The 57,671-nt window shown below is 61.8% G+C and carries 52 protein-coding genes and 1 pseudogene (1 of these 53 running past the window's edge); 32 read left to right on the top strand and 21 right to left on the bottom strand.

Features of this window, described 5'->3' with window-relative positions; translation table 11 throughout:
- A partial coding sequence (locus AACY44_RS05830; RefSeq protein ID WP_143497295.1) for a transposase occupies nucleotides 1–114 on the top strand: 114 nt, incomplete at its 5' end.
- A gap of 61 nt (nucleotides 115–175) precedes the next feature.
- Here the strand turns inward: AACY44_RS05830 and rpmG are convergent.
- Entirely contained in the window at nucleotides 176–331 is a 156-nt protein-coding gene (rpmG, locus tag AACY44_RS05835) for a 50S ribosomal protein L33 (RefSeq protein ID WP_003176906.1), read from the bottom strand.
- Between the two features lie 11 nt (nucleotides 332–342).
- Nucleotides 343–576: a 50S ribosomal protein L28 gene (gene rpmB, locus AACY44_RS05840; RefSeq protein ID WP_003176907.1), complete on the bottom strand. Its 234-nt coding sequence runs from the start codon at nucleotides 574–576 to the stop codon at nucleotides 343–345.
- 458 nt (nucleotides 577–1,034) lie between these two features.
- On the opposite strand from rpmB, the gene AACY44_RS05845 reads away from it, so the two are divergent.
- On the top strand, nucleotides 1,035–2,627 hold the full coding sequence (locus AACY44_RS05845) for an ABC transporter substrate-binding protein (RefSeq protein WP_339436652.1): 1,593 nt from the start codon (nucleotides 1,035–1,037) through the stop codon (nucleotides 2,625–2,627).
- Nucleotides 2,628–2,654: 27 nt separating this feature from the next.
- Here the strand turns inward: AACY44_RS05845 and radC are convergent, their stop codons facing one another.
- Entirely contained in the window at nucleotides 2,655–3,329 is a 675-nt protein-coding gene (gene radC / locus AACY44_RS05850; RefSeq protein ID WP_339415090.1) for a RadC family protein, read from the bottom strand.
- Nucleotides 3,330–3,489: 160 nt separating this feature from the next.
- On the opposite strand from radC, the gene coaBC reads away from it, so the two are divergent.
- Both coaBC and dut read left to right on the top strand, forming a co-directional pair.
- Complete coding sequence (gene coaBC, locus AACY44_RS05855; protein ID WP_043048060.1) at nucleotides 3,490–4,698, top strand: bifunctional phosphopantothenoylcysteine decarboxylase/phosphopantothenate--cysteine ligase CoaBC; 1,209 nt, start codon at nucleotides 3,490–3,492, stop codon at nucleotides 4,696–4,698.
- 5 nt (nucleotides 4,699–4,703) lie between these two features.
- On the top strand, nucleotides 4,704–5,159 hold the full coding sequence (dut, locus tag AACY44_RS05860) for a dUTP diphosphatase (RefSeq protein WP_339529918.1): 456 nt from the start codon (nucleotides 4,704–4,706) through the stop codon (nucleotides 5,157–5,159).
- A gap of 80 nt (nucleotides 5,160–5,239) precedes the next feature.
- Here the strand turns inward: dut and AACY44_RS05865 are convergent, their stop codons facing one another.
- Nucleotides 5,240–5,380, bottom strand: a complete 141-nt coding sequence (locus AACY44_RS05865; RefSeq protein ID WP_339415088.1) for a hypothetical protein — start codon at nucleotides 5,378–5,380, stop codon at nucleotides 5,240–5,242.
- A 32-nt stretch (nucleotides 5,381–5,412) separates the two neighbouring features.
- Between AACY44_RS05865 and AACY44_RS05870 the strand changes: the two are divergent.
- Both AACY44_RS05870 and argB read left to right on the top strand, forming a co-directional pair.
- Nucleotides 5,413–6,819 (top strand): annotated as a pseudogene (locus AACY44_RS05870) (phosphomannomutase/phosphoglucomutase); the annotation flags it as partial.
- Nucleotides 6,820–6,838: 19 nt separating this feature from the next.
- Complete coding sequence (gene argB, locus AACY44_RS05875; protein WP_017735763.1) at nucleotides 6,839–7,744, top strand: acetylglutamate kinase; 906 nt, start codon at nucleotides 6,839–6,841, stop codon at nucleotides 7,742–7,744.
- Between the two features lie 179 nt (nucleotides 7,745–7,923).
- Here the strand turns inward: argB and pyrE are convergent, their stop codons facing one another.
- Entirely contained in the window at nucleotides 7,924–8,568 is a 645-nt protein-coding gene (pyrE, locus tag AACY44_RS05880; RefSeq protein ID WP_021492595.1) for an orotate phosphoribosyltransferase, read from the bottom strand.
- Nucleotides 8,569–8,650: 82 nt separating this feature from the next.
- Here pyrE and AACY44_RS05885 point away from each other — a divergent pair, with 82 nt between their 5' ends.
- Nucleotides 8,651–9,430, top strand: coding sequence for an exodeoxyribonuclease III (locus tag AACY44_RS05885; protein WP_003195493.1), 780 nt, complete (start codon nucleotides 8,651–8,653; stop codon nucleotides 9,428–9,430).
- 58 nt (nucleotides 9,431–9,488) lie between these two features.
- Here AACY44_RS05885 and AACY44_RS05890 read toward each other — a convergent pair whose 3' ends face one another.
- Nucleotides 9,489–9,857, bottom strand: coding sequence for a DUF4870 domain-containing protein (locus AACY44_RS05890; RefSeq protein WP_065875476.1), 369 nt, complete (start codon nucleotides 9,855–9,857; stop codon nucleotides 9,489–9,491).
- 22 nt (nucleotides 9,858–9,879) lie between these two features.
- Entirely contained in the window at nucleotides 9,880–10,602 is a 723-nt protein-coding gene (rph, locus tag AACY44_RS05895; protein ID WP_003213280.1) for a ribonuclease PH, read from the bottom strand.
- A gap of 187 nt (nucleotides 10,603–10,789) precedes the next feature.
- On the opposite strand from rph, the gene AACY44_RS05900 reads away from it, so the two are divergent.
- The 6 genes from AACY44_RS05900 (at nucleotide 10,790) to AACY44_RS05925 (ending at nucleotide 16,100) form a co-directional block, all read left to right on the top strand.
- The gene (locus tag AACY44_RS05900) at nucleotides 10,790–11,653 is read left to right on the top strand and encodes a YicC/YloC family endoribonuclease (RefSeq protein WP_339415087.1); all 864 of its coding nucleotides are present in this window, start codon (nucleotides 10,790–10,792) and stop codon (nucleotides 11,651–11,653) included.
- Nucleotides 11,654–11,663: 10 nt separating this feature from the next.
- Entirely contained in the window at nucleotides 11,664–12,284 is a 621-nt protein-coding gene (gene gmk / locus AACY44_RS05905) for a guanylate kinase (RefSeq protein WP_065875477.1), read from the top strand.
- 167 nt (nucleotides 12,285–12,451) lie between these two features.
- Nucleotides 12,452–12,715, top strand: coding sequence for a DNA-directed RNA polymerase subunit omega (gene rpoZ, locus AACY44_RS05910; protein ID WP_003176920.1), 264 nt, complete (start codon nucleotides 12,452–12,454; stop codon nucleotides 12,713–12,715).
- Nucleotides 12,716–12,775: 60 nt separating this feature from the next.
- On the top strand, nucleotides 12,776–14,881 hold the full coding sequence (gene spoT, locus AACY44_RS05915) for a bifunctional GTP diphosphokinase/guanosine-3',5'-bis pyrophosphate 3'-pyrophosphohydrolase (RefSeq protein WP_339415086.1): 2,106 nt from the start codon (nucleotides 12,776–12,778) through the stop codon (nucleotides 14,879–14,881).
- A 39-nt stretch (nucleotides 14,882–14,920) separates the two neighbouring features.
- Nucleotides 14,921–15,301 (top strand): RidA family protein, encoded by a 381-nt coding sequence (locus tag AACY44_RS05920; protein WP_003176922.1) that lies wholly within the window; start codon nucleotides 14,921–14,923, stop codon nucleotides 15,299–15,301.
- A gap of 58 nt (nucleotides 15,302–15,359) precedes the next feature.
- On the top strand, nucleotides 15,360–16,100 hold the full coding sequence (locus AACY44_RS05925) for a hypothetical protein (protein WP_339415085.1): 741 nt from the start codon (nucleotides 15,360–15,362) through the stop codon (nucleotides 16,098–16,100).
- A gap of 69 nt (nucleotides 16,101–16,169) precedes the next feature.
- On the opposite strand, the gene AACY44_RS05930 is transcribed toward AACY44_RS05925, so the two are convergent.
- Nucleotides 16,170–17,021 carry an SDR family oxidoreductase gene (locus AACY44_RS05930; RefSeq protein ID WP_339428295.1) on the bottom strand — a complete coding sequence of 284 codons (852 nt, stop codon included), beginning with the start codon at nucleotides 17,019–17,021 and terminating at the stop codon, nucleotides 16,170–16,172.
- Nucleotides 17,022–17,209: 188 nt separating this feature from the next.
- Here AACY44_RS05930 and exbB point away from each other — a divergent pair, with 188 nt between their 5' ends.
- The 6 genes from exbB (at nucleotide 17,210) to AACY44_RS05960 (ending at nucleotide 24,155) form a co-directional block, all read left to right on the top strand.
- Nucleotides 17,210–18,178 (top strand): tonB-system energizer ExbB, encoded by a 969-nt coding sequence (gene exbB / locus AACY44_RS05935; protein ID WP_339415083.1) that lies wholly within the window; start codon nucleotides 17,210–17,212, stop codon nucleotides 18,176–18,178.
- A gap of 6 nt (nucleotides 18,179–18,184) precedes the next feature.
- On the top strand, nucleotides 18,185–18,610 hold the full coding sequence (exbD, locus tag AACY44_RS05940) for a TonB system transport protein ExbD (protein ID WP_339415082.1): 426 nt from the start codon (nucleotides 18,185–18,187) through the stop codon (nucleotides 18,608–18,610).
- On the top strand, nucleotides 18,607–19,356 hold the full coding sequence (locus AACY44_RS05945) for an energy transducer TonB (RefSeq protein ID WP_339529922.1): 750 nt from the start codon (nucleotides 18,607–18,609) through the stop codon (nucleotides 19,354–19,356). The genes exbD and AACY44_RS05945 overlap by 4 nt, the downstream gene beginning before the upstream one ends.
- A 246-nt stretch (nucleotides 19,357–19,602) precedes the next feature.
- Nucleotides 19,603–20,523 (top strand): hydrogen peroxide-inducible genes activator, encoded by a 921-nt coding sequence (locus AACY44_RS05950; protein WP_003213305.1) that lies wholly within the window; start codon nucleotides 19,603–19,605, stop codon nucleotides 20,521–20,523.
- An 8-nt stretch (nucleotides 20,524–20,531) separates the two neighbouring features.
- The gene (gene recG / locus AACY44_RS05955; RefSeq protein ID WP_339428294.1) at nucleotides 20,532–22,607 is read left to right on the top strand and encodes an ATP-dependent DNA helicase RecG; all 2,076 of its coding nucleotides are present in this window, start codon (nucleotides 20,532–20,534) and stop codon (nucleotides 22,605–22,607) included.
- A 147-nt stretch (nucleotides 22,608–22,754) separates the two neighbouring features.
- The gene (locus AACY44_RS05960; RefSeq protein ID WP_339436648.1) at nucleotides 22,755–24,155 is read left to right on the top strand and encodes an aminoacyl-tRNA deacylase and HDOD domain-containing protein; all 1,401 of its coding nucleotides are present in this window, start codon (nucleotides 22,755–22,757) and stop codon (nucleotides 24,153–24,155) included.
- 52 nt (nucleotides 24,156–24,207) lie between these two features.
- On the opposite strand, the gene AACY44_RS05965 is transcribed toward AACY44_RS05960, so the two are convergent.
- The 13 genes from AACY44_RS05965 to tagH all read right to left on the bottom strand — a co-directional run bounded on the left by AACY44_RS05965 (nucleotide 24,208) and on the right by tagH (nucleotide 41,718).
- Entirely contained in the window at nucleotides 24,208–24,588 is a 381-nt protein-coding gene (locus tag AACY44_RS05965) for a helicase (RefSeq protein WP_065948786.1), read from the bottom strand.
- 124 nt (nucleotides 24,589–24,712) lie between these two features.
- Nucleotides 24,713–25,639, bottom strand: coding sequence for a type VI secretion system-associated lipoprotein TagQ (gene tagQ, locus AACY44_RS05970; protein WP_339436647.1), 927 nt, complete (start codon nucleotides 25,637–25,639; stop codon nucleotides 24,713–24,715).
- An 84-nt stretch (nucleotides 25,640–25,723) separates the two neighbouring features.
- On the bottom strand, nucleotides 25,724–27,433 hold the full coding sequence (locus AACY44_RS05975; protein WP_339415077.1) for a formylglycine-generating enzyme family protein: 1,710 nt from the start codon (nucleotides 27,431–27,433) through the stop codon (nucleotides 25,724–25,726).
- Nucleotides 27,426–28,610 (bottom strand): ABC transporter permease, encoded by a 1,185-nt coding sequence (locus AACY44_RS05980; protein WP_339415076.1) that lies wholly within the window; start codon nucleotides 28,608–28,610, stop codon nucleotides 27,426–27,428. Before AACY44_RS05980 ends, AACY44_RS05975 begins: the two co-directional genes overlap by 8 nt.
- Nucleotides 28,610–29,314 carry an ABC transporter ATP-binding protein gene (locus tag AACY44_RS05985; RefSeq protein WP_339428315.1) on the bottom strand — a complete coding sequence of 235 codons (705 nt, stop codon included), beginning with the start codon at nucleotides 29,312–29,314 and terminating at the stop codon, nucleotides 28,610–28,612. The genes AACY44_RS05980 and AACY44_RS05985 overlap by 1 nt, the downstream gene beginning before the upstream one ends.
- Entirely contained in the window at nucleotides 29,314–32,292 is a 2,979-nt protein-coding gene (locus AACY44_RS05990; RefSeq protein ID WP_339529924.1) for a serine/threonine-protein kinase, read from the bottom strand. The genes AACY44_RS05985 and AACY44_RS05990 overlap by 1 nt, the downstream gene beginning before the upstream one ends.
- On the bottom strand, nucleotides 32,289–33,008 hold the full coding sequence (locus AACY44_RS05995) for a PP2C family protein-serine/threonine phosphatase (RefSeq protein ID WP_339415074.1): 720 nt from the start codon (nucleotides 33,006–33,008) through the stop codon (nucleotides 32,289–32,291). Before AACY44_RS05995 ends, AACY44_RS05990 begins: the two co-directional genes overlap by 4 nt.
- On the bottom strand, nucleotides 33,009–33,662 hold the full coding sequence (gene tagF / locus AACY44_RS06000; protein WP_339415073.1) for a type VI secretion system-associated protein TagF: 654 nt from the start codon (nucleotides 33,660–33,662) through the stop codon (nucleotides 33,009–33,011).
- Nucleotides 33,659–37,159 carry a type VI secretion system membrane subunit TssM gene (gene tssM / locus AACY44_RS06005; protein WP_339529926.1) on the bottom strand — a complete coding sequence of 1,167 codons (3,501 nt, stop codon included), beginning with the start codon at nucleotides 37,157–37,159 and terminating at the stop codon, nucleotides 33,659–33,661. The genes tagF and tssM overlap by 4 nt, the downstream gene beginning before the upstream one ends.
- Nucleotides 37,156–38,445 carry a DotU family type VI secretion system protein gene (locus tag AACY44_RS06010; RefSeq protein WP_339529928.1) on the bottom strand — a complete coding sequence of 430 codons (1,290 nt, stop codon included), beginning with the start codon at nucleotides 38,443–38,445 and terminating at the stop codon, nucleotides 37,156–37,158. Before AACY44_RS06010 ends, tssM begins: the two co-directional genes overlap by 4 nt.
- Before the next feature lie 6 nt (nucleotides 38,446–38,451).
- Nucleotides 38,452–39,786, bottom strand: coding sequence for a type VI secretion system baseplate subunit TssK (tssK, locus tag AACY44_RS06015; RefSeq protein ID WP_339428289.1), 1,335 nt, complete (start codon nucleotides 39,784–39,786; stop codon nucleotides 38,452–38,454).
- A gap of 18 nt (nucleotides 39,787–39,804) precedes the next feature.
- Nucleotides 39,805–40,314 carry a type VI secretion system lipoprotein TssJ gene (gene tssJ / locus AACY44_RS06020; protein ID WP_339415069.1) on the bottom strand — a complete coding sequence of 170 codons (510 nt, stop codon included), beginning with the start codon at nucleotides 40,312–40,314 and terminating at the stop codon, nucleotides 39,805–39,807.
- Nucleotides 40,315–40,371: 57 nt separating this feature from the next.
- Nucleotides 40,372–41,718, bottom strand: coding sequence for a type VI secretion system-associated FHA domain protein TagH (gene tagH, locus AACY44_RS06025; RefSeq protein WP_339415068.1), 1,347 nt, complete (start codon nucleotides 41,716–41,718; stop codon nucleotides 40,372–40,374).
- Between the two features lie 393 nt (nucleotides 41,719–42,111).
- Here tagH and tssA point away from each other — a divergent pair, with 393 nt between their 5' ends.
- From tssA to AACY44_RS06090, 13 genes are all read left to right on the top strand, one after another.
- Entirely contained in the window at nucleotides 42,112–43,131 is a 1,020-nt protein-coding gene (gene tssA, locus AACY44_RS06030; protein WP_339415067.1) for a type VI secretion system protein TssA, read from the top strand.
- 54 nt (nucleotides 43,132–43,185) lie between these two features.
- Nucleotides 43,186–43,692: a type VI secretion system contractile sheath small subunit gene (gene tssB / locus AACY44_RS06035; RefSeq protein WP_003231688.1), complete on the top strand. Its 507-nt coding sequence runs from the start codon at nucleotides 43,186–43,188 to the stop codon at nucleotides 43,690–43,692.
- A gap of 2 nt (nucleotides 43,693–43,694) precedes the next feature.
- Nucleotides 43,695–45,191 (top strand): type VI secretion system contractile sheath large subunit, encoded by a 1,497-nt coding sequence (tssC, locus tag AACY44_RS06040; RefSeq protein WP_339415066.1) that lies wholly within the window; start codon nucleotides 43,695–43,697, stop codon nucleotides 45,189–45,191.
- 75 nt (nucleotides 45,192–45,266) lie between these two features.
- A complete protein-coding gene (locus AACY44_RS06045; protein ID WP_034116443.1) occupies nucleotides 45,267–45,755 on the top strand; it encodes an Hcp family type VI secretion system effector in 489 nt (162 codons plus the stop codon).
- 79 nt (nucleotides 45,756–45,834) lie between these two features.
- Nucleotides 45,835–46,287 (top strand): type VI secretion system amidase effector protein Tae4, encoded by a 453-nt coding sequence (locus tag AACY44_RS06050; RefSeq protein WP_048723566.1) that lies wholly within the window; start codon nucleotides 45,835–45,837, stop codon nucleotides 46,285–46,287.
- Nucleotides 46,287–46,712 (top strand): hypothetical protein, encoded by a 426-nt coding sequence (locus tag AACY44_RS06055; protein WP_048723565.1) that lies wholly within the window; start codon nucleotides 46,287–46,289, stop codon nucleotides 46,710–46,712. Before AACY44_RS06050 ends, AACY44_RS06055 begins: the two co-directional genes overlap by 1 nt.
- Entirely contained in the window at nucleotides 46,706–47,221 is a 516-nt protein-coding gene (tssE, locus tag AACY44_RS06060) for a type VI secretion system baseplate subunit TssE (protein ID WP_034116446.1), read from the top strand. Before AACY44_RS06055 ends, tssE begins: the two co-directional genes overlap by 7 nt.
- A complete protein-coding gene (tssF, locus tag AACY44_RS06065; RefSeq protein ID WP_339436644.1) occupies nucleotides 47,218–49,077 on the top strand; it encodes a type VI secretion system baseplate subunit TssF in 1,860 nt (619 codons plus the stop codon). Before tssE ends, tssF begins: the two co-directional genes overlap by 4 nt.
- A complete protein-coding gene (gene tssG, locus AACY44_RS06070) occupies nucleotides 49,041–50,084 on the top strand; it encodes a type VI secretion system baseplate subunit TssG (protein WP_339415064.1) in 1,044 nt (347 codons plus the stop codon). Before tssF ends, tssG begins: the two co-directional genes overlap by 37 nt.
- Nucleotides 50,077–52,740: a type VI secretion system ATPase TssH gene (tssH, locus tag AACY44_RS06075; protein WP_339428287.1), complete on the top strand. Its 2,664-nt coding sequence runs from the start codon at nucleotides 50,077–50,079 to the stop codon at nucleotides 52,738–52,740. The genes tssG and tssH overlap by 8 nt, the downstream gene beginning before the upstream one ends.
- A 156-nt stretch (nucleotides 52,741–52,896) precedes the next feature.
- Nucleotides 52,897–54,837 (top strand): type VI secretion system Vgr family protein, encoded by a 1,941-nt coding sequence (locus AACY44_RS06080; protein ID WP_339436642.1) that lies wholly within the window; start codon nucleotides 52,897–52,899, stop codon nucleotides 54,835–54,837.
- A gap of 15 nt (nucleotides 54,838–54,852) precedes the next feature.
- Entirely contained in the window at nucleotides 54,853–55,287 is a 435-nt protein-coding gene (locus AACY44_RS06085) for a DcrB-related protein (protein WP_065880297.1), read from the top strand.
- A 12-nt stretch (nucleotides 55,288–55,299) separates the two neighbouring features.
- Nucleotides 55,300–57,671, top strand: the 5' portion of a protein-coding gene (locus AACY44_RS06090) for an RHS repeat-associated core domain-containing protein (RefSeq protein ID WP_339529931.1). Its footprint extends 2,059 nt past the window's final position; only the first 2,372 of its 4,431 coding nucleotides appear in the window; its start codon is at nucleotides 55,300–55,302; its stop codon lies beyond the right edge, outside the window.

Genomic DNA, 57,671 nt, shown 5'->3' on the forward strand with positions numbered 1-57,671 from the left:
CAGTTGGAAGGAATAAACAATCGAATAAAGGTCATCAAACGAATGGCGTACGGTTACCGGGACAGCGAGTTCTTCTTCATGAAGATCAAGAGTGTCTTTCCCGGCAATCCGTGAAGAACCAAAAAAAAGCCCGAATCGTGAGAGACGGGCTTTTTTTCACATTGAAGAAAACCAATTACTTGATTTTGCCTTCTTTGTAGATCACGTGCTTGCGAACGCGCGGGTCGAACATTTTCTTTTCGAGCTTGTCCGGGGTAGTACGCTTGTTCTTGTCGGTAGTGTAGAAGTGACCAGTACCGGCGCTAGAGATCATTCGAATCAATTCACGCATGATATAGCTCCTTAAATCTTGCCAGCGGCACGAATTTCGGCCAGCACGACAGTGATGCCACGCTTGTCGATGATACGCATGCCTTTAGCAGATACGCGCAGACGGACAAAACGTTTCTCTTCTTCAACCCAGAAGCGGTGATGCTGCAGGTTTGGCAGGAAACGACGACGGGTTTTGTTATTTGCGTGGGAAATGTTATTCCCAGTCACCGGACCCTTACCGGTAACTTGACATACTCTCGACATGCCTCAGCCCTCTAAAACCACATGCCCAACCCGGCATGGGTTGGCCGCTTAATCTCTCAGTCATTTGGCGCCAGGCGCCGCGTTTCTTTAGGGTCTTACCGGCTACACCTACAAGCGAAGGAACCGGGCCCCTAGAAAAGAGCGCTGCTTTATACCAGAAAGACCCTAGTGCAACAACAGCCCGTGTGTTTTTACCGGCGTAAATCTCGGCGGCAAACGCCTGAACCGTTGCTAATAGGGGCCGCAGTAACAATCGACCACTCGTCGCACAGAATGATTTACAGCGCCCGCGCGCGCAGTGAAGTGCAGGGCGGAACGCGCTGAGGCGCCATCAAAACAGCATTTCAGGCAAAAGCACAGGCAAAAATGGGCTAGTCATTTATCTATCAGACCTCTACGGTAGGACTTTTCCAGACTGCACTCGCAGATGGGCCTTCGATCTGCAAAGGAAACCGAACATGCGCCTCGCTGCCCTACCGCTCTTGCTTGCTCCTCTATTTATCGCTCCAGCGGCTGTTGCTGCCACCAATCTGAGCGTTTGCACCGAGGCCAGCCCCGAAGGGTTCGATGTGGTGCAATACAACTCACTGACCACCACCAATGCTTCAGCCGACGTGCTGATGAACCGCCTGGTGGACTACGACGCGGCCAGCGGCAAATTGGTGCCAAGCCTGGCAGACAGCTGGAACGTTTCGGCGGATGGCCTGACCTATACCTTCAAGCTGCACCCGGATGTGAAATTTCATCGCACCGAATACTTCACCCCTAGCCGTACACTGACCGCGGAAGACGTGCGCTTCAGCTTCGAACGCATGCTCGACCCGGCCAACCCTTGGCACAAGATCGCCCAGAGCGGTTTCCCCCATGCGCAATCGCTGCAGTTGCCCGCACTGGTCAAGAAGATCGACGCCCTCGACCCGCTGACCGTGCGCTTCACCCTGGATCACGCCGACTCCACCTTCCTCGCCGCCCTGAGCATGGGCTTTGCCTCGATCTACCCGGCCGAATACGCCGACAAACTGCTCAAGGCCGGCACGCAGCAGAAGCTCAACAGCCAGCCCATCGGCACCGGGCCGTTCATCTTCAGCCGCTTCCAGAAAGACGCCGTGGTGCGCTACAAGGCCAACCCGGACTACTTCGCCGGCAAACCGGCTGTGGATAACTTGATCTTCGCGATCACGCCTGACGCCAACGTGCGCCTGCAGAAATTGCACCGCAATGAATGCCAGATTGCCCTTTCGCCCAAGCCGCTAGACGTGGGCGAGGCCGAAAAAGACCCGGCGCTCAAGGTGGAGAAAACCGCCGCCTTCATGACCGCCTTCGTGGCCATCAACACCCAGCACCCGCCCCTGGACAAGCCCGAAGTACGCCAAGCGATCAACCTGGCCTTCGACAAGGGCAGCTACCTCAAGGCCGTGTTTGAAGGCACTGCCGAAGCCGCGAACGGGCCTTTCCCGCCCAACACCTGGAGCTACGCCAAAGAGCTGCCCGGTTATCCACAGGACCTCGCCAAGGCCAAGGCGCTGCTCAACCGTGCCGGGCTCAAGGATGGTTTCAAGACCACTATCTGGACCCGCCCCACCGGCAGCCTGCTGAACCCCAACCCCAACCTCGGCGCACAACTGCTGCAGGCTGACCTGGCCAAGGTCGGCATCCAGGCCGAGATCCGCGTGATCGAATGGGGCGAGTTGATTCGCCGCGCCAAAGCCGGCGAGCACGACTTGCTGTTCATGGGTTGGGCCGGCGACAACGGCGACCCGGATAACTTCCTTACCCCACAGTTCTCCTGTGCGGCAGTCAAGTCCGGCACCAATTTCGCCCGCTACTGCGACCCAGCCCTGGACAAGCTGATCAGCGCCGGCAAGACCACCAGCGAGCAGGGGGTACGCAGCAAGCTGTATCAGCAGGCCCAGGCGCAGATCCAGCAGCAAGCGTTGTGGCTGCCATTGGCGCACCCTACGGCATTTGCCCTGACCCGCAAGAATGTCGAGGGCTATCAGGTGAGCCCGTTCGGGCGCCAGGATTTCTCCAAGGTCAGCATCAAGCCCTGACAACCAAGCCCGCCCCAATGGGCGGGCTTACATCCACCCATATTCAGCCATCGACAACGGATCGCCATCCCCCACGATGATGTGATCCAGTACCCGCACGTCCACTACTTCCAAGGCCTTTTGCAGCAACTTGGTCAATTTTCGATCAGCCGCACTGGGCTCTGCGCTGCCGGAAGGATGGTTGTGGCACAGAATCAATGCCGCCGCGTTATATGCCAAGGCGCGCTTGACCACTTGCCGGGGGTAAACCATCGCCGCGTCAATGGTGCCCTGGGATAACGCTTCGAAACCCAGCACCCTGTGTTTTGAGTCGAGAAACAGGCAACCGAAGATCTCGTGAGGCTCATGGCGCAGCAAAGCCTTCAGGTAATCACGCACGGCTACCGGGCTTTCCAGTACCGAATCCTTACGCAGGCGCTCGGCCATATGTCGCCGGGACATTTCCAGCACTGCCTGCAACTGCGCAAATTTCGCCGGCCCAAGGCCCAATTGCTGGTTGAACAGCGCCTGGCTGGCCTCCAACAATGGGCGCAAGCCACCGAATTGCGCCAACAGATGGCGCGCCAGGTCCACTGCGCTCCTGCCAGCGACCCCGGTACGCAGGAAGATCGCCAGCAACTCGGCATCCGACAGGCTCGCCGCGCCCCATTCCAAAAGTTTCTCTCGCGGCCGCTCTGCTGCTGGCCAATCGCGAATACTCATCCCGCCTCCCTTTCCATATGCGTCCTGTGCGCCACGTGCACCGCTGTTGCCTCGCGGACGCTGTGTTATCGTAGGCCCTCTTTTTTGCCGCGATTTCCCCTGGGGAGGGGGCATCGCAGGCGCCACTGAACTGGCATCACTGAACTGGAAAGGCAAACCAATGCAGCGTCTGTATCGGAAACGCATCGTTCTCGGCGTTGGCGGCGGCATTGCCGCCTACAAGAGCGCAGAGCTGGTCCGCAGGCTTCTGGACCAAGGCGCCGAAGTGCGCGTGGTCATGACTCGCGGCGGCAGTGAGTTCATCACGCCGTTGACCATGCAGGCCTTGTCCGGGCACCCGGTTCACCTGGATCTGCTGGACCCGGCGGCCGAGGCCGCCATGGGCCATATCGAGCTGGCCAAATGGGCCGACCTGGTGCTGATCGCCCCGGCCACCGCCGACCTGATCGCCCGCCTGGCCCAAGGCATCGCCGATGACCTGCTGACCACCCTGGTACTGGCCACCGACGCCACCGTCGCCATCGCCCCGGCCATGAACCAGGCCATGTGGCGCGACCCGGCCACCCAGGCCAACACCCAACTCTTGCAAAGCCGTGGCCTCAAGGTATTCGGCCCGGCGTCAGGCAGCCAGGCCTGTGGCGATGTCGGCATGGGTCGCATGCTTGAAGCCACCGACCTGGCCCAGTGCGCCGCCGAGTGCTTCCAGCACTTGGCGCTCACCGGCAAGCATGTGCTGATCACGGCTGGCCCGACCCAGGAAAACATCGACCCGGTGCGCTACATCACCAACCATAGCTCAGGAAAAATGGGCTTTGCGCTGGCCGAAGCGGCGGTCGAGGCAGGCGCACGCGTTACCTTGATCACCGGCCCGGTGCATTTGCCGACCCCGGATCGGGTCACGCGAATCGACGTAGTCAGCGCCCGCGACATGCTCGCGGCCTGTGAGGCGGCCATTCCGTGCGACCTGTTTATCGCCTCGGCAGCGGTTGCGGACTACCGCCCGGAAGTCGTCGCCCCGCAAAAGCTCAAGAAAGACCCTACGAGCGGTGACGGCCTGCTCCTGCAAATGGTGCGTAACCCGGACATCCTGGCCACCATCGCCACGCGCCCGGACCGTCCGTTCAGTGTCGGCTTCGCGGCCGAGACCGAGCATTTGCTGGACTACGCAGCACGCAAATTGAAAGATAAAAACCTCGACCTGATCGTTGCCAATGATGTCGCCAACCCGAGCATCGGCTTCAACAGTGAGGAAAACGCGTGCAGCGTGATCGACCGCGAGCTACACGCCACCCTTTTCGCCCAGACCAGCAAGGGCAAGATTGCCCGCCAACTGATCTCTTTTATCGCCCAACGGCTGAACCAGGTTTAATGTCCATGCACGCTTTGCAAGCCAAGACTCTCGACCCACGCATCGGCAACGAATTCCCGCTGCCGGCCTACGCCACCCCGGGCTCCGCCGGCCTCGACCTGCGCGCCATGCTCAAGCAAGACACGGTGCTTGAGCCGGGCCAGACCATTCTGATTCCAACGGGCCTGTCGATCTATGTCGGCGACCCTGGCTTGGCTGCGCTGATCCTGCCGCGCTCCGGCCTGGGCCATAAACATGGCATCGTGCTGGGCAACCTGGTGGGCCTGATCGACTCGGACTACCAAGGCGAGCTGATGGTGTCGTGCTGGAACCGTGGCCAGACCGCGTTCAACATCGCCGTCGGCGAGCGCATTGCCCAGTTGGTACTGGTGCCGGTCGTACAGGCGCATTTCGAACTGGTAGAGGAGTTCGACGAAACCCAGCGCGGTGCGGGCGGGTTCGGGCATTCCGGCAGCCACTGACTAAGCTGAATCTGGCCGGGCGCCGTTGCCCGGCCCGACGCCACCGCTGGGCTTTCAGGACGAAGAATGCGCGGATCTTATCAGCGATTTTTCTCCATAAAAATCAACGCATTACGCAGAAAACAAGTCGGAGCCAGCACGCCGATGGCATTTTTGCACCACGAACTCTCTGCCGAAAACACCGTCATACCCTTCAGTTTGAGCCTGCCGGTCAGCCACATTAAGGCCAGCCTTGCCCCTTTCAGATGGAGTTTCCCCCGCGATGAGTACCGCAGCCCGCGTAGCCCCGACATTCCCCGATAGCATCTTTCGCGCCTATGACATTCGTGGCGTGGTGCCCAAGACGCTGACCGCCGAAACCGCCTACTGGATTGGCCGTGCCATCGGCTCCCAGAGCCAGGCCCAGGGCGAGCCCAACGTCTCGGTCGGCCGTGACGGTCGCCTGTCCGGCCCGGAATTGGTGGAACAGTTGATCCAGGGTCTGGCCGACAGCGGTTGCCATGTCAGCGACGTGGGCCTGGTGCCGACGCCTGCGCTGTACTACGCAGCCAACGTACTGGCCGGCAAGTCCGGAGTGATGCTCACCGGCAGCCATAACCCGTCGGATTACAACGGCTTCAAGATCGTCATCGCTGGCGACACCCTGGCCAACGAACAGATCCAGGCCCTGCACAACCGCCTGAAGACCAACGACCTGGCCAGCGGCCAGGGCACCGTCACCAAAGTCGACATCCTGCAGCGCTACTCTGATGAAATCACCGGCGACGTCAAACTCGCACGCCGCCTGAAAGTGGTGGTGGACTGCGGCAACGGCGCGGCCGGCGTGATCGCTCCGCAGTTGCTCGAAGCCCTGAACTGCGAAGTGATCCCCTTGTTCTGCGACGTCGACGGCAACTTCCCGAACCATCACCCAGACCCGGGCAAGCCTGAAAACCTGGTGGACCTGATCGCCAAGGTCAAGGAAACCGGGGCTGACGTGGGCCTGGCCTTCGACGGTGACGGCGACCGCGTGGGTGTGGTGACCGAGACCGGCGAAATCGTGTTCCCGGATCGCCTGCTGATGCTGTTCGCCCGCGATGTGGTGGCGCGCAACCCCAACGCCGAGATCATCTTCGACGTGAAGTGCACCCGCCGCCTCACGCCACTGATCAAGGAATATGGCGGTCGCCCGCTAATGTGGAAGACCGGTCACTCGTTGATCAAAAAGAAAATGAAGGAAACCGGCGCGCTGTTGGCCGGCGAAATGAGCGGCCATGTGTTCTTCAAGGAGCGCTGGTTCGGGTTTGACGACGGCATTTACAGCGCCGCCCGTCTGCTGGAGATCCTCAGCAAGGAAAAATCCACGGCCGAAGAACTGTTTCAGACCTTCCCGAATGATATTTCTACGCCAGAGATCAATATCCATGTGACCGAGGAGAGCAAATTCAGCATCATTGACGCACTGCACGATGCGCAATGGGGCGAAGGCGCTAACCTGACCACCATTGATGGTGTGCGAGTCGATTACGCCAAAGGCTGGGGCCTGGTTCGCGCGTCCAACACCACACCGGTGCTGGTCCTGCGTTTCGAGGCGGATACCGAGGCTGAGTTGCAGCGCATCAAGGACGTGTTCCACGCCCAGTTGAAACGTGTTGCCCCTGATCTCCAATTACCGTTCTGATTTTTAACCGGAGCCCTGAATGACCCTCGAACGCGAAGCCGCTGCCAACACTGCCAAGGTCCTTTCCGAAGCGTTGCCTTACATCCGACGCTACGTCGGCAAGACGCTGGTGATCAAGTACGGCGGCAATGCCATGGAAAGCGAAGAGCTGAAAACCGGCTTTGCCCGCGACATCGTGTTGATGAAAGCCGTGGGGATCAACCCGGTGGTAGTCCACGGTGGTGGGCCGCAAATCGGCGATCTGCTCAAGCGCTTGTCGATCGAGAGTCACTTCATCGATGGCATGCGCGTCACTGACGCGCAAACCATGGACGTGGTGGAGATGGTCCTCGGCGGCCAGGTCAACAAGGACATCGTCAACCTGATCAACCGCCACGGCGGCAGCGCCATCGGCCTGACCGGCAAGGACGCGGAGCTGATCCGCGCAAAAAAACTGACGGTGACCCGCCAGACGCCGGAGATGACCCAACCGGAAATCATCGACATCGGCCAGGTGGGTGAAGTCATCGGCATCAACACAGACCTGCTGAACCTGCTGGTGAAAGGTGACTTCATCCCGGTGATCGCGCCAATCGGCGTGGGTGCAAACGGCGAGTCCTACAACATCAACGCCGACCTGGTGGCCGGTAAGGTGGCCGAAGCGCTGAAGGCTGAAAAGCTGATGCTGCTGACCAACATCGCCGGCCTGATGGACAAGGAAGGCAAGGTGTTGACCGGCCTGACCACTCAACAAGTGGACGAGTTGATCGCCGACGGCACCATCTACGGCGGCATGCTGCCGAAAATCCGTTGCGCGCTGGAAGCGGTGCAAGGCGGCGTGGGCAGCTCATTGATCCTGGATGGCCGGGTACCGAACGCGATCCTGCTGGAAATCTTCACCGACACGGGTGTGGGCACACTGATCAGTAACCGCAAGCGTCCTTAAACGCTGCAAACAAAAAGGCCCCGCTCAATTTGATTGAGCGGGGCCTTTTTTTGGACACTGATTTTGCAGCAATGGGGAGATCCCCTGTGAGAGCGGGCGTGCTCGCGAAAGCGGTGGATCAGTCAGCACCCGTATCACTGAAAGCCCGCACACACGCCCACTTCACAGGATTTACTGTGTCAGACGCCGAACTGCTCGCGGTACGCACGCACAGCCGGCAGGTGTTGCTTGAGCTGCGGATCATCCTCCAGGAACTGCAGTACCTGGTTCAGCGAGACGATGCTGACCACCGGAATGCCGAAATCGCGCTCCACTTCCTGGATGGCCGACAACTCACCGTTGCCGCGCTCCTGGCGGTTCAGGGCGATCAGCACGCCGGCGGCCTTGGCGCCGTCCTGGGACGCGATGATCTGCATCACTTCGCGGATGGCAGTACCGGCAGTGATCACGTCATCGATGATCAACACATCGCCGGTGAGCGGCGCGCCCACCAGGCTGCCGCCTTCGCCATGGGCCTTGGCTTCCTTGCGGTTGAAGCACCACGGCAGGTCCCGCCCGTGATGCTCGGCCAGGGCCACGGCAGTCGCGGCGGCAAGGGGAATGCCCTTGTAGGCCGGGCCGAACAAAACGTCGAAGGAAATACCGCTTTCAACGATGGCGGCCGCGTAGAAACGACCCAACTGAGCCAGGGCCGAACCCGAGTTGAACAAGCCAGCATTGAAAAAGTACGGGCTGGTGCGCCCGGACTTCAGAGTGAACTCACCGAAGCGCAAAACGCCGCGATCGATGGCAAAACGAATGAAATCGCGTTGATACGCCTGCATGAAAAAAGCCTCAGATACCACGGATTTAGCTAATTAGGTAGACGGCGTGTATCATACACGCACGCGATTTTTGGGGCCATTTATGCGGATCATCAGTGTGAACGTTAATGGTATTCAGGCTGCAGTCGAGCGTGGTTTGCTCAGTTGGCTGCAAGCCCAGAATGCCGACGTCATCTGCCTGCAGGATACCCGCGCCTCCGCCTTTGAACTGGACGACCCAGCCTTCCAACTGGATGGCTACTTCCTTTATGCCTGCGATGCCGAAGTGCCCACCCAAGGTGGCGTGGCTTTGTATTCGCGGTTGCAACCCAAGGCGGTCATCAGCGGCCTCGGCTTCGAGACAGCCGACCGCTACGGGCGCTACCTGCAAGCCGATTTCGATAAGGTCAGCATCGCGACCTTGCTGCTCCCTTCGGGGCAGAACGGCGATGAAGACTTGAACCAGAAGTTCAAGCTAATGGACGATTTCGCCCGTTATCTGGATAAACAGCGGCGCAAACGTCGCGAGTACATTTATTGTGGCTCGCTGTACGTGGCGCAACAAAAGCTGGATATCAAGAACTGGCGCGACAGCCAGCAATCCCCGGGCTTCCTGGCGCCGGAGCGCGCTTGGATGGACGAGATTGTCGGCAACATGGGCTATGTGGATGCCCTGCGCGAAGTCAGCCGCGAAGGCGACCAGTACAGCTGGTGGCCGGACAATGAACAGGCTGAGATGCTCAACCTGGGCTGGCGTTTCGACTACCAGTTGCTGACCCCAGGTCTGCGCCGGTTCGTTCGCAGCGCACGCCTGCCGCGCCAGCCGCGCTTCTCGCAGCACGCGCCGCTTATCGTGGACTACGACTGGACACTGACCATCTAAGGTCTTTTTCCAGGCACAAAAAAACCGACATCGCTGTCGGTTTTTTTGTGCCTGTTCATTATTTGATCACGCGCCAGGTCAAGGGATAGCGATAGGCGATCCCCTTGTTGGCCTTGATGCTACCAATGATGGTCAGCACCACCGTGGCGATCGCCAGGGCGAACATCAGGAAAAACCCAACCACCGCGAAGGCCAGCACGATGCAAACCATCCAGGCGATGGCCACGGTGATCTGGAAGTTCAGGGCTTCCTTGCCCTGATCATCAATGAACGGGTCCACTTCCTTCTTCATCTGCCACAGGATCAGCGGCCCTACGACACTGCCGAAGGGGAACACAAACCCCAGAAACGCCGCGAGATGGCACAACATTGCCCCCTGACGCACTTCGTAGGAAGGCGTAGGCACCGGCATCTGGCTGTCATTCATGGCGTTTCTCCTTGAGGCCGACTCAGTCAGCCAGGGCGGCGTTCTGCAGTTCGAAAATCTCGGTCATGCCTTTCTGGGCCAAGGCCAGCATCGCGTTCAGATCAGCCGGCTGGAACGGCGCGCCTTCGGCAGTGCCCTGCACTTCGATGAAGCCACCCGTGCTGGTCATCACCACGTTCAGGTCGGTCTCGGCGGCCGAGTCTTCCAGGTAATCCAGGTCCAGCACAGGCTCGCCCTGGTACATGCCTACCGATACGGCAGCGATCATTTGCTTGAGCGGGTCACCGCCTTTCAGGCCGCCACGCTTCTTGATCACTTTGAGTGCATCAACCAGGGCGACCATGGCGCCGGTGATGGACGCGGTGCGGGTGCCGCCGTCGGCCTGGATCACGTCGCAGTCGACGTACAGGGTCACGTCGCCCAGCTTGGACATATCCAGGGCTGCGCGCAGGGAACGACCGATCAAGCGCTGGATTTCCAGGGTGCGGCCGCCTTGCTTGCCACGGCTGGCTTCACGCTGGTTACGCTCACCGGTGGCGCGCGGCAGCATGCCGTACTCGGCGGTCAACCAGCCCTGGCCCTGACCTTTAAGGAAACGCGGTACGCCGTTTTCGACGCTGACGGTGCAGATCACCTTGGTATCGCCAAACTCGACCAGTACAGACCCCTCGGCGTGTTTGGTGTAGTTGCGGGTGATGCGGATCGAGCGGAGCTGATCGGCAGCGCGACCACTTGGACGTTTCATAGGGAGACACCTGTACTGAGGACGAAAAACTGCCGAGCATTATAGAGCCGCGAGCCGATTCGGGGCACTGCTAAAAAATCCTGTTACGAATGCTCGCGTTTGGGCGTGCTCGCCCCACTGCGCTACAATCGCGCGCCTTCTTAACCATCAGCCCGTGATTGACGGGACTGCAACGCGAGGTACCTCCATGGTGCACAGCATGACCGCCTTCGCCCGCGTCGAACAAGCCGGCGTACAAGGCACCCTGAGCTGGGAATTGCGCTCGGTCAACAGCCGCTACCTGGAGCCGCATCTGCGCCTGCCCGAGTCGTTCCGCGACCTCGAAGGCGCCGTGCGTGAAGCGCTGCGCCAGGGCATCTCCCGGGGCAAACTGGAGTGCACCCTGCGCTTTACCGAGGAAACCACCGGCAAGCCGCTGCAGGTTGATCGCGACCGTGCGGCGCAATTGGTAGCCGCCGCCGAGACCATCGCCGGCCTGATCAAGCAACCTGCCGCGCTCAACCCACTGGAAGTGCTGGCTTGGCCTGGCGTATTGGTGGCCGACGCCACCGACCCGCAAGCCCTCAACGCCGAAGCCCTCGCCTTGTTCAACCAGGGCTTGAAGGAACTCAAGGCCGGCCGCGAGCGCGAAGGCGCCGAACTGGCGCGCCTGATCAGCGAGCGCCTGACCTCCATTGAAGAAGACGTGGTCACCCTGCGCGAGCTGGTGCCACAGATGCTCGCCACCCAGCGCCAGAAGGTGCTCGACCGCTTCACCGACATGAAAGCCGACCTCGACCCCACGCGCCTGGAGCAGGAAATGGTGTTGCTGGCACAGAAGAGCGACGTCGCCGAAGAACTCGACCGCCTGAGCACGCACATCCTTGAAGTACGCCGCGTGCTCAAGTCGGGCGGTGCCGCCGGTCGGCGCCTGGACTTCCTGATGCAGGAACTCAACCGCGAAGCCAATACACTCGGCTCCAAAGCGTTCGATCCGCGCAGCACTACGGCTGCGGTCAACCTCAAAGTGTTGATCGAGCAGATGCGCGAACAAGTACAGAATATTGAGTAAGGCAACCTCCATGACCCACAGCACCGGCACCCTTTACATCATTTCCGCCCCCTCGGGCGCGGGCAAAAGCAGCCTGGTCAAGGCCCTGACCGACGCTGACGAGCAGATCCGCATCTCGGTTTCCCACACCACCCGCGCCATGCGCCCGGGTGAGGTGAACGGCGTGCACTATCACTTCGTCGAACGCACCGAGTTCGTCAAGATGATCGAGCACGGCGACTTCCTTGAGCGCGCCGAAGTCTTCGGCAACCTCTACGGCACGTCGCAAAGCCACTTGCAGCAGACCCTGGACGAAGGCCACGACCTGATTCTGGAAATCGACTGGCAGGGCGCCGAGCAAGTGCGCCAGCTGATGCCCAAGGCGCGTTCGATCTTTATCCTGCCGCCGTCGCTTGAAGCCTTGCACCAGCGCTTGAAAAATCGCGGCCAGGACAGCGACGAGATCATCGAAGGCCGCATGCGTGAGGCCGTCAGCGAAATGAGCCACTACGTCGACTATGACTACCTGATCATCAACGACGATTTTGCCCACGCTTTGGACGATTTGAAGGCGATTTTCCGCACCAACCAGCTCCAGCAAAAGCGCCAACAACAGCGTTTCGGCAAATTACTGGCCGAACTGCTCGGCTGATTGGCTCTTCCCAAAACCGCTGCAAGGGCTTTACATTGGCGCTTGTAGCGGTTTTGCGAGGGCCTGAGAAAAATCAGCGCTTCCCTAAACGCTGGTGATTTTTTAAACTGTTTAGTCCGCTTGCCCAACCGGGCAGCGCGCATCTTGCATTCGCTCCGAGGAATACCATGGCCCGCGTAACCGTTGAAGACTGCCTAGAACACGTGGATAACCGCTTTGAGCTGGTCATGCTCTCTACCAAGCGTGCCCGTCAACTGGCCACTGGCGGCAAAGAGCCATTGGTCCAGTGGGAAAACGACAAGCCTACCGTTGTGGCCCTGCGTGAAATCGCTGAAGGCCTGATGAGCTACGAGTTCATCGCCAACGCCGAAATCGTTGAAGACGAACCGCTGTTTGCAGCGTTCGAGGACGAGTCCAACGAGGCCGTCTAAGCCTATGCCTGGTCGACGTAGAACGGCGCGGGGTCACAGCCAACGGCAGGAGTTAACACTTTGCCGAGCATAGACGCCCTCGCCGATCGCTTATCGGCCTACCTCGGCCCAGACCAGGTCAACCTGGTCCGCCGAGCGTATTTCTACGCCGAACAAGCCCACGACGGGCAACGCCGCCGTAGTGGCGAGGCGTATGTCACGCATCCCCTTGCGGTGGCAAATATTCTTGCCGACATGCACATGGACCATCAAAGCCTGATGGCCGCAATGCTGCATGACGTGATCGAAGACACCGGTATCGCCAAAGAGGCGCTGCAAGCGCAGTTCGGTGAAACCGTGGCCGAACTGGTCGACGGGGTCAGCAAACTGACCCAGATGAACTTCGAGACCAAGGCCGAAGCCCAGGCGGAAAACTTCCAGAAGATGGCCATGGCCATGGCCCGCGACATTCGGGTGATTCTGGTCAAGCTGGCAGACCGGCTGCACAACATGCGCACGCTGGAAGTGCTGTCCGGCGAAAAGCGCCGGCGCATCGCCAAGGAAACCCTGGAAATCTACGCACCCATCGCCAACCGGTTGGGCATGCATGCCATTCGTATCGAGTTCGAAGACCTCGGCTTCAAGGCCATGCACCCGATGCGTTCGGCGCGCATCTACCAGGCGGTCAAACGCGCCCGGGGCAACCGCAAGGAAATCGTCAACAAAATCGAAGAGTCGCTGAGCCATTGCCTGGCGATCGACGAGATCGAAGGCGAAGTCAGCGGGCGGCAGAAGCACCTCTACGGCATCTACAAGAAGATGCGCGGCAAGCGTCGGGCCTTCAACGAAATCATGGACGTGTACGCGTTTCGGATCATCGTCGACAAGGTCGACACCTGCTACCGCGTGCTCGGCGCTGTACATAATTTGTACAAGCCCCTGCCCGGCCGCTTCAAAGACTACATCGCGATTCCCAAGGCCAACGGCTACCAGTCGCTGCATACCACGCTGTTCGGTATGCACGGGGTGCCGATCGAAATCCAGATCCGCACCCGCGAAATGGAAGAGATGGCCAACAACGGCATCGCCGCCCATTGGCTGTACAAATCCAGCGGCGACGAGCAGCCCAAAGGCACACATGCCCGCGCCCGCCAGTGGGTCAAGGGCGTGCTGGAAATGCAGCAACGTGCCGGCAACTCCCTCGAATTTATCGAAAGCGTGAAGATCGACCTGTTCCCGGACGAGGTCTACGTGTTCACGCCCAAAGGCCGGATCATGGAACTGCCCAAAGGCTCCACGGCGGTCGACTTTGCCTACGCAGTGCACACCGACGTGGGCAACAGCTGCATTGCCTGTCGGATCAATCGCCGCCTCGCGCCGCTGTCCGAACCGCTGCAAAGCGGCTCCACGGTCGAGATCGTCAGCGCACCGGGCGCACGCCCGAACCCAGCCTGGCTCAACTTTGTGGTCACCGGCAAAGCGCGCACACATATCCGTCACGCCCTGAAGCTGCAGCGCCGCTCCGAATCCATCAGCCTCGGCGAACGCCTGCTGAACAAGGTACTTAATGGTTTCGACAGTGCCCTGGACAAAGTTCCTACAGAGCGCGTGCAAGCGATGCTTCACGAGTATCGCCAGGAAACCATCGAAGACCTGCTGGAAGATATCGGCCTGGGCAACCGCATGGCCTACGTCGTCGCCCGCCGCTTGCTCGGCGAAGGTGAACAGCTACCAAGCCCGGAAGGCCCACTGGCGATTCGCGGCACCGAAGGCTTGGTGCTCAGCTACGCCAAGTGTTGCACGCCGATCCCGGGCGACCCGATTGTCGGCCACTTGTCGGCGGGCAAAGGCATGGTGGTGCACCTGGACAACTGCCGGAACATTACCGAAGTCCGTCACAACCCGGAAAAATGCATCCAGCTCTCGTGGGCCAAGGATGTCACCGGCGAATTCAACGTCGAGTTGCGCGTGGAGCTGGAACACCAACGCGGCCTGATCGCCCTGCTGGCCAGCAGCGTCAACGCGGCCGACGGCAATATCGAGAAAATCAGCATGGACGAGCGCGATGGTCGCATCAGCGTGGTCCAGCTGGTGGTCAGCGTGCACGACCGTGTGCACCTCGCCCGCGTGATCAAGAAACTGCGCGCCCTGATCGGTGTGATCCGCATCACCCGTATGCGGGCATAGGCCTTCAAATACGTCATCACCTCTTACAAGGAGTCATAAATGACCAAGACCGTTATCACCAGCGATAAAGCCCCGGCCGCGATCGGCACTTACTCCCAGGCGATCAAGGCGGGCAACACCGTCTACATGTCCGGCCAGATCCCACTGGACCCAAAGACCATGGAACTGGTGGAAGGCTTTGAAGCACAGACTGTGCAGGTCTTCGAAAACCTCAAATCGGTTGCTGAAGCTGCCGGCGGTTCGTTCAAGGACATCGTCAAGCTGAACATTTTCCTCACCGACCTGAGCCACTTCGCCAAGGTCAACGAGATCATGGGCAAGTACTTCGAACAGCCGTACCCAGCCCGCGCCGCCATCGGCGTTGCTGCCCTGCCAAAGGGTGCGCAGGTTGAGATGGACGCGATTCTGGTCATCGAGTAAAACACCCGGCGCGGCCCTCCCATAGGCTGCGCCGACTTCGTTTTAAAAGGATTTCATGATGCGCAAAGCGCTTGTAGCCTCATCATTGCTCGCCCTGCTGCTCGGCGGCTGCGCCAGCAACCCTGCCGACCTGGACGTGAGCGGCACCTGGATCAACCAGATCGCCATCGATGCGGCAGCCAAGGGCGGCCCTTTGCGTGAAGCCCTGCAAAGCTATGGCCCTAACCTCGAATGGGAGGTTAATACCAAGGCCGCGCAGGCGCGCTACTACAACGGTTTTGAAGTAGCCGAAGGCAAGTTGCTGGGTGAGAAATCCGGCGCCTGGAGCGTAGACTTCTACGGCAGCTCAGCCACCGAGCTCAAGCGTAAAGGTGAACAACTGCTGCAATCGGCCAACGACAACGAGCCAGCACAGCTGCTTGCCCGCCCCAAGGACCCCGCGCCGGACGGTGCTCCCATCGGCGCGAACTTTGAGCGTGCGCTTTACGCGGCCTACATGGGCGGCGACTGGAAGATCACCGACGGCTTCGGTAGCGGCGCCATCGTGCAGTTCCAGGCTGACGGCAAGGTTGTCGGCTTGCCTAATGTTGATCGGTACTCGCTGTGCCTGGCCGGTGATTGCGCCTCGATGAGCGGCGGCTATGACAGCATCTGGCTGCAACTCAACGGCCAGGGCAACCCGTGGATTTTTGTGCGCAAGGGCAAGCAGCTGGAAATCTTCCAGGCGATCAATACTGCGGGAGCGGATGAAGTACCTTCGTTTACGCCCGGACCGCGGCAGTGGTTGCTGGAAAAGTAATTAAGCAGCCAAACACAGATTCAAATGTGGGCGCGGCGCACCGCCGCTCCCATATTTTTTAACTGTGTTTCAGCCTTTAAGGATCGCCGCGTAGCCTTCGCGGTAAGTTGGATAGGTCGGCGTCCAACCCAGCGCCTTCGCCCGCGGATTACTGCATCGCTTGCTGCCCGCACGACGCACACTCGCATCCTCGGACCACTCCGTCACACCCAGATACTCGCGCAACCACGCCACCACTTCCGCCAGCGGAGCGGGCGCATCGTCGACGCCGATGTAGATCTCATCCAGCGAGCCACCCTGCTCCACATGCCGCAACAAAAACGCCAACAAGCCCGCCGCATCATCCGCATGAATCCGGTTGCCATATAAAGGCGGATCAATTGCGACACGGTAGCCCTGGCGAACCTGGGTCAGCAGCCATTCGCGGCCTGGTCCATAAATACCGGTCAATCGGACGATGCTGGCCGGAATGCCACTATTGAGCGCCACTTGCTCAGCCTCCAGCATCACTTGCCCGGAATAACCCTTGGCTTGAGTCTCCGACGTTTCGTCGACCCACTCTCCATTCTGCTGCCCATAGACGCTGCTGCTGGAAACAAACAACAAATGTTTCGGCTCCTGACCGTAGTCGCCCAACCACTCCAGTACGTGTTTCAGCCCTTCTACATAAGCGGCGCGATAGCCGGCTTCGTCGTGGTCAGTCGCGGCGGCGCAGTACACCAGGTAATCCACCCCGCCGATCGGCCAGGTGTCAGGGCAATCCTTGTTGAACAGGTCGCCAGCAATGCCTATCACCCCGTCAGGGAGCCGCGAAATATCCCGCCGCAAGCCATGCACCTCCCATCCCGAGGCGAGCAATTGGCTTGCCAGCCGACTACCTACATCGCCACAGCCGGCAATCACAACAGAAGGCGCTGACATCATAAAACTCCGTATTGAAAGGTCTAGGTTAGCCGCCTCGGTGGACCGCCGGCCAGAAAAAGCACAAATAAAGTTACTGTATTACTTTTGTTAACAAGAATTACTTGCAATAATGACCGCCCATTTGTCCTCGGCCCCTTGGGTCTGGAAGGACGATCACTCATTTTTTTTACTCAGGTCCGGCCAGCATGACACGTAATACAACCCCCGCTTCGCCAACCAAGCTTCACAGCCCGTCCCGCGCCTGGCGCGCGATTGCTGCGCTGCTGTTCAGCGTTCTGCTGGCACCGACCGCCGCCTTGGCTGATGCCACCGCGCCAGCTACCCCGCCTGCTGCTGCCGCACCGGCAGCTCCGGCCGCCGCGCCAGCCGCTACCGACCCGGCCCAGGCTGCTGACCCAGCCTCCGCCGACGACACCGGGGTAGCTCTGGAAGAAGACAACACCTTGGGCATGGCCCACGACCTGTCGCCGTGGGGCATGTATCAGAACGCCGACGTCGTGGTGAAAGCCGTCATGATCGGACTGGCCATTGCCTCGATCATCACCTGGACCATCTGGATCGCCAAAGGCCTCGAACTGCTGGGTGCCAAGCGTCGCCTGCGCAGCGAAATCGTCCACCTGAAAAAGGCCACCACCCTTAAGGAAGCGAGCGAAAGCGCGACCAAGAAAGGCACTCTGGCCAACACCCTGGTGCACGACGCGCTGGAAGAAATGCGCCTGTCGGCCAACGCCCGCGAAAAAGAAGGCATCAAGGAACGCGTGGCCTTCCGCCTGGAGCGCCTAGTGGCGGCCTGCGGTCGAAACATGAGCAGCGGCACCGGCGTGCTGGCAACCATCGGCTCGACCGCACCCTTCGTCGGCCTGTTCGGTACCGTGTGGGGCATCATGAACAGCTTCATCGGCATCGCCAAAACCCAAACCACCAACCTTGCCGTCGTTGCCCCCGGCATCGCCGAAGCCCTTCTGGCCACTGCACTGGGCCTGGTTGCCGCGATTCCTGCGGTAGTGATCTACAACGTCTTCGCCCGTTCGATTGCCGGCTACAAGGCCCAGGTATCGGACGCGTCGGCAGAAGTCCTGCTGCTGGTCAGCCGCGACCTCGATCACCTGCCTACCGAGCGCAGCTCGCAACCGCACATGGTGAAAGTGGGGTAATCGGCCATGGGCCTGCATTTGAATCAAGGCGACGACGAACTCGTCGAGAACCACGAAATCAACGTCACGCCGTTTATCGACGTGATGCTGGTGCTGCTGATCATCTTCATGGTGGCCGCACCGTTGGCGACCGTGGATATCAAGGTTGACCTGCCCGCGTCCAGCGCCAAGCCGGCGCCGCGACCGGAAAAACCCATCTTCCTCAGCGTCAAGGCGGACCAACGCTTGTTCCTGGGTGAAGAAGAAGTCAAGACTGAAGCCCTGGGGCCGGTGCTCGACGCCAAAACCCAAGGCAAGAAAGACACGACGATCTTCTTCCAGGCTGACAAAGGCGTGGACTACGGCGACCTGATGAGCGTGATGGATGCCCTGCGGGCAGCCGGCTACCTCAAGGTAGGCCTGGTTGGACTTGAGACGGCAGCCAAGAAATGATCACAACGCGCCACAAACTGACGCGTTATGGCACCAGCCTCGCCGTCGTACTGGGCGTGCATGCCGTCGCGATCGCTATCGCGCTGCATTGGTCAGCGCCGCGTACGGTGCAGTTGCCACCGGCCGCCATGGTCATCGACCTGGCACCGATGCCAGCCCCACCGCCGCCGGCACCGCCCAAGGTGGTCACGCCGCCGCAACCGCCTGCACCGGTCGAAGAGCTGCCCCTGCCGAAAATGGCCGAGGCACCCAAGCCGACGATCCAGGCGCCCAAGCCGGTCAAGCCCAAGCCAAAACCGCAGCCGCCCAAGCCTGTGGAGAAAAAGATCGAGCCACCCAAGGAGAAACCCTCCGAGGAACCGCCGAGCGACGCTCCACCGACTAACACGCCAGCGGAAAGATCGGCCCAGCCCGTGCCTGGCCCTTCGCCGCAACAGGTCGCCGCCAAAGCGTCTTGGGAAGGCGCACTGTTGGCGCACTTGCAGAAGTACAAGAAGTACCCACCAGGTGCCCAGGCTCGTGGCAAAGAAGGCCTGAACCGCCTGAAGTTTGTGGTGGATGCCGAAGGCAACGTGCTGTCCTATGAGTTGGTGGGCCGCTCCGGCAATGCCGACCTGGACCGCGCGACCCTGGACATGATCCGTCGTGCCCAGCCGCTGCCCAAGCCACCAGCCTATATGTTGAAAGGCGGCAGCATCGAGATCGTTGCACCGTTCGTGTACAACATTGAGAAGCGTCGCCGCTGAAGGTTGCAGGAGTCAGCTTGTGTGGGAACGGGCTTGCCTGCGATAGCATCACCTCGGTGCAACTGATAGACCGAGGTGCTTGCATCGCTGGCAAGCCCGCTCCCACATTTGATTTCACTGCCTCAAAAAATCCGTTTTCCAGCTAAATCCTCCGCACTCCCCGCTCAATCCCAACCAAAGTTCTGATAACGTGCGTCTATCGATTGCAGCCGGTATGCTTGGCCCGCAACCTCATGGACGCCCGCTATGACTCTTACAGAATTACGCTACATCGTTACCCTCGCCCAAGAGCAGCACTTCGGCCACGCGGCCGAGCGTTGCCACGTCAGCCAGCCGACGCTGTCGGTGGGCGTGAAAAAGCTTGAAGACGAACTCGGTGTGCTGATTTTCGAGCGCAGCAAGAGCGCCGTGCGCCTCACACCGGTGGGCGAAGGCATCGTGGCCCAGGCCCAAAAGGTGCTGGAGCAGGCGCAAAGCATTCGCGAACTGGCCCAGGCCGGCAAAAACCAGCTGACCGCACCGCTGAAAGTCGGCGCCATCTACACCGTCGGCCCGTACTTGTTTCCGCACCTGATCCCGCAACTGCATCGCGTTGCGCCGCAGATGCCGCTGTATATCGAAGAAAACTTCACCCACGTATTGCGCGACAAACTGCGCAACGGCGAGTTGGACGCGATCATCATCGCCTTACCGTTCAACGAAGCAGACGTACTGACCCTGCCGCTCTACGACGAGCCGTTCTACGTGTTGATGCCCGCCTCCCATCCGTGGACACAAAAAGACACCATCGATGCCGGCCTGCTCAACGACAAGAGCCTGCTGCTGCTCGGCGAAGGCCACTGCTTCCGCGACCAGGTGCTGGAAGCCTGCCCAACCCTGACCAAGGGCAACGACGGTGCCAAGCACACCACCGTGGAATCCAGTTCCCTGGAAACCATTCGCCACATGGTCGCTTCCGGCCTGGGTATTTCAATCCTGCCGCTGTCGGCGGTGGACAGCCATCACTACGCCCCCGGCGTCATCGCAGTGCGCCCACTGACGCCGCCGGTGCCGTTCCGCACCGTGGCGATCGCCTGGCGCGCCAGCTTCCCACGGCCCAAAGCGATTGAGATCCTCGCCGACTCGATCCGCCTGTGTTCGGTGGCCAAGCCGCCTGCCGCGAGCTGAGCAACGATATGACGGAGCTGTCGCAGGTGTCGGTGACGGCACTCAAGGGTGTCGGCGAGGCCATGGCCGAGAAGCTGGCCAAGGTCGGCCTGGAGAACCTCCAGGACGTGCTGTTTCACCTGCCCCTGCGCTACCAGGATCGCACCCGCGTGGTGCCCATCGGCCATCTGCGCCCTGGGCAGGATGCGGTGGTCGAAGGCACCGTCAGCGGCGCCGACGTGGTGATGGGCAAGCGCCGTAGCCTGGTCGTGCGCCTGCAGGACGGTACCGGTGGCCTGAGCCTGCGCTTCTACCATTTCAGCAATGCGCAGAAGGAAGGCCTCAAACGCGGCACCCGCGTGCGTTGCTATGGCGAAGCGCGGCCCGGCGCGTCGGGCCTGGAGATCTACCACCCGGAATACCGCGCCATCACGGGCGACGAACCGCCGCCGGTCGACACTACACTCACCCCGATCTACCCGCTCACCGAGGGCTTGACCCAGCAGCGCCTGCGCCAACTGTGCATGCAGACCCTGGCGATGCTTGGCCCGAAGAGCCTGCCCGACTGGCTGCCCCTGGAGCTGGCCCGCGACTATCAACTGGCGCCGCTGGACGATGCGATTCGCTACCTGCATCACCCGCCCGCCGACGCCGATGTCGATGAACTGGCGCTGGGTCATCACTGGGCCCAGCACCGCTTGGCCTTTGAAGAACTGCTGACCCACCAACTGTCCCAGCAACGCCTGCGCGAGAGCATGCGTTCCCTGCGCGCGCCGGCGATGCCCAAGGCAACGCGTTTGCCGGCCCAATACCTGGCCAACCTCGGCTTCGCGCCGACCGCTGCCCAGCAGCGCGTGGGCAATGAAATCGCCTACGACCTCAGCCAGAAAGAGCCAATGCTGCGGCTGATCCAGGGCGACGTGGGCGCGGGCAAGACCGTGGTCGCCGCCCTCGCTGCCTTGCAAGCACTGGAAGCCGGTTACCAGGTGGCGCTGATGGCACCCACCGAGATTCTCGCCGAGCAGCACTTCATCACCTTCAAGCGCTGGCTCGAACCGCTGGGCCTGGAAGTCGCGTGGCTGGCAGGCAAGCTCAAGGGCAAGGTGCGTGCGGCCGCGCTGGAGCAAATCGCCGGTGGCGCACCGATGGTGGTGGGCACCCACGCACTGTTCCAGGAGGAAGTGAAGTTCAAGAACCTCGCCCTGGTGATCATTGACGAACAGCACCGCTTCGGCGTGCAACAGCGCCTGGCCCTGCGCCAGAAAGGCGTGGGTGGCCGGATGAACCCGCACCAGCTGATCATGACCGCGACGCCGATCCCGCGCACCCTGGCCATGAGCGCCTACGCCGACCTCGACACTTCGATCCTCGACGAATTGCCGCCCGGCCGTACCCCGGTCAACACGGTGCTGGTCACCGACACCCGCCGTGTCGAAGTGATCGAGCGCGTACGCGGTGCCTGTGCCGAAGGCCGCCAGGCCTACTGGGTGTGCACGCTGATCGAAGAGTCCGAAGAGCTGACCTGCCAGGCCGCCGAGACCACCTTTGAAGACCTCACCAGCGCCCTGGGTGAGCTAAAGGTCGGGCTGATCCACGGCCGCATGAAGCCTGCGGAAAAGGCCGCGGTGATGGCCGAATTCAAGGCCGGCAACCTGCAACTGCTGGTGGCCACTACCGTAATCGAGGTGGGGGTGGACGTGCCCAATGCCAGCCTGATGATCATCGAAAACCCCGAGCGCCTGGGCTTGGCGCAACTGCACCAGTTACGCGGTCGTGTCGGCCGGGGCAGCGCAGCCAGCCATTGCGTGCTGCTGTACCATCCGCCGCTGTCACAGATCGGGCGCCAGCGCCTGGGCATCATGCGCGAAACCAACGACGGTTTTATCATCGCCGAAAAGGATCTCGAACTGCGCGGCCCCGGCGAAATGCTCGGCACCCGCCAAACCGGCCTGCTGCAATTCAAGGTCGCCGACCTGATGCGCGACGCCGATTTGCTTCCCGCCGTGCGCGATGCGGCGCAAGCGTTGATGGAGCGCTGGCCGGAACATGTCAGCCCGTTGCTGGATCGCTGGTTACGCCATGGGCAGCAATACGGCCAGGTCTGAAGACCGTGTAGGCGCTGGCTTGCCGGCGATGGCGCCTGCAGGAACAACAGCCCCCCATAGCCAACCGCGTCACAAACCACAGTTAGTCGACCAACATATGTATCAAGCTGGTTATACTTCGTTGAATGTAAGAAATTGGATCAGGCCATGTCAGAAGTTGCCCTCGCCACAGCCCCACTGGCCGCCCCGCCGGTCATTCGGGCTCTGCTCGCAAAACTCGCCATCCCCTACACGGAAGTCAGCGATCTACCGGGCCTGAACCCTGCGCAAAAAGTCCAGGCCGTATTGCTGGAAGACGCGGTGGGCGCTCTGATGGTGCTGTTCCCGCAGAACCAACTGCTCGACCTCAACCGCCTCACCGAACTCACGGGTCGCCGACTTACGGCCGTATCGCCGGATCGCGTCGCGCGCATGCTGGGCAAGCACAGCTTGAGCCTGCTGCCGGGCCTGCCGGCACTCACCAGTTCGCCGTGCCTATACGAAGGCAGCCTGCTCAACGAGCCGAGCCTGCTGGTGCATTCGGGCGAAGCTGGGCTGTTGCTGGAGATCTCCAGCGACGCCTTCAAGACCATGCTCACCAAGGCCAGCGCCGGCCACTTCGGCGAGCCGCTGAGCAACATCCGCCCCAACCTTGACCGCCCGAATGATGACCGTGAGGAAATCACCCAGGCCATGCAGGCGTTCACCGCGCGCCGCATCCAGCAGCGCCTGGAAGCGACCATCGAGATTCCACCGCTGGCCGACACTGCGCAGAAGATTATCAAGCTGCGTGTCGACCCCAACGCCACCATCGATGACATCACCGGCGTAGTGGAGACCGACCCGGCCCTGGCCGCGCAAGTCGTGAGCTGGGCCGCGTCGCCCTACTACGCGTCGCCGGGCAAGATCCGCTCCGTTGAGGACGCCATCGTGCGCGTGCTCGGCTTTGACCTGGTGATCAGCCTGGCGCTGGGCCTGGCTCTGGGCAAGACCTTGAGCCTGCCCAAGGACAACCCGCACCAAGCCACGCCGTACTGGCATCAGTCGATCTACACCGCCGCCGTAATCGAGGGTCTGACCCGCGCCATGCCGCGCGCCCAGCGCCCGGAAGCCGGCCTGACCTACCTCGCCGGCCTGCTGCACAACTTCGGTTACCTGCTGCTGGCCCACGTGTTCCCGCCGCACTTCTCGCTGATCTGCCGTCACTTGGAGGTCAACCCGCACCTGTGCCACAGCTATGTAGAGCAACACCTGCTGGGCATCAGCCGCGAGCAGATCGGTGCCTGGCTGATGCGCTACTGGGACATGCCGGATGAGTTATCCACCGCGCTGCGCTTCCAGCACGACCCGACTTATGACGGGCAATACGCTGAGTATCCGAACCTGGTGTGTTTGGCCGTGCGCTTGTTGCGCAGCCGAGGGATTGGTTCCGGGCCGGATGAGACGATTCCGGATGCGCTGCTTGAGCGCTTGGGGCTGACGCGGGACAAGGCTGAAGAGGTGGTCGGCAAAGTGCTGGATGCCGAGGTGTTGTTGCGTGAGTTGGCGTCGCAATTCAGTCAGGCTTAACAGCAGCTGCAAGCTTCAACAAGTAGTCAGCTTCAAGCTTGCAGCTTATGGCTCATCGCTTGGAGCTGCGCTTACGCCCCAAATACTTGGTCAACCCCTGGAACCAGATCACCAGCGCCGGGTTACCCTTGATCTGGATCGACTTGTCTTGAATCCCCGTCATGAACGCCAGTTGCTTGTTCTTCGCCTGCATCGTGGCGAAGCCGTAGGCGGCATCTTTAAAGGCAATGGCAAACGCCGGCGCAGGGTGAACACCTGAGCGGCTGGTGATGCGCTGGTCTTTGACGATGAAGTGACGGGCAACCTTGCCGTCGAGGGTCTGCAGCTGGAAAGCCAGGTCTTTATCACCCAGCTGCTGCTGGAAGGCAGGATTGGTGCGGCTGGCTTTGCCCATCATCAGGCCCAGCACCCACAGCAGAAGACGAAATTTCATGCACACGGCCTCGGTGTAATTATTGAGTGGCCGCAGCAGTTTAACGATTTGCTAAGAGAACGCCACCGATCTTGCGCATTAGCGGAAGATCGGCTGGCGTTTGACGCTTATAGCAGCATGTTACTTAAACGTTTGGGCAGGGTACCGGGGCCCAGTCGGCCAGGTTTGGATCGCGGCAGGCGCCTTCCATCTGAGCCTTGCCAGCGCTGGCGACCTGCTTGCTTTCAGCTTGCTTGGCCTGAACGGCCTGGATGCTCTTCTCGGTGGTGACCGCTTCTTTAGGCACGACCGGCAATTTCTTCTTCTTCGCGACTTTTGGCGAACTCTTGCCTTTCTTGGCCGGAACGACCAGCGGCGCCACGTCGGCTTGGGCCACGGTGACTACGTCATTACGCTGCACGCCTACTTGCTGCAGGTCTTTCTCGTAGGCCTGGGTGTAATTGTTCAGGTCTTCGCTGGCTTTGCCGTTGACCGCGACGATCAGGTCATTGGACTCCTTCAGGCCCGAAACGATTTCCGCCAGGCGCTTGCGGCCTTCAGTCTCGTTGACGGTCTTGGCCTTGCGGTCGGCCACCAGCTTGGTGAATGCGCCCTGGTAGCACTGCTGCGAGGCTTTGGCATAGGCAGTGCTGCGGTCGATGTCGGACGCGCTTTTGTTGAAGTCGGTGGAGTAGGAAGCAATGCGTTGATTGTCATCGCTGATCTGCTTCTGACGCTCGGTGTAGTAACCCGCCGCGCCGCCAGCCAAGGCGCCGCCCGCAGCGCCAATCGCGGCGTTGCGGCCGCGCTTTTCCTTGTCGCCAGTGAAAGCCCCCAGCAGTGCACCGCCGGCCGCGCCGATGGCCGCGCCAGTGACGACCGACTTGGTCATGTCCGAATCAGTCGCGCGCAGGTGTTGCACCGGCTCGTAGCAGTTCGGGTAGTACTCGACCTTGGTGCTCGACGCGACCTTGGAGGCCGGCGACGTGGCACAACCGGTCAGCACTGTGCTGAAGCCGGCCGCGATCAGCAGCAAGTGACGTTTGGAAACCGCCTTACGGGAAAAAAACATAGATGTGTTCTCTTTTAAGTTTGAATTGCCCAGCACGGCCCACCGCCGCCTGAGTCCCTTCCAAGCTCGCCATACAGCCAGCGATCATCGCTGACCGCTCGCTGCGAGCAGTTCCTTCAAGATCGTTGCCGGGTCGGCCCGCTGTTGCTTGCGGTAGTTGCCAACATGACGAACGAACAGTGTTGCGCGCGTCACCAGGCTCTTGCCGAGCACAGGCTTGCGATCCAACTCTTCCTTGATCCGTTGAAACTGCGCCTGGATCACCGCATCGGTATAGCGCGTGCCGGTGGCCAGGTTGTCGATGTAGATCGCCACTGCGCCATCCAGCGCGCTGCGGCCGTTGGCAATCGCTATGTCAAACAGCTGCGCGCTGGCCTCGTCTTTGTTGTCGGTAGCCTGCTGGCGACTCTTCTGCAGATTGGCCAAGCGAATGTTGTAGTTGCTGATGGTTTCGGCCACCAACGCGGCGGACTGAATCAGGTTGCCCGCCGCTTCTTCGCGTTGCTGGGCGATCAGCGAGACGTTGCGCTTAAGCTCTTCGTTGACCAGCCCAAGCTCGGCTTGCAGCTTGGGATCGACGCTGGCAGCGATGATACTGTCCAGGCGTTTGGTCGGCTCCTGGGCGTCGTCGATGGCGTCAGTCAACGAAGCCAGGCGACCCTCCTTTTGCCACTGCGCGAACAGTTCCTTGTAGCGCGAACGCGGCGCCGCCAAGGCGCCAATCGCCACGCGGAAACCGGTGGTCTCGTTGCTTTGCTCGGTGCCGTCGGCCGCAAACAACGGGTACTCGCGGCGCATGCCGGTGAACAACGTGCCCTCGCCTTCCAAATAGTTGCCGCCCTTGACCACAAAGCCGCCGTAGGTGCCCTGACGGCGCCCGGCATGCACCAGCTGGAAGGATTCCTGGACCATTTCCGCCGCATTGCCGATCACGTCGAACAGGCCAATCGGGTTAGGCAATTTGGTGCCGATGGGCATCAGGCGTGCGGCCTGGCCAGTGCCGCCGGCGACCTGGTTGAACACGGCGTAATTGCCGAGCGGGCCGTCGCTTTCGCTGCCTTCGACACGGCGCGGAAACAGGCGCCCTTCAAGGTCCTGACGGCTCACGGCTTGGCCACCGCGCGCGGCGTATTCCCATTCCACTTCGGTGGGCAGGCGCACAAAGCCCAGCCCGCCATCCTCCGCTGACGAACCGCGCCCACTGACCGGCAGTAACTCGCGGTGGTATTTCATCAGCCAGGCGCTGTACACCGCCGAGAAGCGCTCGGCTTCAAAGCGCGACAGCTTCACCTTGGGCAAACGCCCGGCCATGCCGGTGGGCGCATCGCACGCAGGCGCCGGTTCGCCACTGGCCAGTGACTGCGCCTGGGCCATCACTTGGGCGTATTGGCGTGCAGTCACTTCGTACTTGCCGATGAAGTACAGCATGGGCTTGAGCGGGGTCTTGGCGTCAGTCTTCGGCATCAACGGCGCGATGACTTTGTTCCACCCTTTGGGCAAATCCTTGAGGGTGAACTGGCCGTTGATGAAGTCGCGGCGGTAACCGGAAATAAACGATTGCTTATAGCCCGCCTCGCCTTCGGCAAAGGGGTAGCCGAGGCTGATTTCGCGATCGTCCAGGGTGCCTTGAGCCAGCACATAGGCGTAGCGGAACACCATGTTGCCTTCACACGGTAGCGGCAGGCTCACGTCATCCGGCAACGGCTTGGGGTTGTCGAGTTTGTCACTCGCTTCATCAGCCCAGGCCATCGAGGCCAGGCTCAGCGCCACGGCGGCGCCCAGTAACTTATACATCTCTGATTCCTTCAGAAGCCTGGATACGCGCCACTCGCCAACCGCCACAAACCGCCGCCACGGCGCTTACGCCGAGCACAGCAGCCAGGGCCAGGCCGTAATGACGCGCCAGCAGGTGGCTGGCGTATTCGCCCGGCACCTGCACGAATAGTTGATTCAAAGCGGCCTCGGCCAGGCCATACAACCCGGCACTGAGCGCAGCAGCAAAACCTGCGCTGTACAGCGCCTGCACCACCACAAACACCAACAGCCCGCCCGTGGAGAACCCCAACAGGCGCAACACTGATAACTCTCGACGCTTGCGCGCCACGGCGGCCAACGCTGCGGCAAAGATCGCCGCAAACGCGCCCGCCAACGCCAGCCCGCAGATCACCCAGAATATGATCGACAGGTTGCGGCTTAACGACTGCACTTGCGCAATGGTCTGTGCCTGGGTCGACACCAACACATTCTGCCTCGCGAAATACACCCGCAGCGGCTCCACATCGGTGAGGTTGCGGGCATACAGGCGAAACGCGGGATACACGCGCTGTGCGCTCACACCCACCTCATCACCGGCCCAACCCAACCTCGGCACTGCACGACCATCGCGGTAATCTTCAACGGCTTCCAGCAAACTCAATTCAACAAACAAACCGTCACGGGCAAAGGCTTCCAGCGGCAATACCGCCAACACCTGCAAGCGCGTGCGCTGGGCTTCTACGCGTCCCGCCACTTGCCGTGCAAAGCGGGTCTCCAGCCAATCGCCAGGCCGCGCAGCGAGCTTCTCAGCCGCGGTGTGGCTCAGCACGATCTGATCCAGGCCCTTTGGCAACGGCAGACCGCCCAACAACGGATCACCCGCCGCGGTCGGCAGCATTTCCAGGCTCAGCTCGCCCACTTGCGCCGTCGCTGCAATCTGCCGCGTACGCGGCACGGCAAACGCCACGTCACTGCGCTGACTGAGTTGCTCGATAAATGCACTGCTGAATCGACCACCGCCCAACGGAATAATTTCGCGGGTGGCGGGGTCGGTCTGCAAACGTTCGGTCAAACTGCTAACCAGTCCAAATTTCAGGCCGAATAACACCAGCAACGGCGCGATCACCGCCACCAGCGCCAGCACCGAACAGGCCGACAGCCACGCATCGTTGCGGTAATCCTGCCAGGCCAGCGACGCCACCAGGCCGATGCGCATCAGCACGCCTCCCCAAGGGTGGCGGTGACGCCGCCGTCGGTCTCGCGACGGCAACTGATACGCCGCACCTGCAAGCCACTGGCGCGCGCCAAGGGTTCGTCATGGGTGGCAATCACACACGCTGAGCGATGTTCGCGAGCCTGGGCCAGCAACGCCTGCATCACGCGCTCGGCATTCAAGGGGTCGAGGGACGCCGTCGGCTCGTCCGCCAACACCAGTTGCGGTGCATGCGCCAGCGCACGGGCACAGCTGACGCGCTGGCGTTGGCCCACGGAGAGCGCCGCCGGTTTCTTGGCCAACTGGTCGCCGATTTCCAGCTGCTCGGCCAGACGCACCACGCTGCCGTCATCCTTCAACCCCAGCAGTTGCCGCGACAAGGCGATATTGCCGCGCACATCGAGAAAGCCCAGCAGGCCGCCGGTTTGCAGCACATAGCCCAAATGCTGACTACGCAGTGCGGCCAGCGTGGATTGCTGATCGCTGCGCCACAGCCCACGGATATCGTGCTGATTGAATTCAAACTGCCCGGCCTGATCCGGCGCCAACACCAGCGCCAACAGGTCCAGCAAAGTGCTTTTGCCACAGCCACTGGGCCCGACAATCGCCAATTGCTCGCCCGCACGCAGCGCCAGCGCCGGAATCACCAGGCTATAGCGCTGGCTACCGACGCCCCGGCTCTTGTGCACCGCGCTCAGGTTAAGCATCACGGTAGCGTCGACAACGGCACGCGGTACAACGCATCACCCGGTTCGGCATCACCGAAACGGACCCAGTTGGCCAGGTCATTGTGGAAGGTCTCGTAGAGGCGGATTTTCGAATCCAGCTCGTCGATAAAGTCTTCCTGCTCGGCCACGCTCAACGACAACCACAGGTCCTGGGTCATGCTCAGCGACTTGCTGCGGTACGGCAGGCCTTCGAGGTATTCGCCGAGGACGCCGCCGTCGGCCAGGTTGCCGCCCTTGCGCAAGGCTTGCGGGTCGCGGCTCATGTAAGCCGAGGCGCTGGCGATTTCCTGGAAGAAATCCTTGGGTGAGGTCTGGGTCTTGCGCGCCGCATCCACGATCAGTTTCAGCGACTGCTGCAGGTCGTTGAGCTGTAATTTAGTCAGCATCACGCACACCTGGAACGCCGGCAGCGCCGGGTTGGTAAGGTCGCGGTCGGCGGTCCATGCGCTGACCAGTTGCGGCGCCTGGCTTGCGGTCTTACGACCGAGAAAGTCCATGTGCATGGCATAGCCGACCGCTGCGGATTTGTCTGCCAGGGTTGGCGCAGAACTCAGCAACGGCACCGGCTGCGGCGTGTTGCTGCGCACCTGATGCACCAGGTTGGCGAACACCGTACCGATCTCGTCGACGCGCTCGCCCAACTTGCGCACGTCGCCACCCGGCACCGGCGTGTAAAGGTCGCCAATCTGCGGGTTGGCGTCGGCGGTGAGGATGCGGTACTGGCTTTCGGCGCCGGCGTGGGTTTTCTTGCCGGCGTCGGTGCGCAGGTGCAGGGCGTAGATCTTGATCTGCTTGCCCAGCGCGGCCTGGCGCACTTCCGCCTCGTTCATCTGGGTGGCGGCAAACGGGTCGTTCTTGCGCAGCGCACCAGCATCGGTGACCAGCAGGATAATGCGCCCGCCGTAACCGGACCAATCCATGCCGTCCACCGCCTGCATCACCCCGGCGAACGCGTCTTCGTTGAAGGAATGGCTGGACACGGTGGAAGCCTTGACCTGGCGCGCCATGTCGAGGAAGCGTTGCGGATCGCGCCCCTGGTCGAGGCTGATCAGCGTCTTGGCGACGTATTCCAGGCCAGGGGTTTTCTTGACGCTGCTGCGAAAACCCACCATGCCAAAACTGACACTGTCCAACTCGCCGCGCTCGCCGATGCGGGTTTGCAGTTCGTGCACCACATCGCGGATCTGGTCGATGTAGGGCTGCATCGACACGGTGGTGTCGACCACCAATACAACGGCCGTGCGGAAGGCGTCGGCATTCGCCTTGATCACAGGCGTGGCCGGTTTAACCGCGCTGGTGCCTGGGTCGATGGAGGCCACATTGAGCAACTGCACCAGCTGGCCGTTTTCGTCAAAGCTCTCTTTGGAGTCGAAGATCGGCAACAGGTAGAACTGGTTCTGCGGCACGGCGCTGGCAGTCGGTTCCAGCGCAAGGATTTGGCTATTGTCTTCGCTGTTTTTCTGCGCCTTGGCCAGCACGCCTTTGGCGGCGGCCGGGTCAGCCAAGAGCTTTTCGACTTCACTGGATTGACGCAGGAACATCACCGGTGCCCGGCCCGAGCGCTCGGTAAATTTCAGCACCAGGCTCTGCTTCCAGTCGCTGACCTGCGCGGCCGGCAACCATCCATCGCTGCGCCCATCGGTGGCCGCGCCGACGCGTACCCACGGGCTGCCGTCGATGTCTTTGCGCTGGTAAACGTAGAGTACGGAGAACGCCGGCAGCGCCTTTCCTGGCGCGCTGCCTGCGTGCGCCGAAAGCTTCGCACCGGGCTTGCTGAGCACGCGCTGGAACAGGGTCTTCTTACCCGCCATCAACAGCGGGCGCTGACCGCCATCCACTTCAGCGACTGGAGGTGGCGGTTGCGTCACCTTGGGCACCACCGCAGCAGGCGGTTTGGCCGGCTCATCGCTGCCGCTCAACCACCAATAACTGGCGCCACCAATGGCCAATGCAACCGCTACCGCAACAGCGGCCAGGGCCAACACCGGCCCACGGTGTTGCTCGGACACGGCCTTGTGTTGCGTCGGGGTCACCACAGGTTGGCGTACCACGGGTTGCGGCTGTGGTTTATCGGTCGGAATATCGATGGTGACCGGGGTCATACCCCCCAGATCAAAGCTCAGCGGGATCGGCAGCGGCCGCACCAGCGTGGCTTCCGGTGAATCCGCCGGCAGTTCGTCCAGCGCCTGCAACAGCGCGTCCGCATCCGGGAAGCGTTCCGCCGGGTCCTTGGCCAACAGCTTGCGCAGCACACCCTGATAACGGCCATGGTGCACCGGCAACTCCGGCAACGGCTCGGTCAGGTGTGCCAGTGCCGTAGAGAGCGCGTCGGGGCCGCTGTAAGGCAACTTGCCGACGAGGATTTCATACAGCACCACGCCCAGCGCATACAGGTCGGCGCGGCCGTCGATCTCCTGGCCCCGCGCCTGTTCCGGGCTCATATAGCTCGGCGTGCCCACGGCAAAACCGGCCTGGGTAAATTGAGTGCGGTCATCCAAAGACTTGGCGATACCGAAGTCGGACAGCACTGCCGTGCCATCGGCGCGAAACAGAATGTTCGCCGGCTTCACATCGCGGTGCACCAGGCCTTGAGCGTGGGCATAGCCCAGCGCCGAAGCGATCTGGCGGATCAGCGTCACGCCCTGCTCCGGCGTCAGGCCTGCGGCAATGCGCTCCTTGAGCGTGCCATTGGGCAGGTATTCCATCGCCATGTAATACAGCTCACCGACATTGCCGATGTCATGGATGGTCACCGTGTGCGGGTGCGACAAGCGCGCCAGGGTCTTGCCCTCGCGCAGGAAACGCTCGCAAAAGCTCGGGTCGGCGGCCAGCGCCGCCGCCATCACCTTCAACGCCACCTTGCGCTCCAGCGAACGCTGGGTCGCCAGGTACACGCTGGCCATGGCGCCTTCGCCGATCTCGCCTTCGATGTCATAACCCGGGATGACGATGTTCATGACGATACCTTCACGACGATGGCGGTGATGTTGTCCGGCGCGCCCCGGCTAAGCCCGAGGTGCACCAGGCTGCGCACGATTTCATCCGGCGTGTCATGGCTGAGGACTTCGCGGATTTCATGGTCTTCGACGGTCTTGTTCAGCCCATCGCTGCACAGCAGGTAGCTGTCGCCGGGGGCAATCAGCAGGTCAACCGCTGCCAGCTCCAGCTGGGCTTCCACGCCCACCGCGCGGGTGACGATGTTGGCGCGCGGATGCGTGCGCGCATCGGCTTCGCTGAGCAAGCCGCTGTCTTGCAGGTCCTGCACGTAGCTGTGGTCGCGGGAAATGCCTTCAAGCACGCCGTCACGCAGGCGATACAAGCGGCTGTCACCGGCCCACAGGCACACGCCGCGCAAGCCTCGCGCCGCCAGCAACACCACAGTGCTGCCCATCATGGTCACGCCCCGGTTGGCGGTTTCTTCGCGCACGGCCGCGTTGATGCGGATCAGGTCATTGCGCAAGGCCGCGCAATATTCTTCAAGGGAACGGCCCAGCGCCACACCGCGCAGGCTGTCGATGATCAGGCTGCTGACATAATCCCCCGCCGCATGCCCGCCCATGCCGTCGGCAACTACCCAAAGGCGGTTTTCCAGCAGGTCCAGGCAGGCGTCTTCGTTGACCTGGCGGACCATGCCCACATGGCTTTTGCTCGCGGATTTGTACGTCGCGCCCATCTACACCACACCTTCTTGTCCGAGCAAAAACTGCGCAAAATCGCCAGCGGCAGGCAGGCCCTGACACCGCAATAAACCAGGGGAAATCCGTTGCGAACCACGGCCCCACCACAAACTCGCGCCTTCACAGGCCTGTTCGGCGAGTGCGGTCATGCGCCCATGGGGCACGGTAGCGCTCACGCGCTGCAGGCCGGCGAAGCGGCTGTCCACTGCGCGCGGCTCAGTCGCCGGCAAGCCCAGGGTGTCGAGACCGTCATTGAAACGCTCAAAGGTGGCGCCGGCATCCAGGGTACTGAGCAACAGCTCTTCGGCCTGCTCGAACCAAGTGTCCGGCCCGCCCACGAGGGACGCTGGATTGGTGTCGTGATCAAGCAGCGCCACCACTGCCAGCGGGAAATACCGCCCGACCCGGTCAATGCTCGGCATCACCACACCCGCCGCCGCATCCGGCCCGCATACGCCCGGCGCCAATACAAAACGCCACAACGGGCTGACCAGGTACACATTGAGCCAATCACCGCCGAGGCTGCTCTGGCTGGCGAGCAAGCCTGCCGCCAGCCAGCTGTCCCACGGGCCGATAAAACTCTGGGGCAAGGCGCGGCTGACAAAGTCGCCGCGGCTGGCCAACTTGCCGTAGAAACCCAGCGTCGTCATAGCCGCTCCGGCAGGCTGAAGCCGCTGAGCACGCGGCTCTTGAACGGGTTGAAGGCGCTGTTGGCGCGCAACTCATAGGCGATGCTCGCGCCGTCGACCCGCAGGCGCAGGTTGAAACGGTCGGGCGAATTACCGGCGGTGAGGTCCGATTGCTGCAGCAAACGGAACCACGCCCATGGCCCGTCGAGGGTCACACCGGAGCGGCCACTGGCCGACGGCGGCATGATGGAAATACGCACCACACCAATGCTACCGGGGTTCGGCCATTGCATCGCAACCGGGCGGCTTGGGCCGTGGTCGTAGCTCAATTGCTGGCCGTCGAGGTCGAGCAGGAACTGGGTGATGGTCGGGTCCATCGACACGGGCTTGAGTTCGAAACGCACGACGGGCTGCGTGCCCCCCGATCTGAAGAACGCATCACGAATGGTCGCCGCACGTTGGAAGGTTTGCAGCACGCCCGGTGCAATCCCGAGTTTCTGCGCCGCGCCCGGCTGCCAGCGCCAGGTTTGCGTGGAGGTGTCGACGTAAGGCTGCAAGTATTTGCGGAAGTAGTTATCCATCACCCCGCCCACGCCGAAAAATTGGCCGAAGTCGTCCAAGGTGGCATCGCGGGCGCTGCCCGGCGACATCGGATAACGCCCAGCCAGGGACTGGCGATACACGTTGACCACTTCGCTGACCCACGCCGCGTTCAGCTGGTTACGCACCCCGCCCATCATGCTGTTGGTGGTGGAATTGACCACCGACTTGACCATGCCCTGCACCAGCGGCGGCTGGCGCTCGGCATTCAGGCTGACCCGCGTGGCCGCCGCCGCCGCCTGGTTCTTCGCCTCGCCCAGCAAGGCATCGCCGCTGGCGCCGACCATGGCGCTGACCTGCACATACAGCGCGTTCATGTCCGTGAGCAGGCCGTCGATGGCCGCCGGTTCGCCTTCACTCTTGCTGACGATGCTGTTGAGTTCGGCAAAGTGCGCGGTCACTGGATCATCCGTAGCGGCGGGCGCATGGGTGGTCGGTTGTTCCTGGCCGAGCAGGCTACCCAGGCGCTCCTTGAGCTTGTCGACACCGCCTTCCACTGGCACGCCTTTGGCGGCCAACTGGCGTTCTTCGGCTTGCAGGTCGGTTTCCTTGGCGACCGCCACCAGCAGTTTTTTCAGCGGCGAGGTCGGGCCGGATATCACCCGCAATACGTCGGCCGCCTGGGCCACGCTGGTGATCGGCACAAAGTCGATGTCCGCCAGCAAGGCATCCCACTGGCGCTGGTAGTCCTGGAAATACAGGCGACGCACGTCAGCGGCGAGGCTCACTACGTTCTGCTGGTCGGCCTGCTCATGGCCCAGCACCCATTGCTCTTCGGCGAGGGTGCCGGTCTGGTTCAGGCTGCTCAGCAGGAACGCCTGGCGATAGCCTTTGGCGGTAAAGAACCCACTCAGCGGTTCGCCCAACGGCTTGCCGCTTTTACGGCTGAACACCAGCGCCGCGTCACGGCCGGCGGCTTCGTTGATACGAAAATCCGGAATGCCTTCGGGCAGTTTCTGGCGCTTGACCCTGTCGTAGACGCGCTGGGCCACCGGCAGTTGTTGCAACTGGCGGCGCAGGTCATCAATCAAGCGTGGGTCAAGGCGCGCACTCGGCGGATGGCGCTCGAACAACGCCTGCAGGTGCCCGGCCAAGGCCTGGCGCTGATCGGCCGGCAGGTCGCGCGGCAGGTTGCGGTCCCAGTCAAGAGCGATCCAGGCTTTGATGAAGTCCGGGTCGTAATGCTCTGTGTCGGCGAGCATCAAATAGGCCTTGAGGCCTTCGTAGAGGAAGTCGGAACTACCGCCACCGTGCAGTTGTTCTTCAATACGCGTCACCAAGCGTGGTGCAAACACGGCGATCAACAGCTTGCGATAGACGCTGGCGGATTCGGCTTCGAGCATATCGCCCTGATACAGCCCCAGCCCTTCGGACCAGCTTGGCGAGTCGCCTGCCAGGTTCTTCACGGCGTTGAGCAACGGCAGCACGGCGAGCACTTCGCGCTGCGCCGGGCTCAGGTTCTGGACGGTCTGGCCCAGCGGCGCGACCTTTTGGTCAACCTGGGCGATATAAGCCTGGTTGGCGCGATAACTCACCCACCACAGGCTGCTGACCACCACTACCAACGCAACCGTGGCGGCGAGGACACCACGGGCAATCCACTTGCGCCGCCGCTCGACCTTGGGGTTCACCCCCACCAGGCCACGCTCGGCAAACGCAACGGCGGTGAAGAGTTTTTCGATGAAGTAACTGCGCCCGGTGCCGCTCTGGCGTGCCAGGTGCTGACGGTCCAGGTTCATGCTCTGGGCCATCGCGCCGATCAAGCGATCAATCGGGCTGCCTTCCTGGGTACCACTGGTGAAATACACACCGCGCAGCAACACACGCTCCTCAAAGGCATTGGGCTTGAACACGCCTTCGAGGAAGCTCTGCAGGCAATCCTTCAACGCGCCGAACTGCTGCGGGAAACCGTAGATCAGGTCGCGCCGCGCCGGGTCACGTTCCTGCTGCAGGCGTTCGACCAGGCGTTCGTTGAGGCGCTGTTCCAGGCCGGCGAATTCGCTCTGCAGGTGCGCCAGCGGGCTGTCACTGTTCTTGCCATCGTCCAGTGCAAAGGTCATGCCCCACACCTGGGCGCGGTCTTCCTTGCTCAGGTTGTCGAAGAACTCCATGAAGCCCGGCACCAGGTCGAGCTTGGTGAGCATCAGGTAGATCGGGAAACGTACGCCCAGTTGGGTGTACAGCTCCTGGATACGCAGGCGGATGGCCGCAGCGTGGGCGGCACGTTCCGCATCGGTGCCCAGTAGCAAGTCCGACAGGCTGATGGCGATAAAAGCGCCATCGATAGGCCGACGCGAGCGCTGCTTTTTCAGCAGGTCGAGGAAGCCCAGCCACGCAGCTTTATCCACCGTGGAGTTGCTGTCCTGGGTGGTGTAGCGCCCAGCGGTGTCGAGCAACACGGCCTGGTCGGTAAACCACCAGTCGCAGTTACGCGTACCGCCCACACCACGCACGGCACCGGCGCCCAACTGCGCGGCCAATGGGAAATGCAGCCCGGAATTGACCAGCGCGGTGGTCTTGCCCGACCCCGGTGGGCCGATGATCACGTACCACGGCAGCTCGTAAAGATTGCGACGCTCATCGCCACCGAGCTTGGCCTTTTTCAGCAGCGTCAGCGCTTCGTCCATGCGCTGGCGCAAGGTGGTGAGTTCTTCGGCCGTGGCGACGCTGTTGGGGTCGGCCGGGGTTTCGGCGGCCAGGCTGCGCATCACTTCGGCGGCCTGGCGGCGGGCCTGGATGATGCGGAACATGCGGTAGGCGATCCACACCGCAAACACCAGGATGATCAGCGCCCAACGGCGCCCTTCCGGCACCAGCACGTCGAGCAACGGCCCGACAAACCAGATGATCAAACTCAGGGCGATCAGGCCCAGCACGGGGATCACCCAGCGAATCATGAAACTGAAAAACGCCTTCACTCGACGCCCTCCGCCAATACGGTTATTTCAACCCGACGATTACGGGCGCGGCCTTCGGCTGTAGCGTTGGTGGCTACCGGCTCGGTGTCGCTTCGGCCTTCGGCGCTGAAGCGATCCGACTGGCCGGTCTTGGCCGCGAGGATCTCCAGCACTGACTTGGCCCGTGCCTCGGACAACGCCCAGTTGGACGGAAAGCGCAGCGTGGCAATCGGGCGGTTGTCGCTGTGCCCGGTGACGCGCACCTGGCCCTTGACCTTGCGGATGGCGTCGGCGATGCGCAGCATCAGCGGCTGGTAGTCATCCACGATGCTCGAGCTGGCGGATGCAAACAGTTCATCACCACGGATGGTCACCACAGAACGGTCGACGGCATCTTCAACGGCAACGCGGCCGGCCTTGATGTCCTCCACCAGGAAGCCAGCCAGGCGCGGGCGTTCGATCACCTTCGGCTGTGCCACCGGACGGTCGATGGCCTGCACCGGAATTTCGCCCAGTGCATGGATATTCTTGAACACCGGCTCGGCATCCGAAGCGAGCTTGAGGCGCAGGCCAAACAGCAACGCCAGCAACAACGCGACGCCGATGGCCACGGCGATCCACGGCGGCATGAATTGCGCCAGGCGATCCCGCGCCACGGTCACGCCGCGCCAGTGCGGCGACAGCTCGCGCTCATGTTCGCCGCGCGCGCTGCGGACAGCGGCGGCCGTGCGTTCGCGCAGGGTTTCCAAATGGCTGCGACCGTCGTTCATCACGCGGTAGCGGCCTTCGAAACCCAGGCACATGCACAGGTATAACAGCTCCAGCAGATACAGGCGTTCCCGCGGGCTTTGCAGGCAGTGATCAAGCAACTGGAAGACTTTTTCCCCGCCCCAGGCTTCGTTATGCACGGTGATCAACAGGCTTTGCTTGCCCCAATCACTGGTGCTGCCCCAAGGCGTGCTCAACACCGCTTCATCAAGGGCGGTGCACAACGCGTAACGCGCCAACAGCACTTCATTGCGGGCGATGCCGGCCGCTTCTGCGCGCTCTTCGAACTGGCGCAGATAGGCCAGCAACTGCGCGCGCAGGCTGGCCGGCGCCGGGTGGGCGATGGTGTTGCGCAGGCGCGTCAGCAAGGCGAGCAACGGGCCGGCGGCACTTTCCAGCGGGTTGAGGCCCTGGCTCTTGCCAGTGAGCATCGGCGCGGCCGGCATCGCCAGCGGCGAGGGTTCAGCACGCACAGGTTCCGGCGCGCGGCCACCGGGGCGCGGCATGAACTGGGTGCGGTCATCATCATTGGGATGCATCGCGGATTATCCTCGGATCGCCCAGAAGGCCAGGTTCAAGCCCGGGAACTGCCCGGCGATGTGGAAAGCGAAACCGCCGGAATTGCTCAGTTGTTGCCAATGCTCGCTGCCACGATCCAGCTCGTAATACGTCGAGCCTGCGTGGTACGGCAGTTGGCGAGGCGCCACCGGCAACGGCAGCAGGCCAATGCCCGGCAGTTGCAGGTTGACCATGTCGCGGATGTGTTCCACCGAACCGACTTTGCTCTGCTGGCCGAAGCGCGCGCGCAGGGTTTCGCCGGGCACATCGGCGCGCACCACAAGGATGAAGCTGGCGCTGTCGATGAGGGTTTTGTCGGCCAGCATCGCCACGTGGATGCCATAGGCTTTCTCCACAATCGGGATCGGCGTGGCTTTGCTGTCGATCAGCATCGACAGCGCTTCACGCAGCGCGGCCATCACCGGGGCGAAGCTCAGCACCAGATCGTCGTGCTGGTAGTGCGGGTATTCCTGAGGGCGGCGGCCCGAGGTCGAGAACGTCGAAAACTCGCCGGCCAGTCTCACCAATTCACTGAAGAAGCGTTCAGGGTGCAGCGGGCTCAACTGGCTCAAATGCTGGATCAGCGGTTGGGCACGGTTGACCAATTGCAGCAGCATGAAATCGGCAATCTCCGACGCACCACCCGCGCCCGAGGCAACTACGCGGCCGGCCAAGGCTTCGCCGCGCTGGTGCAGCAGGCCGAGCAGTTCGCTGCGAAACGCCGTCAGCGGCTTGCTTGCGGCCACGTCCAGTACGGGCGGGATGTAGGTGTCGTCGAGCACCAGCGCGCGGTCGGCGCGTTTTTCCTTGATGCGCACCAGGCCGATAGCGGCGTAGTCGCTGATGCCATCCTGGGCGGTCAACAGGCGCAGGGCGCGAGAGCCGACGGCCACTGGCGCACGGTTTTCAAAGGGGGCGTTGTCGTCACGTACTTCACGCACCTGGCTCACATAACGCGCGGCTTCCAGGGCCTCGCCTTCGTCCACGGTATCGCGGGCGCCCGCGCGCTTGAGCGGCAAGGCCAGGTACACCAGGCCGTCGCGCAGGTTGTCGTCAATATTCAGCGGGCTTGGCGCGAGGTCATCATGGGGAATGTTGAAGGGCGTACCGTCGGGCAACAGGCCGCGCGCAGAGACGATTGCCAGCTTGCCCTGGGCCAGCAGGCCCTGGTCGATCAGCAACTCGGAAAAACCCCAGGCGCCCGCGGACAACGGGCGGCTGCGGGCGTCGATCAGGTTTTCCAGGTAACGGTCATGCTGTTGGAAGTGCTGCGTTCCGATGAACATGCCTTCCGACCAGACCACGCGATTGTTCCAGGACATGGGAGCTCCGATTGCTTCTTATTGGGCAGGGCTGGATGGTGAGACCACGAGGTCGGCGCGCACGGCGCGTACATCGAGGCTGATCTGGTATTCGGTGTATTGGCGCGCGGGCACTTTGATCACTGTGCGCCATTGCGCGCGGTCCAACTCTCGATAGCCCACCAACAGCCCGATCTGGCGCGTGGACGGGTCGAGGTCGCGCTGAATGCTCAGTTGCTCGCCGGGCTGCACCGTCACTTCGTCCTGGTCCAACAGGTCCAGGCCGAGGGTGGATTGCGCGCGGTCAGCCAAGGCGAAGTAATCGGCGCGTGCAAAGGTGGCGGCGTTTTTCAGCTCGAAAATACGCACCCGCACCGGAGCAGCCTGGCCGCTGGCGCCGGGGTTAAGCCCGTTGATCGCGTGGAAGTGCAGCTCGACAGCAGCTGTATCGGCCTCTGCTTCTGCCACCGCTTCGGGTTTCGCGGCGTCTTTGGCACACGCCGTCAGCAGTAGCACGGTGGCGACTGCGAGTAAAAACCTGGGAATCATCCTGCGTCCTCAATGACGTACTTAGCTATCCGTTAATTCATGTGTTGCGGCGCGGGTTTAGCGACGCTGTCGTGCGCTGTGTTCTTCGTAGGCCCGGCTGAATTCGCGGCCGAACAGGTCCTGGAAATCTTCCTGGGCCTCGCGGGAAATATTGCTGTAGAGCTCGGTGAACTGCTGCCAGTACTGGGCCTGGCGCGAGCCGTTGAAAATGCTCGACAACCCGCCGGGCTTGCCCATGCGTTCTTCCAATTGCGCCGGCTCGAAACGGCTGAGCAGGTGCTTGATCGCCGCTTCCACGCCGGCCATCACCGCCAACTGGTGGGCGCGCAGATCGTTGAAACTGTCGCGCACGGCGAGGTCCGGCGCCATAAACGCTTGGTTTCCGTGGCGTAGCAAAAGCAGTAACGCTTCGTCGGCATTCGGGGCGAATTTCAACGGATTGTTTTCAGCAGGCTGGATCATCGTCTGCTGCATGCGGAACTCGCCCTTGAGGCTGGCGCGGGCACGCAACACGTCGATCAGGCCCTCGACCATCAGGCGGTAGCTGCGGCCGATGCTTTCCATCTGGGCTTGCGCTTGGGCCTTGTCGAGGCGTAGCTGATCGAGACCAGCGCCGCGCAGGAAGGCTTGCAGGAGGTCGGGCTGCTGCTGGGTATCGGCCACAGGGACCGGGGGCTCGACCACAGGTGGCGGTTGGATCACCGGAGCAGGTGGTGGAGGCGGTGGTGGTGCACTGGTCACTGGCGCCGGCGCGTCGCCGAACAGGTCCCAATCCTCGGGAATCACCGAGCCCGACAACCCAGGCGTTTCAACCACAGGCGCGGGCACGGCGACGGGCGTCGGCGGGCGGAAGTCATGTTGTTCAGAAGGCACGTGATCCGCCACGGTCGGCGGCGGCACGGCGGAGGGGCCAAGGAAGTCGAACAGGTCCGGCAGGGTGTCCATCGACGAGGCGCCCTGGAACTGGGGTGCAATCGAGGGTGTTGGGATTGGCGTGGGTGTGCTCACCACGGCGCCCATCAGCGCTTCAAAGCTATTCGGTGAGTCACCGGCAAACGGCTGGCTATCGACGGCCTGCACGTTGAAATCGATACGCGCCTGGATCTCGTAATCGCCGATACGGATCAACTCACCATCTTGCAGCGGCTCGCTGTTACCCCGACGCATACGAACGCCCGCTTTAACCAACTCCACACCATTAGTGCTGTTATCGGTTAGGTAGTAACGGCCGTCTTTGTATTGAATAACGCAGTGTTGCGAGGAAACCAGCCGCTCAGGGTCAGGCAATATCCAGTCATTCTCAGAGCTGCGGCCGATAGCCAGCGCACCCTGATTCATGGACTTTTCGGAGCATTGCCCAGGGGTAATCTTGTGATAACTAGTGATAGTCAAACACAGCGACATCTTGCCTCCTTGCTGATACTTCACTCGCGGTCGATTCCCGGAACTGCGCCGCCGGGATATCCCCATCAGGTCGAACAATCGACCCTCTAAAACCTGCCAATGCCAGCATGATCGCTGATCTTAACTGGGTTCTATGACAAAAATTCTGCCCCGGTGCATCACTCGACCCACCAGTCGCGCAGGTTGTTAAGCACCGCACATCTGTCACAGAGGGCGAATAGCTTACCTTGACAAGGCATAACTACTACACCAAAAATGCACAACTTCTTGAACACCAGTAATGGCACATTAATGGCATTGCGCCTATATGACCAAGAAAACATGCAAAGTTCCTCGCACAACTAATGCATGAATTGCCCGCCATCTAACGGGCTGATAGGGAGATCGATTTCAGTGGATGTGCCATTGCTGCTCACCGCCGTTTCTGCCACTTCGCCGTGTGGCGAAGACATGGAATATGACGCGCAATTTTTGCAATTGGAGCGTGATGCCAAGGGCCAACCCGAGCGCAGCATGGGCGACTCGATCCTGCCCGCTGAACCGCCGGAATGGCGCAGCATCCAGCAGCAAAGCCTCGACTTGCTGGCGCGCAGCAAAGACCTGCGCATCACCCATTTCCTGCTGCAAAGCTCCCTTGCCCTGCAGGGCGTGGCTGGCTTAGCCGAAGCCCTGACACTGATCAACGCGTTGCTGCGCGACTACTGGGCCGACCTGCACCCGCGCCTGGATGCCGACGACGATAACGATCCCACCGTACGCATCAACGCCCTCACCGGCTTGACCTGTGACACGAACACTCGCCTGCTGCGCGAAAGCATCCTCACGCGCTCACGCACTTTCGGCCCGGTGAGCCTGCGCGCCGCGCTCAACGCCAGCGGCCTGCTGAGTTTCGCCGATGAACAACTCGGCGCCCAGCAACTCAACGCCGCGTTCCTCGACAGCGACCCCGAGCAACTGCAAGCCACCCGCGACGCCCTGAGTACAGCCCGCGCGGCCTGCGAAGCCATCGAACAGCACGTCAATGATCAGGTCGGTTCCGCCCAGGGCGTGGACCTCAGTGCCTTGAAGCAACCGCTTAAACAGGCGTTGCAGATACTCAATCAAGCGGTGCCCGGCACCGACAGCAGCAGCGAACCCGAGGCCGTCAGTGACGATAATGCCCCCTCGGTCGACTTCGCCGCCGCCCCCGCAGCACCGCGCCCCGCTGGCGATATCGCCAATCGCGACGACGTGTTGCGCAGCCTCGACAAGATCCTTGCGTACTACACCCGGCACGAGCCTTCGAGCCCGCTGCCGGTGCTGTTGAACCGCGCGAAGAATCTGGTGCACGCCGACTTCGCGGCCATCGTGCGCAATCTGATTCCCGACGGCATGTCCCAATTTGAAAACCTGCGCGGCCCGGACGGCGAGTAAGTCGCCCGGCAGTCCAGTAACAACACCGTCGCTCAAGCGACCAGGAGCAGCAACGTGGCGAAGCAAAGTTCTCAGAAATTCATCGCGCGCAACCGCGCGCCTCGAGTGCAGATCGAGTACGACGTCGAGCTTTACGGCGCCGAGAAAAAGGTCCAGCTGCCCTTCGTAATGGGTGTGATGGCCGACCTCGCCGGCAAGCCTGCCGAGCCCTTGGCGGCGGTGGCTGACCGCAAGTTCCTTGAAGTGGACGTCGACAACTTTGACTCGCGCCTCAAGGCCATGCAGCCGCGCGTGGCCTTCCACGTACCGAACGAGCTGACCGGCGAAGGCAACCTGAGCCTGGACATCACCTTCGAAAGCATGGACGACTTCAGCCCGGCTGCTGTGGCGCGCAAAGTCGATTCGCTGAACCAACTGCTTGAAGCCCGCACCCAGCTGGCCAACCTGCTGACCTACATGGACGGCAAGACCGGCGCTGAAGAAATCATCATGAAGGCGATCAAGGACCCGGCATTGCTTCAGGCACTTGCCAGCGCGCCTAAGCCTGCAGGGGACCAGTAATCATGACTGACAATACCGCCCGCGAAGGCTCCCAGATCCTGGGTGCCACCGAAGAAGCCAGCGAGTTCGCGAACCTGCTGCTGCAGGAGTTCAAGCCAAAGACCGAGCGTGCCCGCGAAGCCGTCGAAACGGCCGTGCGCACCCTGGCCGAACAGGCTCTGGCGCAAACCGACCTGGTGTCCAATGACGCGATCAAGTCGATCGAATCGATCATCGCCGCTATCGACGCCAAGCTGACCGCCCAGGTCAACCAGGTCATCCATCACCCGGATTTCCAGCAGCTGGAAAGCGCCTGGCGTGGCCTGCATTACCTGGTCAACAACACCGAGAGCGATGAGCAGCTGAAGATCCGCGTGCTCAACATCTCCAAGCCGGACCTGCACAAGACCCTGAAGAAATTCAAGGGTACCGCGTGGGACCAGAGCCCGATCTTCAAGAAGATGTACGAAGAAGAATACGGCCAGTTCGGCGGCGAACCGTACGGTTGCCTGGTGGGCGACTACTACTTCGACCAGTCGCCTCCCGACGTAGAGCTGCTGGGCGAGCTGTCGAAAGTCTGCGCCGCCATGCACTCCCCGTTCATCGCTGCGGCCTCGCCGACCGTGATGGGCATGGGCTCGTGGCAGGAGCTGTCGAACCCGCGCGACCTGACCAAGATCTTCACCACCCCGGAATACGCGGGCTGGCGCTCGCTGCGTGAATCGGAAGACTCGCGCTACATCGGCCTGACCATGCCGCGCTTCCTGGCACGCCTGCCGTACGGCGCCAAGACCGACCCGGTGGAAGCCTTCGCTTTCGAAGAAAACACCGACGGTGCCGACAGCTCCAAGTACACCTGGGCCAACGCCGCGTACGCGATGGCGGTGAACATCAACCGTTCGTTCAAACACTACGGCTGGTGCTCGCGCATCCGTGGCATCGAGTCCGGCGGCGAAGTGGAAAACCTGCCGGCCCACACGTTCCCGACCGATGACGGTGGCGTGGACATGAAGTGCCCAACCGAAATCGCCATCAGCGACCGCCGTGAAGCGGAACTGGCGAAGAACGGTTTCATGCCGCTGCTGCACAAGAAAAACACCGACTTCGCCGCGTTCATTGGTGCGCAATCGTTGCAGAAACCGGCCGAATACGACGACCCGGACGCCACCGCCAACGCCAACCTGGCGGCGCGCCTGCCGTACCTGTTCGCCACCTGCCGTTTCGCTCACTACTTGAAGTGCATCGTGCGCGACAAGATCGGTTCCTTCAAAGAGAAGGACGAAATGCAGCGCTGGTTGCAGGACTGGATCCTCAACTACGTAGACGGTGACCCGGCGCACTCCACCGAAACCACCAAGGCCCAGCACCCATTGGCTGCCGCCGAAGTGATCGTGGAAGAAGTGGAAGGCAACCCGGGGTACTACAACTCCAAGTTCTACCTGCGCCCGCACTACCAGCTCGAAGGGCTGACCGTGTCGCTGCGCCTGGTATCGAAGCTGCCTTCGGCAAAAAGTGCCTAAGTAACTCGCTCGTTCCCACGCTCCGCGTGGGAACGATCACCCACTTCAGTGGCCCGTGCCACATAGGGAGAAAACATGGCTGTTGATATTTTCATCAAAATCGGCGACATCAAGGGCGAGTCCATGGACAAGGCCCACAAGGACGAAATCGACGTACTGAACTGGAGCTGGGGCATGGCCCAGTCCGGCAACATGCACGTTGGCGGTGGCGGCGGCGCGGGCAAGGTGAATATCCAGGACCTGTCGCTGACCAAGTACGTCGACAAGGCTTCGCCGAACCTGATGATGCACTGCGCCAGCGGCAAGCACATCGACAAGGTCAAGCTGACCGTGCGCAAGGCCGGTGGCGAAAGCCAAGTCGAGTACATGGTAATCAACCTGGAAGAAGTGCTGGTCACGTCCCTGAGCACCGGCGGTTCGGGCACCGATGATCGCCTGACCGAAAACGTCACCCTGAACTTCGCCCAGGTGATGGTCGACTACCAGCCGCAGAAAGCCGACGGCACCAAAGACGGCGGTCCGATCAAGTTTGGCTGGAATATCCGTTCCAACACTAAGCGCTGATCCGATACACCTCTGGCGCCACGCGCCGGAGGTTTGGTGCTTGCTCGCATTCGACCTTTTCCTCTTCGGTATCTGAGTCATGGCCAAACCTTCGTTCATCAATTTGTGGAAAGCGTATTCCGATCTTCTGGTTACGCATCCAAAAGCAGACCCTTGCAATGGTCCCTGGGCCAATCAATGCGCTATCCGCATGAGCCTGGTGCTCAACGCCGAGCTGACCATCAAGGTCAACAAATCTACCTATACCGAGCCCAAGTGTGCCCATGAACACGCCAGGGGTGCCGAGTCGTTGGCTAATTGGCTGTGGAAAAGGCATCTGGGACGACCGGCCATTTTGGGTAACACCGCCGAAGACCGTCGCACGCTGATGGGCAAAACCGGGCTCATCTTTTTCAAGGATTGTTTCCAGCAATCAGGCGAGTCCCTGGATAACCGTACCGGCGACCATATTGATCTATGGAACCGAGGAATAACCCAAACTGGCGATCTCTTTTTCCGCTCCAGAGCTGTCTGGTTTTGGGAGCTCACATAATGAAAAAACCACTACTCACCCTCTGCCTGACCATGAATTTGATCAGTCTGAGCGCTTGCGCCGAACATGCCGAGAATCCAGCGACCGAGGCCGTCTTCGTCGGGCAACAGCTCAAGCTGATTGATGAACAGGGCCAATGCACGCTGGTCAAGCCAGACCAAAACCACATAAAGCTGGACATGGCGTGGCCTTGCAGCTTCAGCCTGGATAGACAGCAAAAACTGCGCGTAGAGACCTTCAACGACATTCCGATTTTTGCGGTCTGGCACAGCGAGCACATGCCTGCGCCGAGCCGCGACTGCCTCAGCAAGATGCAAGCTATTCGTCAGTCTCAAGGGCTGTTTGAAGCGGCCCCCGTTAGTACATTTGCATCCTGCGGCTCGGGTGGCGACCAAAAAATGTATGTGGCGCCCTTTACGTGGTAACCGAAATCGCCACCCGCGACCGTCTGCAACCATCCCTGCTGGACCGGTTGACCGACGATGACCCAACCAACCCCAAGGAAAGCGCCGACAAACGCGTGCTGTCCCTGACCCAATTAAAAGCCTCGGTTCTGCGCGACCTGGCGTGGCTGCTCAACACCACGTCGTTGCTGGATGCCGACGCCACGCTGCACACCCCGGCCGGTACCTCGGTGGTCAATTACGGCCTGCCGGCGCTCGCGGGCAACAGCGTTTCCAGCGTGGACATCAAGGCGCTTGAAGCCCTGATCTACCAGGCCATTGCCACTTTTGAGCCACGCATTTTGCGCCACACCCTGCGCGTCAAAGCCCGCGTCGGCCATGGCGAGATGAACCACAACGCGCTGAGTTTCGAGATCGAAGGCGACCTGTGGGCGCAGCCGGTGCCGTTGCGCCTGTTGCTGCAAACCGACCTGGACCTGGAGTCTGGCCACGTACGTGTGGTCAACGCCGACCAGCGGAGACGCCCATGAACCCGCGCCTGCTGGAGCTGTACAATCAGGAACTGCACCACGTGCGCGAAAGCGCCGCCGAGTTCGCCAAGGAATACCCGAAGATCGCCAGTCGGCTGACCCTGTCCGGTATGGACTGCGCCGACCCGTACGTCGAACGTTTGCTCGAAGGTTTTGCCTACCTCACGGCCCGCGTGCAGCTCAAGCTCGACGCCGAATACCCGACCTTCACCCACAACCTGCTGGAAATCGCCTACCCGCACTACCTGGCACCGACGCCGTCGATGACCGTGGTGCAATTGCAGACCGACCCGGACGAAGGCTCGCTGGCCAGCGGTTTCCCCCTGCCCCGCGACACGGTATTGCGTGCCGCGCTGGGCCGTGAAACCCAGACTTGCTGCGAGTACCGCACCGCCCACCCGGTGACGTTGTGGCCGTTGCAGGTGAGCAACGCCGAGTACTTCGGCAACCCCGCCGCCGTGCTCGGGCGCCTGGTTGCAAGCGAGCCGAAGGCCAAAGCGGGTTTGCGCCTGACTCTGCGCACCGGCGCCGAGTTGCCGTTCAACAGCCTCGACCTGGATAACCTGCCGCTGTACCTCAGTGGTGCCGATGAGCAACCGTTTCGCCTTTACGAACAGCTGCTGGGCAACGCCTGCGCGGTGTTTGCGCGCAAACCCGGCGGCGATTGGGTCGAGCGCCTGCCGCCAGACGCGCTGCGTTCCCGTGGTTTTGACGATGCCGACGCGGCCATGCCGGTGGTTGCCCGTGCGTTCCAGGGCTATCGCCTGCTGCAGGAATACTTCGCCCTGCCCCATCGTTTCCTGTTCGTCGAATTCGCCGAGCTGAGCCGTGCGGTCAAGCGCTGCGACGGTCAGGAGCTGGAACTGATCGTGCTGTTTGATCGCCACGAGCCGAGCCTGGAAGGCAGCGTCGGCCCGGCGCAGTTCCTGCCGTTCTGCACCCCGGCGATCAACCTGTTCCCGAAACGTGTGGACCGTATTCACCTGTCTGACCGCGTCAACGAACACCATGTGATCGCTGACCGCACGCGGCCGATGGATTTCGAGATTCACTCCTTGAGCAGCATCACCGGCCACGGCACCGGGCCGGAGCAGCCGTTTTTGCCGTTCTACGCGGTACGCGATCCATCCCGCTACGGCCGCGACCAGGCCTATTACACGGTGCGCCGTGAGCCGCGAGTGCTGTCCAGCGACCAGCGCCGCAACGGCCCGCGCTCCACTTACGTGGGCAGCGAAACCTTTGTCAGCCTGGTGGACAGCCGGCAGTCGCCCTACCGCCATGACCTGCGCCAACTCGGCGTGACGGCGCTGTGCACCAACCGCGATCTGCCTTTGTTCATGACCGTGGGCAATGGCAAGACCGACTTTACCTTGGCCGACAGCGCGCCAGTATTGGCCGTGCGGTGTGTGGCTGGCCCAAGCCGCCCGCGCCCCAGCCACGCCCACGATGCCAAGGCCTGGCGCCTGATCAGTCAGTTGTCGCTCAATTACCTCTCGCTGAGCGAACAGGGCCAAGGCGCCGGCGCCTTGCGCGAACTGCTGCGCCTGTATGGCGACAGCAACGACGCCGCCCTGCAATTGCAGATCGAAGGCCTGCGCGAAGTCAGCAGCAAAGCCGTGACCCGACGCCTGCCGATGCCCGGCCCGATTGTGTTTGGGCGTGGCCTGGAAATCACCCTGGAATTTGATGAAAACGCGTTTCGCGGCACCGGCGTGTTCCTGCTCGGTGCAGTACTGGAACGCTTCCTGGCACGCTACGTGTCGATCAACAGTTTTACCGAGACGGTGATCCGTACCACCGAACGCGGCGAGATCATGCGATGGAAAGCCAAGCCCGGACGTCGTCCGACCCTGTGAGTACCCTGGATGCGATGCATCAGGAGCCCTGGGAATACGATTTCTTCCAGGCGCTGCGGCGTATCGAGTGTGAATCGCCCGAGCTGCCGCGTCTGGGCCATTCCCTGCGCCTGGCGGATGACCCGCTGCGCCTGGGCCAGCAGGCCGATTGCACCTTCGCCCCGGCCACATTGGCCTCGGTCGATCCGGGTGGCGATGGCAAACCGGCGCGACTCGAGCAGTTCTTCTTTGGCCTCGGCGGCCCCAACGGCCCGCTGCCGCTGCATATCACCGAATACGTGCGCGAGCGCCAGCGCAACAACGCCGACAGCACCAGCAAGCAATTCCTGGATGTGTTCCACCATCGCCTGCTGAGCCTGTTTTACCGGGCCTGGGCGGAGGCACGGCCGACGGTCAGCCACGACCGTCCAGACGATGATTACTGGTCTGCACGCCTGGCGGCTTTGAGCGGGCGCGGTATGCCGAGCCTGCTCAATCAGGGACTCATCCCTGATACGGCGAAGCTGCATTACAGCGGCCACCTGTCGGCGCAAACCCGTTACCCGGACGGTTTGAAGGCGATCCTCGGCGAGTATTTCGGCCTGCCGGTGGAGATAGAAGAATACGTCGGCCAATGGCTGGAACTGCCCGAGCGCAGCCGCGTGGGCGTGAGCGCCCACAGGCTGGGTGTGGACTTTTGCCTGGGCAGCTTCGTGTGGGACCGCCAGCACAAATTCCGTATCCGCCTGGGGCCGCTCAAGCTGGATGACTACATGGGCATGCTGCCCGGCCATCAGCCGTTCAACGAGCTGGTGGCGTGGGTGGCCGAGTACCTGGGCCATGAATTGGACTGGGACCTGAACCTGGTTTTGCAACAACCCGAAGTCCCGGCGCTACAACTCAACGGCCAGTTCCGCCTGGGCTTCAACACCTGGCTCGGTCGCCCTGCGCACGACGCCAACGACCTAATCCTGGCCCGGCATTACGCCGATCAGGCCACCACCTCAAGGAATCCAGAGCATGGGTGAAATCAGTCGCGCCGCACTGTTCGGCAAACTCAACAGCGTGGCCTACAAGGCCATCGAAGCCGCCACCGTGTTCTGCAAGCTGCGGGGCAACCCGTATGTGGAACTGGCTCACTGGTTTCACCAATTGCTGCAACTGCAGGACTCGGACCTGCACCGCATCATCCGCCAGTTCAACGTTGAACCGGCGCGCCTGGCCCGTGACCTGACCGAAGCCCTGGACCGCCTACCGCGTGGCTCGACCTCGATCACTGACTTGTCGTCCCATGTGGAAGAAGCCGTGGAGCGCGGCTGGGTCTACGGCAGCCTGATGTTTGGCGAAAGCCAGGTGCGTACCGGTTACCTGGTGCTGGGTATTTTGAAGACGCCGAGCCTGCGTCATGCGTTGCTGAGCCTATCGTCGGAGTTCGACAAGATCAAAGCCGAAGCCCTGAGCGAGCGTTTTGATGAATACGTCGGCGACTCGCCGGAGAATGCCCTGAGCGCCAGCGATGGCTTCAATGCCGGCGCCGTGCCGGGCGAAGCCAGCGGTGCGATGGCGCCGAGCGCGATGGGCAAGCAGGAAGCGCTCAAACGCTTCACGGTCGACCTGACCGAGCAGGCACGCAGCGGCAAGCTTGACCCTATCGTGGGGCGTGACGAAGAGATCCGCCAACTGGTCGACATCCTGATGCGCCGCCGTCAGAACAACCCAATCCTTACTGGCGAAGCCGGCGTGGGCAAGACCGCCGTGGTCGAAGGTTTCGCCCTGCGTATCGTCGCCGGCGACGTACCGCCTGCACTCAAAGACGTGGAACTGCGCAGCCTCGACGTGGGCCTGCTGCAAGCCGGCGCCAGCATGAAAGGCGAGTTCGAACAGCGCCTGCGCCAGGTCATCGAAGACGTCCAGGCGTCGCCCAAGCCGATCATCCTGTTTATCGACGAAGCCCACACGCTGGTGGGTGCCGGTGGTGCTGCAGGCACTGGCGATGCGGCCAACCTGCTCAAGCCCGCCCTTGCCCGTGGCACCTTGCGTACCGTGGCCGCCACGACTTGGGCCGAGTACAAAAAGCACATCGAGAAAGACCCAGCCCTGACCCGCCGCTTCCAGGTAGTACAGGTTGCCGAGCCGTCGGAAGACAAGGCGCTGCTAATGATGCGTGGCGTGGCTTCGACCATGGAGAAACACCATCAGGTGCAGATCCTCGATGAGGCGCTGGAAGCCTCGGTCAAGCTGTCCCACCGCTACATCCCGGCGCGTCAGTTGCCGGACAAATCCGTGAGCCTGCTGGACACCGCCTGCGCCCGCGTCGCCATCAGCCTGCACGCGGTGCCGGCGGAAGTGGACGACAGCCGCCGTCGCATCGAAGCGCTGGAAACCGAGCTGCAAATCATCGCCCGCGAGCATGCCATCGGCATCGCCATTGGCGCGCGCCAGAGCAACAGCGAAGCCTTGCTGGCCGCAGAACGCGAACGTCTTGCGACCCTGGAAGGCCGCTGGGCCGAAGAGAGAACCCTGGTGGATGAACTCCTCGCCACCCGTGCAACCCTGCGCGAGAAAGCCGGCGCCGTAGACAGTGGCGACGACGCCTTGCGCGAGCAACTGGTCGACCTGCAACAGCGCCTCAGCGCGCTGCAAGGCGAAACCCCGCTGATCCTGCCGACCGTGGACTACCAGGCCGTGGCCTCGGTGGTCGCCGACTGGACTGGCATCCCGGTCGGCCGTATGGCGCGCAACGAACTGGAAACGGTGCTCAACCTCGACCAGCACCTGAAAAAACGCATCATCGGCCAGGACCATGCCCTGCAGATGATCGCCAAGCGCATCCAAACCTCTCGCGCCGGCCTCGACAACCCAAGCAAGCCGATTGGCGTGTTCATGCTGGCCGGCACCTCCGGCGTGGGCAAGACCGAAACCGCGCTGGCGCTGGCCGAAGCTATGTACGGCGGTGAGCAGAACGTCATCACCATTAACATGAGCGAATTCCAGGAAGCCCACACCGTGTCGACCCTCAAGGGCGCGCCACCGGGCTATATCGGCTACGGCGAAGGCGGCGTGCTGACCGAAGCGGTGCGGCGCAAGCCCTACAGCGTGGTGCTGCTGGACGAGGTGGAAAAAGCCCACCCGGACGTGCATGAGATCTTCTTCCAGGTGTTCGACAAGGGCGTGATGGAAGACGGCGAAGGCCGGGTGATCGACTTCAAGAACACCCTGATCCTGCTGACCACCAACGCCGGTACCGAGTTGATTTCCCGGGTGTGCAAAGACCCGGCAAACGTGCCGGAGCCGGAAGAAATCGCCAAGGCCCTGCGCCAGCCGCTGCTGGAGATTTTCCCGCCGGCGCTGCTCGGCCGACTGGTGACGATTCCGTACTACCCGCTGAGCGACGAGATGCTCAAGGCGATCACCCGCCTGCAACTCGACCGCATCAAGAAGCGCGTGGAAAACACCCATAAAGTCGCCTTCGACTACGACGACGAGGTGGTCGACCTGATCGTCTCTCGTTGCACCGAGACCGAAAGCGGTGGACGCATGATCGACACCATCCTGACCAACAGCCTGCTGCCGGACATGAGCCGTGAATTCCTCACGCGCATGCTGGAAGGCAAGGCGTTGGCGGGCGTGAGGATCAGCAGCCGGGATAATGAATTGCACTACGACTTCAGCGACGCAGATTGACCTGACGGAACACGGTCAAAATGTGGGAGCTGGCTTGCCTGCGATAGCGGTGTATCAGTCAACATAAATGTTGAATGTTCAATTGCTATCGTAGGCAAGCCAGCTCCCACATTGGATTCGGTTCCTTCAGTAATCAAGACCTTTACAGGACGCCCAATGCTATTCAACCAAGCCTCACGCCTGGCCAAGATCACCAGCCCTCTCGGGCCGGATGTGCTGCTGCTCAATGAAATGGGCGGCGGTGAAGAGCTGGGCAGGCTGTTCAACTATGAGCTGCAACTGACGTCCCTGGACGCCAACATCGACCTCAACCAGCTGCTCGGCAAACCCATGAGCGTGGGCCTGCAACTGGCGGATGGCGGCGAGCGGCATTTCCACGGCATCGTTGCGCGCTGCAGCCAGAACATCGACCAGGGCCAGTTCGCCAGTTACCAGGTAACGCTGCGCCCGTGGCTGTGGCTGCTCAGCCGCACTTCGGACTGCCGGATTTTCCAGAACCTGAACATCCCGCAGATCATCAAGCAGGTGTTTCGCGACCTCGGTTTTTCCGACTTCGAAGACGCCCTGAGCCGGCCCTACCGCGAGTGGGAATACTGCGTGCAGTACCGCGAGACCAGCTTCGAGTTCGTCAGCCGCTTGATGGAACAGGAAGGCATCTATTACTTCTTCCGCCACGAACAGGACCGCCATGTGCTGGTGCTGGCCGACGCCTATGGCGCCCACACTAGCGTGCCCGGCTACGCGTCGATCCCGTACTACCCCAAGGACGAGCAGCAGCGCGAACGCGACCACATGCACAACTGGCACCTGGCGCACGAAGTGCAGCCGGGCTCGCTGGAGCTCAACGACTACGACTTCCAGCGCCCCAGCGCCAGCATCGACGTGCGCTCGTCCATGCCGCGTCCGCACACCGCCGGCGACTATCCGCTGTACGACTACCCCGGCACCTACGTGCAAAGCGAAGACGGCGAGCACTATGCGCGCACCCGCATCGAAGCCCTGCAAACCCTGCACGAACAGGTCGAGTTCAGCGGCAACGCCCGTGGCCTGGGTTCAGGGCATTTGTTCAGCCTGACCGGCTTCAGTCGCCAGGACCAAAACCGCGAATACCTCATCGTCGGCTGCCGCTACTACATCGTCCAGGAAAGCCTGGAAAGCGGCGGCGGCTCGGGGTCGGCGCAGTTTGAAAGCAGCCTCACCTGCATCGACGCCCAACAAAGCTTCCGCCCACTGGCCAATACGCACCGCCCTGTCGTCAAAGGCCCGCAGACCGCGCTGGTGGTCGGCCCCAAAGGCGAGGAAATCTGGACCGACCAGTACGGCCGGGTGAAGGTGCATTTCTACTGGGACCGTCACGATCAATCCAACGAAAACAGCTCGTGCTGGATTCGTGTGTCGCAATCCTGGGCCGGGAAAAACTGGGGCTCGATGCAGATTCCACGGATCGGCCAGGAAGTGATTGTGAGCTTCCTCGAAGGCGACCCCGACCGGCCGATCATCACCGGCCGGGTGTACAACGCCGAGCAGACGGTGCCTTACGACCTACCGGAGAACGCGACTCAGAGCGGCATGAAGAGTCGATCCAGCAAAGGTGGCACGCCGGCCAACTTCAATGAAATCCGCATGGAGGACAAGAAGGGGTTGGAGCAGTTGTATATCCATGCCGAGCGGAATCAGGACATTGTGGTCGAGGTCGACGAAAGCCATTCCGTGGGGCATGACCGGAATAAGAGCATTGGGCATGACGAGACGGTGACCATCGGCAACAACCGCCTGCGCATCGTCAAGCAGGAAGACATCCTCTCCGTGGGCCAGAGGAAGACCGACAGCATCAGCCAGAGCTACGTCATCGAAGTGGGCGAGAACCTGCGCCTAGTCTGCGGTGAAAGCATTCTGGAGTTGAATGCGAGCGGGCAGATCAACCTCACCGGTGTGCAAATCAGCTTCTACGCCAGCGGCGACGCCGAGTTCAACACCGGCGGCGTGCTGCACCTGAACAACGGCGGCGGCCCAGGTGCCACGCCCGATGGCCAGGGCCAGAAAGGCGCTATCGACGCCAACATTAAAGCCGCGTTCCCCGCGCCTAAAAGCTCCTGACGAGACCTGTTTGCCATGACGTACCGGATCAACGAATTTCAGTTTCAACTGCCCGCCAGTGAGTTGCAGGACGCGACGATCAATATCCTCAAGTTCCCTGAATTGGGGACGTCCCTGATCGTCAGCCGCAGCCTGCTCGCCGAGGGCGAAACCCTGCACAGCAACTTCAATGACCAACTCCAGCGCCTGGAAAAACAGGTGCAGGATTTGCGCTATCAACCGGGTGTGGACGTGCGCCTGGGCGCCGCGCAAGAGGTCGAAGGCATCGAGCTGCGCAGCCAGTTCAACAAGGGCAATGACAAGGTGTTCCAGTACCAACTGGCGCTGGTGTTGCCGGGTACGCGCAAGATGCTTGCGTTGAGTTATGTGAAGGCTGACAAGCTTGGGGACGCCGAGGCGGCGCACTGGTCTACGATCAAGAGCTCGCTCGTGTTCGACGTCCCCCAGTGAAGCGGCCTTTGCATGTCTGACGCACTGCTCTGGGCTGCGCGCCTGGGCGATGGGCTGTCCCACACCTCTGTCATGGCGGACATCCTCGGCGGCGTGCTGGAAGTGGCGGCTAACGTGGCGATTACCGCGCTGGCAACCGCTGCGGTGGTGGCGGCTACCGGCATTACCGTCGCGACCGGTGGACTGGGGGCCTGCGTACTGGGGGCGGTAGTCGGCGTGATCGTCGGCATCGCCATGAGCAAGACCGGTGCCGACAAGGGGTTGAGCGCCATGTGCGAGGGAATCGGCAACGCGCTGTTCCCTCCCTCGGTGATGGCCACAATCCTCAGCGGGTCCACCGACACACTGATCAACGCCTTGCCCGCTGCGCGCGCGGCCGGCGTCGTGCCCTCCCACGTTGCACCTGCGGGCACCGAAACCGAAACAACGCCGCCAGCACCGGAACACAGCGAAGAGCCCGGCTACCTGGACATGGCCAAAGGGTTCTTTGCGCAAATGTGGCGCCCCACCGTCGCCACGCCAGCGCCCGGCGCAGTCCCTAAACCGCTGGACGTGGTGACCTGCACAAAACACCCGCCGATGCCGCCGCAGTTTCTGGCCGAAGGCTCGGAAAAGGTCACGGTCAACGGTCAACCGGCGGTACGCAGCGGTGACCGGAGCACCTGCGACGCCACCGTGGTGTCGTCGGGGCTGATTTCGCCCAATGTGACTATCGGCGGGGGCTCAGTGGTGGTGCGCGAGATCCGCAGCGGCAAGACGCCGGGCGTTGGCCTAGCCGTCACCGCGCTGATGATGCTCAAGGGGGGTAAAGGCAAGTTCCTCAGCAACCTTCCCTGCATGCTGCTGGCAGGCGTCAATTCGTTTGTGGTCAGTCAGGCCATGGGCGCGCTGGCCAACGCCGCCATGGGCTCTTCCAACCCGGTGCACGCGAGCACGGGGGCCAAAGTGCTGGGCGGCCCCGAGGAGCTGGATTTCGCTTTGCCCGGGATCATGCCCATCGACTGGCAGCGCTTCTACAATAGCCGGGATGAACGCCGCGATGGCTTGTTTGGTGCCGGCTGGAGTGTGCCCTATGAAGTCAGCGTGCAGCTGCTGCCTCACCTTGAAGGGGGCGACTACGCGTTGTACATCGACGAGCAGGGTCGACGTATCGACATGGGTTCGATCCCTTTGGGGGGGGCCGTGTTCAGCGCTGGCGAAGGCCTCAGCGTCAAGCGTCACTTGAGCGGCCAGTGGCTGATCGAAAGCGCAGACGGCTTGTACCGACTATTCGATCCGGCGCCACAGGACGCATCGTTGCTACGCCTGAGCCAACTGGGAGATCGCAACGAAAACCGAATCCACCTCGACTATGACGACGATGGTCGCCTGCTGGGCCTGCGTGACACCTTTGGCCTGGTGAGGGTCGAGCTGACGTACGACAACACTTGGCCCCATCGCGTCAGCCGAATCGAACGCCTGTATCCCGACCAACACCGTGAAGTACTGATGCATTACGCCTACGACGCCCGTGGCGACCTGGCCTCTGTACGCCAGTCCGACGGGCACGTGAAGCGCCGTTTTGCCTATGATGCCGGGCAGCGCATGGTCGAGCATCAATTGCCCACCGGCCTTCGTTGCTTCTATCAGTGGGCCAAGATTGAAGACCTTGAATGGCGTGTTGTCCGGCATTGGACGGAGGCCGGGGACACCTACACATTCGACTATGCGTTGGATACAGGCATCACCCGTATCACCGACGGGCTGGCGCGCGTCAGCATTCGACACTGGGATGAGCGACACCAGATCATCGCGTCCACCGATGCACTGGGGCGAACCTGGGCCTTCCGGTGGAATGATGATAGCCAACTGCTGGGCGCAACCGACCCTCTCGGTGGGCATTATCAGTTCAGCTACGACGATGCCGGCAACCTGACTGAGACCCTCGACCCCCTGGGGCGCAGTGAATCGACCTTGTGGCTGGAGCACTGGGCGCTGCCACTGGCGGAGAGCGATGCCGCTGGCAATACCTGGCAGTACGATTACGACTCGCGGGGCAACTGCATTCGCGAAACCGACCCACTGGGCAACCGCACGGTCTATCACTATGACGGACACGGCCAAGTCAGGGAGATCATCGACGCCAGCGGCAAGCGCAAGACCTTGCGCTGGTCCCCACTGGGTCAATTGAGCGAGCACACCGACTGTACGGGCCTTACCACCCGTTTGAGCTACTGCAAGCGAGGCTTGCTGCTGGCCAGTACCGACGCGCTCGGGGAACGCACCAGCTTCAATTATGACGACCAGGGCCGACTGATCAGCAAGCAGTTACCCGATGGGCGCAGCGAGCACTATCAGCGTGACGCCAGCGGCCAGTTGATCGGCTACAGCGACCCTGCCGGCCA

The sequence above is a fragment of the Pseudomonas sp. RA_15y_Pfl1_P11 genome (genome assembly GCF_963970975.1).
In the GTDB taxonomy this organism is placed as follows: Bacteria; Pseudomonadota; Gammaproteobacteria; order Pseudomonadales; family Pseudomonadaceae; genus Aquipseudomonas; species Aquipseudomonas tritici.

Coding starts and splice junctions, on each gene's coding strand:
- rpmG (WP_003176906.1), bottom strand. CDS start 331: ATGCGTGAATTGATTCGAATGATCTCTAGCGCCGGTACTGGTCACTTC.
- rpmB (WP_003176907.1), bottom strand. CDS start 576: ATGTCGAGAGTATGTCAAGTTACCGGTAAGGGTCCGGTGACTGGGAAT.
- AACY44_RS05845 (WP_339436652.1), top strand. CDS start 1,035: ATGCGCCTCGCTGCCCTACCGCTCTTGCTTGCTCCTCTATTTATCGCT.
- radC (WP_339415090.1), bottom strand. CDS start 3,329: ATGAGTATTCGCGATTGGCCAGCAGCAGAGCGGCCGCGAGAGAAACTT.
- coaBC (WP_043048060.1), top strand. CDS start 3,490: ATGCAGCGTCTGTATCGGAAACGCATCGTTCTCGGCGTTGGCGGCGGC.
- dut (WP_339529918.1), top strand. CDS start 4,704: ATGCACGCTTTGCAAGCCAAGACTCTCGACCCACGCATCGGCAACGAA.
- AACY44_RS05865 (WP_339415088.1), bottom strand. CDS start 5,380: ATGTGGCTGACCGGCAGGCTCAAACTGAAGGGTATGACGGTGTTTTCG.
- argB (WP_017735763.1), top strand. CDS start 6,839: ATGACCCTCGAACGCGAAGCCGCTGCCAACACTGCCAAGGTCCTTTCC.
- pyrE (WP_021492595.1), bottom strand. CDS start 8,568: ATGCAGGCGTATCAACGCGATTTCATTCGTTTTGCCATCGATCGCGGC.
- AACY44_RS05885 (WP_003195493.1), top strand. CDS start 8,651: ATGCGGATCATCAGTGTGAACGTTAATGGTATTCAGGCTGCAGTCGAG.
- AACY44_RS05890 (WP_065875476.1), bottom strand. CDS start 9,857: ATGAATGACAGCCAGATGCCGGTGCCTACGCCTTCCTACGAAGTGCGT.
- rph (WP_003213280.1), bottom strand. CDS start 10,602: ATGAAACGTCCAAGTGGTCGCGCTGCCGATCAGCTCCGCTCGATCCGC.
- AACY44_RS05900 (WP_339415087.1), top strand. CDS start 10,790: ATGGTGCACAGCATGACCGCCTTCGCCCGCGTCGAACAAGCCGGCGTA.
- gmk (WP_065875477.1), top strand. CDS start 11,664: ATGACCCACAGCACCGGCACCCTTTACATCATTTCCGCCCCCTCGGGC.
- rpoZ (WP_003176920.1), top strand. CDS start 12,452: ATGGCCCGCGTAACCGTTGAAGACTGCCTAGAACACGTGGATAACCGC.
- AACY44_RS05920 (WP_003176922.1), top strand. CDS start 14,921: ATGACCAAGACCGTTATCACCAGCGATAAAGCCCCGGCCGCGATCGGC.
- AACY44_RS05925 (WP_339415085.1), top strand. CDS start 15,360: ATGCGCAAAGCGCTTGTAGCCTCATCATTGCTCGCCCTGCTGCTCGGC.
- AACY44_RS05930 (WP_339428295.1), bottom strand. CDS start 17,021: ATGTCAGCGCCTTCTGTTGTGATTGCCGGCTGTGGCGATGTAGGTAGT.
- exbB (WP_339415083.1), top strand. CDS start 17,210: ATGACACGTAATACAACCCCCGCTTCGCCAACCAAGCTTCACAGCCCG.
- exbD (WP_339415082.1), top strand. CDS start 18,185: ATGGGCCTGCATTTGAATCAAGGCGACGACGAACTCGTCGAGAACCAC.
- AACY44_RS05945 (WP_339529922.1), top strand. CDS start 18,607: ATGATCACAACGCGCCACAAACTGACGCGTTATGGCACCAGCCTCGCC.
- AACY44_RS05950 (WP_003213305.1), top strand. CDS start 19,603: ATGACTCTTACAGAATTACGCTACATCGTTACCCTCGCCCAAGAGCAG.
- recG (WP_339428294.1), top strand. CDS start 20,532: ATGACGGAGCTGTCGCAGGTGTCGGTGACGGCACTCAAGGGTGTCGGC.
- AACY44_RS05960 (WP_339436648.1), top strand. CDS start 22,755: ATGTCAGAAGTTGCCCTCGCCACAGCCCCACTGGCCGCCCCGCCGGTC.
- AACY44_RS05965 (WP_065948786.1), bottom strand. CDS start 24,588: ATGAAATTTCGTCTTCTGCTGTGGGTGCTGGGCCTGATGATGGGCAAA.
- tagQ (WP_339436647.1), bottom strand. CDS start 25,639: ATGTTTTTTTCCCGTAAGGCGGTTTCCAAACGTCACTTGCTGCTGATC.
- AACY44_RS05975 (WP_339415077.1), bottom strand. CDS start 27,433: ATGTATAAGTTACTGGGCGCCGCCGTGGCGCTGAGCCTGGCCTCGATG.
- AACY44_RS05980 (WP_339415076.1), bottom strand. CDS start 28,610: ATGCGCATCGGCCTGGTGGCGTCGCTGGCCTGGCAGGATTACCGCAAC.
- AACY44_RS05985 (WP_339428315.1), bottom strand. CDS start 29,314: ATGCTTAACCTGAGCGCGGTGCACAAGAGCCGGGGCGTCGGTAGCCAG.
- AACY44_RS05990 (WP_339529924.1), bottom strand. CDS start 32,292: ATGAACATCGTCATCCCGGGTTATGACATCGAAGGCGAGATCGGCGAA.
- AACY44_RS05995 (WP_339415074.1), bottom strand. CDS start 33,008: ATGGGCGCGACGTACAAATCCGCGAGCAAAAGCCATGTGGGCATGGTC.
- tagF (WP_339415073.1), bottom strand. CDS start 33,662: ATGACGACGCTGGGTTTCTACGGCAAGTTGGCCAGCCGCGGCGACTTT.
- AACY44_RS06010 (WP_339529928.1), bottom strand. CDS start 38,445: ATGCATCCCAATGATGATGACCGCACCCAGTTCATGCCGCGCCCCGGT.
- tssK (WP_339428289.1), bottom strand. CDS start 39,786: ATGTCCTGGAACAATCGCGTGGTCTGGTCGGAAGGCATGTTCATCGGA.
- tssJ (WP_339415069.1), bottom strand. CDS start 40,314: ATGATTCCCAGGTTTTTACTCGCAGTCGCCACCGTGCTACTGCTGACG.
- tagH (WP_339415068.1), bottom strand. CDS start 41,718: ATGTCGCTGTGTTTGACTATCACTAGTTATCACAAGATTACCCCTGGG.
- tssC (WP_339415066.1), top strand. CDS start 43,695: ATGACTGACAATACCGCCCGCGAAGGCTCCCAGATCCTGGGTGCCACC.
- AACY44_RS06045 (WP_034116443.1), top strand. CDS start 45,267: ATGGCTGTTGATATTTTCATCAAAATCGGCGACATCAAGGGCGAGTCC.
- AACY44_RS06050 (WP_048723566.1), top strand. CDS start 45,835: ATGGCCAAACCTTCGTTCATCAATTTGTGGAAAGCGTATTCCGATCTT.
- AACY44_RS06055 (WP_048723565.1), top strand. CDS start 46,287: ATGAAAAAACCACTACTCACCCTCTGCCTGACCATGAATTTGATCAGT.
- tssF (WP_339436644.1), top strand. CDS start 47,218: ATGAACCCGCGCCTGCTGGAGCTGTACAATCAGGAACTGCACCACGTG.
- tssG (WP_339415064.1), top strand. CDS start 49,041: ATGGAAAGCCAAGCCCGGACGTCGTCCGACCCTGTGAGTACCCTGGAT.
- tssH (WP_339428287.1), top strand. CDS start 50,077: ATGGGTGAAATCAGTCGCGCCGCACTGTTCGGCAAACTCAACAGCGTG.
- AACY44_RS06080 (WP_339436642.1), top strand. CDS start 52,897: ATGCTATTCAACCAAGCCTCACGCCTGGCCAAGATCACCAGCCCTCTC.
- AACY44_RS06085 (WP_065880297.1), top strand. CDS start 54,853: ATGACGTACCGGATCAACGAATTTCAGTTTCAACTGCCCGCCAGTGAG.